The organism is Belliella kenyensis (assembly GCF_022549675.1).
In the GTDB taxonomy this organism is placed as follows: Bacteria; Bacteroidota; Bacteroidia; order Cytophagales; family Cyclobacteriaceae; genus Belliella; species Belliella kenyensis.
Map to the genome: position 1 here is coordinate 115,343 of NZ_JAKZGR010000001.1, position 57,671 is coordinate 173,013.

The following is a 57,671-nucleotide window of genomic DNA, read 5'->3' on the forward strand; positions in this document are numbered from 1 at the left end:
TAGATTAAAGTTATGCTAACCCGAAGGAATGGGCTGTATACTTGAAATTTTAAATTTCTTATAAAAGAATATAATAAAAAGATAATACCGCTCTAATCGTAAAGTAATATTCTTGAAATAATATTGGAGCATGAAAGATTACAGTAACTTTTCCGATAAAGAATTGATTTTTTTAATCAAAAATAAAGATGATTGTGCTCTAGAGCATTTGATGGATAGATATACATCATTGCTCATGAAAATTGCGATTTATTATTTGAAACATGAAGAAGATGCAGAGGAAATTGTGGCAGATTTTTTTATTAAAATCTGGGAAAAAAATGCTGCGTTGACAATTGAAAGTACATTTAAACCCTATGCTTGCATCAGTGTCAAAAATTCTTGTATCAACCTTTTAAAAGCAAAATCACTTCAGCATAACTTGAGGAATTTCAATGATGCATCAAATTTTGAAGTTGTATCAGAGGCACAATCTGACGACTTGATTATATTTGAAGAGCTTAGAAATGACCTTATGGAATTCATTAACCACCTTCCAGAAAAGCGGAAGGTGATTTTAAAGCTTGCCAAATTTGAGAATTTAAGTTTGGATGAAATAGGTGAAATGTTAGACTTAAGCCCAAAAACTGTGGCTAACCAAATTGCATTAGCACTTAAAGACATCAAACAGTTCCTTATTTTATCTAAAGATTAAAAATCTACTCTTTTCATAACCATTTGTTAATCTATTTTTTCGGGAGGATCATTGATTTCGTTGTCTTAGAAACAAAGGCAACACAAAATGGAAGAAAGATATCACCAACTTATTCTGAAAAAATTAATTAAGGGATTATCAACGCAAGAACAAATTGAGTTGGATAAGTTGGCAAGTGATCTTGACCATGAGCTTGAGCTTCAGAATCATTTTTCAGATGCATGGAATTCCATTAAGGAATCAGAAAATGAAAATCTAAAAAAAGCAAGATTGAAAAAAAGAGTCTTAGATCACATACAAAGTAATAAACAAATAATTCCTCTCCCAGAAAAAACCAACGCTATAAAAGCTAAAAAATTGATTTATGTTCCAATTATTAAAATTGCAGCCTCCTTACTTTTATTTATCGTAGTTTCAATTTTCATTTATAATATACCAGAGATCCAAATATCTGATGAAAGCTATATTATAAAATCCGCAAAAAGAGGAGGAAAAACTACTGTAACCCTATCAGACGGCACAAAAGTATACCTATATCCAGATGCCGAAATCAAGTATTTAGAATTTTTTGATGAAAATGAGAGGAAAATACACTTGAAAGGACGAGCATTTTTTGATGTTGCTAAGGATGTAAACAAGCCATTTATTGTAGAAGCAGATGAATTATATGTGAAAGTAATAGGGACTTCATTTTTGGTAGAACAAGATGATCATATCAGTAAAGTCTCTGTAAAAACTGGAATAGTAAATGTCAAACATGAAGATCATGAAATTGAATTGATTCAAGATCAAGCAGTATTGATAGATTCATCCAACGGGATACCGCATTTGGAAAGAGGTAAACAAGAAGATTTCAGCTGGATAGATGGAGAGTTGATATTCAATGATGAACCACTTTCTGAAGTTATACAAAAAATAAATAAATGGTATGGAGTGGAAATTATTTTGATGAATCACAGAGCAAAAAAATGTCTATTCACAGGATCATTCAAAAATGCAAACTTACAAGTCATTCTTTTAAACATCTCAGAATCAATGAATATGAAAATAACTAAATCTGAAAATAAACAATATCAACTTATCGGTATAGGATGCTAAAAAAAGGAGACAACGGCCATTGTCTCCTCCATAAGTAAATGTCGATAGAAATGATCCACCAACGTTCAACAAACAAATTTATGAAAAAAAACAAACTAATCTGGAAAATGACTAGAAATGGACTTTTAGGTTTATTAGTCTTTTGCTCTGTGGTATTTTTATCCATTGCTAAGGAAAGCCCTGCACAAAATGTGTACAAAATTCCTATGCACATAGCTACGCCAAATAAAACCAATTTGGAAAAATTGATTGGTAAAATTGAAGATAAAACAGCCCTCAGAATTTCATATAGTAAATCAAAAATTGATTTAAAAAAGGAAATTTTACTTCCTGATGATATTGAAAGTGTCGGAGGTCTTTTGGAGGTGGCCTCAGCTCAAACAGGCTACGGTTTCAAACAGATCAATAACAATATCATTATTCTAAACCCACCCTCAAAAATGAACAATGAAATATTGACGGGTGAAATAAATGGGAGAATTTTCGATGTATCTAATGGTGAACCCCTAGTAGGAGTGACCATAAGGGTAGAAACTGAAACAGGTGTAATAGGTACAGTAACTGATATCAATGGAAGTTATAGATTACAAAACATTCCAAATGGCGAACAAGTCATAGTGATATCATATATGGGCTATGAGACATCATCACTTAATGTTAATATAGATCCAGAGAGAAGCCAAAATTTGTCAGTTAGACTAAAGCCATCATTGGGTGAAATGAATGAAGTTACCATTATTGGATTTAGAAAAGGTCAGTCACGTGCTCTAAACTTACAGAAGGAAGCTTTTAATTTGAAGAACATAGTTTCATATGAACAAATTGAAAGATTTCCAGATCTCAATGTGACTGAAGCTTTGAAAAGGGTTCCTGGTGTGGTAACAGAACCGCAAAGAGGAGAAGCTCAAAGTGTTTTGATACGGGGGTTAAGCTCATCATTTCATACAGTTACGTTGAATGGTCAGCGCGTAGCTTCTACTGGAGAATCTGATAGAGAGACAAACACAGCTATCATTCCTATTGGAATGATCTCTTCCATGGAAGTTGTAAAGTCAGTCACAGCAGACATGGATGCAGATGCGACATCAGGATCTATTAATTTGTTGACTACAAGACCTGTAGGCGATAGTATATTGGTAAAAGCTACTTTGGCTTCTGGATATAATAATATGTCAGGACAACCACAATACTTAGGAGCTGCAACTATAAGTAAGAGAATTGGCAAATTTGATTATGTATTGAGTGCAACATATCAGCTGGATAATCGAGCCACTGAGGATATCAGGCATGATTGGGGTGTGCAGGATTTTGGAAATGGACCCGAAGATGTATTGGCAGGTTTGAGACCTTCATTTTATGAAACTAGAAGACAAAGAATAGGTATAGGTGGGCAAGCTGATTATAATTTTTCAGACAGGTCTTCTGTTTATCTGAGAGCCGTTTACAATAATTATGATGAATATGAAATCAGAAATGACGCAAGATATGGATTGGATGCAGGTACTTTTACTGCACCAGGTCAAGTAAGTAGAGGAAGATATGAAAAAGTGATAAGAGAATACAACCGTATCACCAACCTCATAAGTATAAATGCGGGAGGACAGCAAGATATCGGTTCAGCCACTTTAGATTATAATGTTGGGTATTCACATGGGACTTTCAGTGTACCATTGAGAGAATATTATGCCTTTAGGCACAGTGGAAGGCCAAATTTCAATTATGATATCAGTAGCAGGAAATTTGCCACAGTAGAAGTTAGTAATGATATCGATATCTCAAATATGGATCAGATGGCCTTCAGATATTATGAGAGAAGAAGAGATGAAGTCAATGACACCGACAAGTTTGCAAATTTCAATTTAAAAATACCATATAGCCTAGGAAGTGGAAGAGGTTATTTCAAAACTGGTGCAAAAATATGGCAAAAGGTGAAAGAACGTGAGATGCTAGAGCAGCGCTGGACTTTATTTGACGGCACTTTGAACATGAGTCAATTTTTTCAACCCAATGAGAGACAATTGATAGACGGAAGATATCCCATTAATGGTCAAATTGATTGGGTAGCAGGTAAGCAATTTTTTGAATCAAATATCAGCAGATTCACTGAAGATACGGATAGAACACGCGAACTTTCTGATCCAAATAATTACCGTGCTCAAGAAACCATCATCGGTAAATACATCATGACTGATTTCACAATCAATAAACTGAGTACAAATTTTGGTTTGAGAGGTGAGCATGTAACCAATAATTATCAAGGAAACGAAGTTTTGTTCGATGGTGCTGGAAACTATTCAGAGACACAAAGAACCGAATCAGGAAATATCTCATATTTCAAGCTCTTTCCTATGATGAACTTAAGATATGCTGTGAATAATAATACAAATATAAGGTTCGCATATACCAACACGATAGCTAGACCAATGTTCTCTGATTTGGTACCATTTAGAATTATCAATCAGGACAACCAGATCATAAGTACAGGGAATCCAGACCTAATGCCATCGACAGCTCACAACTTTGACTTGATGTATGAATCTTACTTCAAATCACTTGGTATTGTTTCTGCCGGAATCTATTATAAAAGTTTAGATAACTTCATATACAATGAAACCACTTTTATCCAAGATGGGGGGCAATTTAATGGATACCAACTAGTCACACCATTGAATGGAGAAAGTGCTTTTGTATATGGACTTGAGTTGGCAATACAAAGAAAGTTTGATTTCCTTCCAGGATTTTTTAGTGATTTTGGGATATATGCTAATTATACTTATTCTCAGTCCGAAGCAAGAATTATTGTACCAGTATCCAGAAGGATTGCTTTGCCTCTCCAAACTCCACATGTTTACAACATTGCCCTTCAATATGATAAAAATGGATTTTCGGCACAGATCTCATATAACTGGAGAGCTACCTGGTTAGATTCTGTTGGGGGAAGTGTGAGCGCACCATCAATTCAAGAAAGAGGAGAAATTTTTCTGGATAGGTTCTTTGAAGGATTTGGTCAATTAGACTTTACAGCTTCCCAGAGAGTAAGCAGAAATTTTACAGCTTTTATGAACCTAAATAACCTTACCAATTCCTCACACAGACATTATTTTGGTACTACTATTTATCCTTACAGGGATTCTTATCATTCATTTTGGGGTCATTTAGGTTTGAGATTTAACTTATAATCAAATATTAATCAATCAATTTTTAATGCAAAAAAAGTATGAAATTTAACTTTCTATTTCCACTCTTTATTTGCTCTGCGTTTGGTTGTCAGCAGGCAAATACCTCTGATCATCATCAAGAAATTGATGCAGAAGTGATACAACCTGTCTTGGTTTCTGATAGTACAGATATGGATACTGACGATCCTGCTATCTGGATCAATCAATATGATCCTGGCCGTAGCCTCATTTTAGGAACGGATAAGGATAAAAACGGTGGTTTATACGTATTCGATCTAGAAGGAAAAATAATAGATAGTCTTACCATTAAAAATTTGAAAAGACCTAATAATGTAGATGTTGGGTATCAGTTTCAATTGAACGAGCAAATAGTAGATTTTGCTGTTGTAACGGAAAGAATGACACGCGCATTGAGGTTTTATTCCTTACCTGATATGAAATCTATAGATGGGGGAGACGGAATAGAAGTATTTCAAGGGGAAGATGAAAGTGCCGAACATAGGGACTTGATGGGAATAGCGACCTACAAGTCGCCAAGCTCGCAGAAACAATATGTGATAGTAGGAAGAAAATCTGGTCCGACAGATGGTACGTACCTTTGGCAGTATGAAATGAAAGCTGATGAAGGCAAGATTTCTTTAGATTTGGTAAGGAAATTTGGTAACTACAGCGGTAAAAAAGAAATAGAAGCTATAGCTGTAGACCAATCTTTGGGATATGTATATTACTCTGATGAGATGCATGGAATACGGAAATACTATGCTGATCCAGAAAAAGGAAATGATGAACTAGCTGTATTTGGTAGAGATTACTTCACTAGAGATCATGAAGGTATCTCTATCTATCAAAAAAGTGATACGACTGGCTATATTTTAGTTTCTGATCAACAAGCTAATAAATTTCATGTATTTCCTAGAGAGGGAAAAAAAGATTCACCGCATGATCATCATTTGATAAAAGCGATTAGCTTAGCTACTGAATCGTCAGATGGTTCAGAAGTAACTCATGTTGCATTGAGCCCTAAGTTTCCAAAAGGCTTATTTGTTGCCATGTCTGAGGGTAGAGTATTTCACTACTATTCTTGGGAAGATTTGGAAAAAATGATTCACAAGTAACAAAAATTGTTTCCTCTAAAATGACACTAGCAAGCTATATTTTTAGCTTACTGGTGTCATTTGTATATAGTGCTATCTCAAACTTTGAATTTTTTGATCACCTCGCAAATGCGCAATACTTCTTCTTCGCTTAACCAAGGATTGAGGGGTAGGGATAATATTTCTTTGGAAATCTTGAGGCTCTTTGGAAATTCACATGTAACCTTGTAAGGTTTCAAATATGGAATTGGTAATGGATAGTGGATGGCTGTATCGATATGGTTTTCATGCAAAAACGCTTTCAATTGATCTCTGAATACCGTCTTGATGACAAACAAATGTATACTATGGGAAGTAGATTTGAGATCATTAGGAAGTTTTAGCCAATTCAAATCCCCCAATTGACTTTTATAAATTTGGGCAAGTAGTTTTCGCTTACTTTGCCAATCATCAAAATATGGTAACATGATATTCAAAAATCCGGCTTGAAGCGTATCAATTCTTGAGTTTCTACCTATCATGATATGCTGATCTCTGTGAATTTGCCCATGGTTTATTAACATTTTCAGTTTTTCAGCTACAGATGCATCTTTACAAACCATTGCGCCAGCTTCTCCTAGAGCCCCAAGATTCTTACTAGGGTAGAAACTGAAGCAACCAATATCTCCATACATTCCCGCACTGATACGCTCTTGAAATGCTCCAAAAGCTTGTGCTGCATCTTCTATTACTTTACAGTTATGTGATCTAGCCCAAAGCATCAGAGGATCCATATCGACCATTTTTCCATAAAGGTGTACGGGAATAATTGCTTTTGTCATTGGAGTATATGCTCGATCCAATAGTTTCAAATCCAATAAACCATCTCCATCAGTATCGACATACACAGGCTTGGCACCCACCAAATGCACTACTTCGGCTGTAGAAACCCATGACATGGCGGGTACGATCACTTCATCTCCAATTCCAATCTCCATGGCCCTTAAAGCAATTTCTAAGGCATCAGTTCCATTGGCGCAACTTACCACATAAGGTGCACCGAGATATTCGCCGAGCTGTTTCTCCAACAAAAACACTTCATCTGATCCTGAAAAAATCCCTTTGTTCAAAATTTGCTTAAATTTTTGCACAAGATCTTTCTTTACATCATCAGAAAATCTACCTAGGTCAAGAAACGGGATCCTTGATGTCATCCAATATGTTTGCTAAATGTTGAGTAAGTTTTTTTCTTGAGTATTGGGATGTGGAAGCAGAGTTTTTTGATCTTGAATTTTGGTCAAAATCTTTCAAATAAGAGGTAATCCCCTCAAGATCATGATGTGCAAAAACCTCACCTGCTTGGGCTGATCTGAGAATCTTTGCAGAATCACCTCCTTTATCTCCTAAGGCAATCACTCTTCTTCCTGTGGCAATATATTCAAATAGTTTTCCTGGAATATTACCTTTTGCGTTTTTGGTGTCTGTCAGGATCAAGAGTAAAATATCCGCGTCTCGATAATAGTCAAATACTTTTTCATGACTTACATAACCTTCAAAAGAGACATTAGCTTTTAGCCATTCATTTTGATTTACGTAATCTATCACCGTAGAGGACACCTTACCAACAAATCTGAGCATCACATTTATAGGCTTGTCTTGAAAGCTTGCTTGATACGCTTGAAGAAAGGGTATAGGGTTTCTTATAGCATCTATTACACCTGTGTAGACAATCTCTAAGCTATTGTCTTTCTTTTGATTGTCCATTTGCCAATCAGGAGGCAAGTCGGCAGGGTCAAATCCATTGGTCAGCAGGTGCACTAGTCTACTCCCAGAATGCTCCAAATCAGCCTTAAAAGTAGGGCTGATAGTAGTTATAGCATCAGCTTCCTGAAGGACAGATTCTTCAAGTTTTACATGATAATTTCTCACTAGCTTGCTCATGGGAAGAGTGTCTAAAAATTCCCATTGAGACCATGGATCTCTAAAATCAGCCAGCCAAGGGATGTCTAGTTTACGTTTGAGATTTCTACCAATCAGGTGTAGGCTGTGTGGTGGTCCAGTAGTGATGATTGCATCAATTTGATTATTTTGGATAATATCAGCTAAGAAATTGACAGATGGTCTTACCCAGAAAATCCTCGGATCCGGAACAAGAAGATTTGCTCTCAGCCATATAGCTGCTTGATCTATCAATGACTTATGCTTCTTTTCGAGAACTTTGGATGTGTCAGCTAACTTTTCCTTTTTTAAACTTCTGAAAATACCATAAGGCTCCCATATAGGGAACTTAATGACTTCCATTTCTTTAGAAATCTCTTTGCCTAAGCCTTCGTCTTTCAAATCAAAATCAGGGTTTTCTGGGGTGAAGATCACTGGTTCCCATCCGAATTCTGGAAGATATTTGGCAAACTTTAGCCACCTTTGTACACCAGATCCTGCCGAAGGTGGCCAATAGTATGTAATGATCAATACCTTTTTACTACTTTTGATATTCATGATTTGGGCTTTGCTGTTTACCACTGATGTTCCACCTCTTTTTGTATATACTGTTGATATACAGCATTTACAGCTTCCATCATTTGAGTAGATATTGAAGGTAATCGACTTGCTTGAATATTAGAAATGAGTTGTTCTGTTTTGGAAGCTCCGGGGATTACTGTGCTCACCTCGGGAAACATCAAGACCCAACGCAGTGCCCATTGTGCCAAAGGTTCATTCCCTTTAAAGATCTCTTTCAAAGCGTCTACCGCTTCTAATCCGATATCAAAAGGTACACCAGAGAAGGTTTCTCCTTTGTCAAACGCAGCTCCTTCTCTATTAAAAGACCTGTGATCTTCTGGATCGAAACTGCTCGTGGCTGTCAATTTTCCTGTCAAAAGTCCACTTGCTAGAGGTACTCGAGCAATTATACCTATATTTTTTTCTTTTGCTAAAGGGAAAAATTCCTTTGCCGGCTTGTGTCGGAACATGTTGAAAATGATTTGAACCGAAGTGACATTTTCATATTTTATTGCAGCTTTAGCTTCATCTACAAGTTCTACGCTGACACCTAGATTTTGAATTTTTCCTTCTTTTTTCAAAATATCAAAAAGTTCAAAAATCTCATCTCTTTGATATACCGCTGCTGGAGGGCAGTGAAGTTGGATCAAGTCTATTGTTTCTAGTCCTAGATTTTTCAAAGATGCTTCGACATATTTTCTGAGTGCTGTAGGTGTATAGCCTTCGTTGACATGAGGATTGATAAAGCGACCACACTTTGTAGCAACATATACACGCTCACTGCGCTCTCTGATTACTTTTCCTACAGCGGCCTCACTCAAGCCACCATCATAAACATCTGCGGTATCCAAAAAATTGACACCCTCATCCAGTGCCTTGTGTAGTATTTGATGAGCCATTTGATGATCAAATTGACCACCCCAGCCTCCACCAACTTGCCAAGTTCCCAAACTTACTTCCGATATATTTAGATTTGATTTACCTAATTTTCTGTATTGCATATTAATAATCTTTTAAGTGATAGGAGATGAGGAAGCAATTTAAATTTTTATATTTATAACTTTCAAATCAAAACCTATGAAATCTAGAAGAAACTTTATCAAGAAAGTGGCTTTAGCAGGTGCTACAGCTTCATTGTCAGGCAGTTTGTATGCCGACAACCATCCGAAACAACGTTTGTATCACCAAGTATTTTTCTGGCTGACCTCAGAAGATGAGATACCAAATTTCCTTGAAGGTGTAAAAATGCTGGGAAAGTGTAAAACTGTAGCTGATGCAGTAATCGGAACACCAGCACCGACCAAACGCCGGGATGTTGTGGATCACAGTTTTCATGTATCCTGTTTGGTGATATTTGATTCTGTAGAAGATCATGACGTTTATCAAGAAGATCCACTTCATTTACAATTCATTGAAGAGTATGGACATCTTTTTGCAGAAGTGAAAGTTTATGATTATTTGGTATGAACCGATTGGTAGGAAAAAATCGTTAATGTGAATATTAACTTATAGATTAAAATTATGAATATCAGGTTCTTTCCTCAAATTATTCTTCTGGTTTTTACCTTCGGCTTTATTTGCAGCTGTAATCCAAAGGAAGAAAATCCAGATCCTGCAAAGGTGGATTTTGCAGTTCAAAATGCAATTGTAGAATCTATGAAGCGGTGGTATTTTTGGAATGAAAGAATACCTGAGAATATAGATGTCACAAGATACACCTCAAATGAAGCTCTTTTGGATGCTATAATCTTCAAGGATCTAGACAGATGGTCTTATATCACTACAAGAGAAGCTTTCAATGCATCTTTTCAAGGAACGATTACGGGAGCTCACGGCTTTGGTTTTTCGTTATTGAATGATCGCATGTATATATCATTTGTATATAATGAGGCTCCTGCCGGGAAAGATGGTTGGAAAAGAGGATGGGAAGTCGTTGAGATCAATGGTAAACCAATTTCTGAATATCGAACAAGCAATGGTTTTAATTTTCAATTAGGACCAAATGAAGTAGGGTATACCAACAGCTTCAAGCTCAAATTACCTGACGGTTCTGAAAAGGCGACCACTATATCAAAAGCCCAATTTCAATCCAATTCTGTGCTTTACAGCAATGTGCTTCTGCAAAATGACAAAAAGGTGGGCTATTGGGTGTATCAGAGTTTCAGACAAACTCCAGGGCTGACAAATCCTGTCAGAAGCCAAGAAGTAGAAGATACTTTCAGCTACTTCTCTCAAGAAGATATAGATGAATTGATCATTGACCTGAGGTACAATGGTGGTGGTTCTGTAGCGGTGACGGAGCAGATACTAAACTATTTGGTGCCACAGGCGAATTCTGGACAAGTCATGTACACAAACAGGCATAATGCGCCAAGATCAAATAATAATCGATCAGTGAATTTCAGTAAAAGGGGAAATTTGAATTTGAGTAGAATCATATTCATTACTTCACGTGGATCAGCTTCTGCATCAGAGTTATTGATCAATTGTCTAGACCCTTATGTTGAGGTGATTTTGATAGGAGACAATACTTATGGCAAGCCAGTGGGTTCTTTTCCACTTTCTTTTGACAATAGATTATTGAGAGAAAAAAATGTAGAGGTAGTTCCGATCACTTTTGCAATTGATAATGCTAATGGACGTGCTGACTACTTTGAAGGATTTCCAGTAAACTTTCCTGTACCAGATGACCCAAGTAAAGATTGGGGTGATCTTGCTGAGGCTAGATTGGGAGCAGCTTTGCAGTTCATCACTACTGGGAGTGTTTCTAGTGGAAGGTTGACTCCTCAGTCATCTTATTTCCAGTGGCATATGATAGATGATTTTGAAGGCCTTTGGAAAGAGTTTCCAGTATATTAATAAAATAAATTAGCCTGCTACTAAAATTGAATCAGCTATTAATCGACTATTTCAATAGCGACTAATAGCTGATTTTGTTATATAGGTTTGAGTTGAATTGAGAATTATTTTTCTACTGCTTCGATTTTTGCAGTTGCCTTATGCTTTGTTCCAAACAAATCTGTAGCTTCAACTTCTATCGTATGGATACCTGCAGGTAAGTTATTAGGAACACTAGCTCGCCACAAGTGAGTACTTTTGGCTGGCAATGAAGGTCGTCTACCTTCAAGCAATTTCTCTGATCTGTCCCACTCAAAAAGATCAAGCATGTATTTTGGATCATAATCTTCGAGGTAAGACATTTTTACCCATTTACCTTCATTTAGCCTGAAACGAACTTCATTTTCTTCTGTTCCCATAAAGAAATTTACATAAATATCAGAGGTATTTCTTTTGCCAGCTTCAATGACCTTTGGAGCAAAAATGTCCATTTGATAATCTGCGGGTTTTCCAGGTACTTTATAATTGATCTTGTACTCATTGCCATTCACTTCCAAAAATGCATACCCTCTAGGTGAGCCATCTCTCATGGTGGCAATAGGTAGTCCATTTTCATCTAATTGGCCTTTGTACCAATCCCCTGAGGGTGTTCCGGCATTGTAATGATGATGCGGCCTATTCCCTTTCCAACCATAAGATTCTCCCATAAGATCTTGTCTTTGGTAATGCGTGTGAGCCGACATACTCAAAGTATGTGGATAGTCTTTAAGCAATTCAAACAAACGCTCCCTATCTTCATCTCTAAAAGAATCTCCTTCTTCAAAGAGAGGAATATGCATCGCCACAATCACCAATTTGTCTTTCGAAACATGCTTCAAATTGTTTTCAAGAAACTTCAATTGATCTTCTCTAAAACCACCCCAGTAGCCCTTGCCATCTCGTGGATCTGGATATAGGATGTTCTCTAATACGATGATGTGTGCATCAGCATAATTGAAAGCATAAGTAGAAGGGCCAAAATGCTTAGAAAAAGTCTCATCTGTCAGTTGATCTTCCTCTACATCATAGTTTTGATCATGATTTCCCATGACATGATACCAAGGTATACCAATTTTTGAAATTACTTTAGAATAGGCTGGATATAAACTGAGATCGTCACCAACAATATCTCCTAAGGCAATTCCAAAAGGAATGCCCTGAATCCCCTCAACTTCTTTCACTACTGACTGGTAAAAATAGTCCACCTCTGTCAGGTTATATGGCTGAGGATCCCCAAAAACCAAAGCAGTAAAAGAACTCGATTCGTCTTGTCTTTTGATGGGGAAGTCTATCGATTTTGGGAGTTTTCCTGTCGGCTCAGATCCAGCATACTTCAATCCTTTTGGTGAGCCTGATGGCTTGTAGATATAGTAATGCTGAGGGAAGTTGAATTCGTTCAAGGCTACTGCATAACCTGATGGCTTTATCAAAAATATCAAATCACCCTCCTTGACTTCTAGACTATATGATCCCTTTTCGTCTGTTTTTACGACATCTCTTCCATTGGAAATTGCCACGTCAGAGATACCTTTTTCATTTCTATCCTTTTTTCCGTTGCCATTGAGATCTTCATATACGATGCCTTTGGCTGTTTCTTGAGCCCAAAGGAAAGTACTACTTAGTAATCCAATGAGGAATAGGTTGATTTTTTTCATCTTCATTATTTTAACGAGCGTATTTTTTATTGATTGTAGAATTTTCTATTTGTGTATACTTCAGCAAGAGCTGATTTTAGGTTTTGGTATTTGGCATTACGAAATTGGCTTTTCTTGTGATAGAAGAAAAGCCAATTTGTTTATTGAATTATGAATAATTTCTACTTCTTGACAAAGCAATTAGTAGTTTTCATAAACTGCAAAGTCATCTATGCCTAATCTACCATTTCTTACAGTGGTACCATTGCTAGGACCTAGGCCGAGCTTATTGATTCGAAATCTTACTGGTTCCCTGATGTCTACAATAAATGAAGCTTGCTTTGCTATGGAACTTGTGGCAAAAGTATGAGCATCAGTGATAGGTTCCCCTACGATTTCCCAAGTTTGCCCCTGATCGGTGGATGACTCTAGTTGAAAAGTACATCCTTGGTCATTGAAGTATGAACCGTACCAGAAGGTAACTTTGGAAGCTCCCTTTGGAAGATCGTATTTCATTTCCAAAAATGCTGATACAGTCAAATTTTGCTGAAATCTGACCGCTTGCGTACCGCTCACGTGACGATCTCTATTTTGAATATCTCCAAGTATACTTTGAAACATCTGCCATGGGCCTGTTTTTAATTCAACAATATTGTCTATAGCAACCATATTGTAGCTAGGCTTAGCAGAAGCCAAAGGATCTTCATAATCTTCTGGATATCCTAAATAAAGAGGTCCACTAGGCTCAACCAAATCATTGGAATTTCTCAAGCGTATTTCGATCCCTTGCTCACCTTGAAATGCAATGCCCCGAAAAGATGCGCTAGGAGCTAGTCGGATGTCACTGAAATCAGCTGATGGATCTACAAAGATTGCTACAGATTCTCCACTTCCGTCTATAATCATGGTGCGGCCTGCTAGTGTTTTGCCTTCCTCAGGAAACTCCACCAAATCGGCCGTTACCATCACGAGGGTATTTTCAAATTGGGAAAAGTTAGCTTTAAGTCTCGCAATATCTAGCGCAGCCACATCTAGAGAATTGTCACTGTCTATTCTTCTGACTTGGGTACTTTGTAGACCGGTGACTCCTAAGGTTCCATTAACCCGCTCTAGCTTTGAATTCTCAAGGTTGATTTCTATGAAATCTCCTTGCTCATAACCTGATGCAATTTCAGGAGTTAGAAACAAAGTCAAGCCTCTGTTGACACTTCTCCAATTGTAGCTTATGATTAATTGACCAGCTGGGACATTTCCAGCTCGTTGATCAGATATGACATAACCTTGGGTAATGTATGCACCTGATAGTTTTTCTCGGGTGATTTCTATTGATTCACCTTTGTATAAGTTGTGAACTACAGGGAGGGCAGCTATCGGATTGGGTGTGCCACTTGCCGGATTCTCGTCTTCTTTGAGACAAGATGAGAATAGGAGCGATATGCTCAATAAGTATAGACTTATAATTGAATACCTTTTCATGCTTTCTAAGATTAATCTTCTGTGTTCCACCAAACTTTTGTGTTGATATTATCAGGGCCCATTCTTTGAAGTGCTTCATTATAATTTTTAGCATTAAGGGCCTGTACATTGATAGGATAGCCAAATCTAGCAGGCATTCTCCCACCATTCAGCATTCCATCTCCAGGGATCAGCACTGGATGACCAGTTCTTCTATGCTCATACCATTGCTGGAAATCCGTGAAGAAAAGTGCAAAGTATTTTTGCTTTAAAATAGCATCCATCTTTTCATCAAATGTCCAGTCCTCCTCCCATGCCAAAAATGGTCGATTTAAAAAGCCATCTGGAGCTTCCAAATCCCAGTGAGCAAGTGCAGAAATGATCCCTGATTCGTAATAATCCTTTGGATTGCCATTGATATAACCTTTCAATGCTGATTCAGCTAAGATGAATTGAACCTCCGCATGGTTGATGATATTGCCCATTCTAGGATCAGTTTTCAATCCAACTTGTAACGTACTCTGGCGCTCTGGAATCTGTCCAGAAGACCAGCCACTGGGAATTCCTGCATAGATTCCAGAAGCCATGGTAGACCAAATTGGAAGTCTAGGATCTTGCCAAGAATTCAAGTTGTTGATGAAAAATTCGGTGTATCCTTTATCTCCATTGAAATCAAAATCTCTAAAATTCCAAAAAGCACTGGTCAAAGGCTGCTGACTTCCTAAAGGTAAAATAGCTGATTCTGTTGGATTCGTGAAAATGGGATACTGACTCGGGTTCTCAATGATTTCACGGATTTTTTGTGCTGCATTTACTTCAGCTTTGCCAGAAGCTCTTAACAAAAGCCTCAAGTATATAGAATTCCCAAATTTTCTCCACAGAAGAGCATTTCCTTGATATAAAGGATCATATTCAGTAAGGTTTCCGGGTAGGTTTCCACTAGTGGACAATAAAGTGTTAGCTTCTTCCAGCAGTTCGAAAAGCCCAAAGTAGACATCTCTTTGAGGATCAAAAACAGGCGTGACATTACCGATTCTTCCTTGATTTGCTTCGGTATAGGGTATATCGCCAAACATATCCGTCAGTAGAGAGAATGTCCAAGCCTCTAGCACTCTTGATAAACCTTTGAATGTCTCAAACCCATTAGTTCGTGTTTCTTCGGCTTTATTATAGATATCTTTGATATCTGTGAGCTGCAAGTACCAATTTCGCCACATATAATCTGACTCAGTGGGTCTAATGAAATACCTGTGAAATTCTCTTGAGTCTACAGTAGTCACATGTACTTGCATGATTTCATTGGTAAGCCTCATGGCACGATTTTGATTTCTCCATACAAGATCGTGAAGGGTAGGAGCAAGCAAGGATTCTGGATTTGCTACCACAGAAGTATTGGGGTTGATATTCATGTCTACAAAATCTGCGGTACATGAAGCGGATACAGCCAAAATGATTGCTGTTGAAATTGATTTGTATATTGATTTGATTTTCATGATTTCAAATATTAAATGCCTAATGATATATTGAAACCGATTGTACGGGTAGAAGGAAACTGCGCAATTTCTGCACTTTTGGATATATCCCCATTGCCTAAGGTTCCAAATTCTGGATCAAATGAAGGCCAATGGGTAAACACAAAGAGGTCTCTTCCATATACACCAACGGTTGCATTTTGAAGCATCAACCTTTGCAGGTACTTTTGTGGGATTTTATAGTCCACTCTCATTTCTCTAAGCTTGATATAATCAGTGCTAAAAATGTTGGACTCTAAATTGTCTCTATTGAAATGTCTGAAATAGTAATCTCTGATAGAAGTAGCTACCACATCATTTGGTCTATAGGTACCATCTCCATTAGCTATGACACCTTCTCCTATAATTCCATTATATCTTCCAGGTAGGGTTTTGTTCAATTTTCCTTCTTCCATCAGTACAGAGTGAGTCAAAGAGTAAGCTTGACCACCAAACTGTCCGTCAAAAAGTACAGAAACTCTGAATTGCTTGTATTTGAATTCATTACCAAATCCAAATCTATACAGTGGTGTTGCATTTCCTAAGAATAGGATAGAATCACCAAGGACCGGATAGCCATTTTCATAAAGGATTTGACCATCTGGTGCTCTTTCATAACCTAAGCCATAGATATCTCCAAATCTTCCTCCAGGTCTAGCTTCGACAGTTCCCCTGCTACCAAAAACAGTACCCAGCACCATATTTTCCATACCATCAGCAAGAGAGATTACTTTGCTCATATTATGTGTAAAGTTCCCATATACGCGCCAGTTCAAACCATTTTTTATTTTGACAGGGACAACATAGGATTCTATTTCAATACCTTGATTTTGAACATTTCCAGCATTTACAATTTTTGAATTGTATCCACTTGCTGGATCTACTGGTGTACTTAGGATCTGATCAAAGGAGTTGCTGTGATAAAGTGTCACATCGATACCAAAACGATTGGAAAACATTTTGATGTCTGTCCCGATCTCATAACTTCTTGTTCTTTCAAAACTTAAGTTGGGATCCGGTATAGCAGTTGGGTTGGTCAATCCACCTGGGAATGTGGGCAATGCCCCATAAGAATAATCTGTCAAATAGGCTGTAGTACCACCACCACCAACTGAGGCATATGAAGTTCTTAATTTAAGATAATCAATCTGTCTGGGCAATTGAATAGCATCAGACAATATTGCACTTAGATTAGCAGAAGGGTAGAAGAAAGGCGATACATTTCCTGTGACTGGTGATGCGAGTGTACTAGCCCAATCTTGTCTTCCTGTAATGTCAAGAAACAAAACATTCTTGTAACTGACAGTTCCTAATGCATACAAGCTATTCACCGCATAGTTTCTTCTAAATGGAAGTGAAATCAATACATCCTTGCTATTGGCAAAGCTGTAGATTCCAGGGAATAAAAGTCTTTCAGCTCTGTACTCATCTTTTTTGTAAGTATTCTTCATCAAGCTACCACCTACAGACATGCTGAAGTCGAAGGATTTTTTTCGCTTGTAATCATAAGAAAGCAAAAAATCTGAGTTGATCTCATGTGCATAAATGTTTTGTTCCCTGTACATTCCTTCAGCGAACTTTTGAGTTCCCATAGGTCTTTGTTGACTTCTTGACTCATACATCATATCAATGGTGGTTCTGACCATCAATTTCAATTCATCCGTGAAATTGTAGTTTGCTTGGGCAGTTCCTACATATCCATTTCTCTCAGATGCATTAAGCATCTCATAGGCTTGCAAATATGGATTATCAAGTAAGTTTGAAAAGGGTCTGTTTTGCAAAACCCCTTCTTGACCAGGAACCCATGGATTTCTGAACCAGTCCATATTGGCATTGGGTACCAAACCTCTGATAAAATACATTATCGTCTGATTATTGTACCCAGTAGTAGGCAAGTTGTCAGATTGTCTGTAATTATAGTTTACTTTGGTATTGATAGATAGCTTATCTGTGATGTCATGGTTCAAGCTGAATGCAACAGTAGTTCTATTGTATCCAGTATTTGGGACGATCCATTCATTTCTCATATTGGTAAATGAGAGTCTTGTCCTTGTTCTTGCATTACCTCCTTGTATGGCTAGGTTGTTTGTGAAAGTCTTTCCAGTTTCAAAAAATTCCTTTCTATTGTTAGGATAAGCTCTCCAAAGTGTCCTTTCTGGAGGTGTAAGCCTATGGAATTCAGGGTTGTATTGATAGTAGTACTGTCCATCAAATCTTGGTCCCCAAGCTGAACTGGTAGAGTAGGTACTTGGGCCATCTTCTGTAGCACCATAGCTATAGTATAAATCTCCCCCAACATTACCTTGACCATATTCATTTTGATAATCTGGCCATCTATTGATCATATCAAAGGCTGTGTTTGAAGAAAAAGTGATGCCCAGTCCTTTGGTTTGTGTGCTACTTCCACTTTTGGTTGTGATCATGATTGCACCATTTGCACCTCTTGCTCCATATAATGCAGCAGCTGCTGGGCCTTTGAGGACTGTGACACTGGCGATATCGTCAGGGTTGATATCTGATAGACTTGATCCAAAATCGACTGGAGAATCATCGCTCAGGTAGGAGCCACTCCCTTGACCGGTCAGCTGACCACTACTTCCAGAAATCACAACACCATCGACTACAATAAGTGCTGAATTATCACCTGTAAGTGAAGTTTCGCCTCTAAGTATGATTTGAGTGGATCCAGCAGGCCCGCCACCAGACTTGATCAAGTTAAGCCCTGCAACTTTTCCCGTAAGTGCATCACTCCAATTATTTGGGAGTGCATCTGTGAGTTCCTCACCATTTACTGTAGTGGATGAATAGCCAAGGGCTTTCTCTTCTCTTTTGATGCCCAATGCTGTCACTACTATTTCTGAAAGTGAATCATCCTCTTTAAGAATGACATTAATGGTATTTTCATTTCCTATGACATACTCTTGTCTCTTGAATCCTACGTATGAAAATATCAGGACGTCACCCACTTCGACAGAAATACTATATTGACCTTCCATATCGGTAATGGTGCCTTTATTTTTCCCCTGAATCACTACATTCACTCCTGGAAGCCCTTCACCTGTGAGCTCTTCTGTCACCTTACCTTTGACTACTACGAGCTGGTCAGCATTTTGAACAGCGACTTGATTGACTGCAATTACTTGATTAATTTGCTTGAATCTAAGGTTACTTTTAGAAGATAGTTCTTGAAGCAATTCGTCTAACTGTACTTCTTTTTTTGAAATGTTTATGACTGACTTTAAATCAATGCCAGACTGGTAAGAAAATTTGAAATTTGACTGAGACTCTATATCACTGAAGTGCTTTTCGATGTTTTGATTATTTTGACTCAATGTAATGACAACTTTGGAGAGTTGTTGAGCATTGCCATTGGCTGCTAAGGCCAGGTTATGTACCAAGCCAAGAAAGCAGCACACCAGCATTGCTCTCAATTTGATTCGCTTAAATAAGCTGGGTAACTTTTTTTTCATAATTTTGAACTTTCGTGTTTAAGTTTTGCATAAGACTAATTCATGGATGTTTTGGTGGAGTCGTTGCACCGACTCCGCCTATTTGCATTCACCAAAGTTGATTTTCACCTCTTTGGATTTTAATTCATATTCAATGGGTATAATAAATGCTATAGCTTGGAGCATTTCTTCCAAACTCAATTTTTGGTAAGTACCTGTCACCCGGCAGTTGTGTATTTTTGGCTTTTGATAGGATATTGATACGCCGTACCAAGACTCGATTTGTTTTACCAATTCATCGATATTGCTATCTATCAGTACCAGAGTCTGTTCAGTCCAGCCAAAGAATAAGTCAGGCTTTTGGATTTTAGACAGCTCTATTTTTGTGTTTTCGTATTGGAGTAGATCATCTTGTGTGAGCTCATGATATTGGCTATCATTTGAGTTTACCAATACTTTTCCACTTTTTACTCCCACAGTTTCAGCCATTCCTTTATAAGCACTGATGCTAAAAGATGTGCCCAGAACCCTAGTCTCAAGGTTTTCTGTTTTGATCACAAATGGTAAGTTTGGGTTTGATACCACATCAAAGAATGCTTTTCCACTTAGAGAAATATTTCTTGACTTAGAAAAATCTGATTCAACCTCAATTTCAGTATTGTGATGCAAATATACCTTTGACCCGTCTGGTAACTTGATCATTTTGATCATCCCTTCTTCATTAGAAAAAGTTAGGACATTTTGAATTATTGTATTTTCTTGACTCTGTGACTGATCGAGTAGGTAAAAGATACCATACAATCCAATGGCAAAACAAGCAGCTAAAGTTGTGATCAAACGTACTACTCTTGTCCGATTTGCTTTTTTATGATCAGTTCGCTGAAGGATGTTTTGATAAAGCTCAGCTTTGATTTGGCTTTTGGTCCTTTTTTGATGATCTGCTATTTCAATATCTTGATCAATTTCAAAAGTATCATACCATTTATTGATTTCTTGAATTTCATCTGAACTCGCATTTCCTGAAAACAGCTTTTGTATTAAACTCTGAAAGTATTGATGCATAATTTTGGCTTCTTACCAATATGTTCCCAAAGAGGTCTGTGATTACCATATTTTGAGGTTATCAAAAAGTTAATTGTAAGTCTTTGTATTTAATGTATAGGAAATATGATGTTAAAAGAGAAGGCATACATTACAACCAACGTTTTTTTGATAGATAAAAAATGGACTAACTAAATTTAGCGAAACCAAAATATTAGTAATACCCTCAAAAAATTAAGTATTTAATAAGGCTAGGAGAATAGGAGCTGCATGCTTCATTTCATTTCTAACTATGGCCAGAGATTTACTCAATTGATTATGTATAGTTTGTTTTGATAAGTTTAACTTTACAGCTATATCTTCTGTACTTAGTCCTTCTATTTTATGAAGTCGAAAAATTAAACGGCATTTGGGACTTAATTTATCAATCGCAACTTCTAACTGATTGTAAAGCATTTCAAATTTCTCTAAATCTTCATTTTCCTCAGCTACAAGTTCTAGACTATCGATTGTTTGAAATGATGCCTTATTTAGGGAGTTGAAATGTTTGAGTACCTTATATTTGACAGCAGTCAACAAATAAGCTTTGAGTGAGCTTTGGATGGAGATGCTTTCTTTTCTCTGCCATACATCTATAAAAACCTCTTGAACAATATCTTCGGTGATGGCTTGATCTCTGACACGGACATACGCAGCCTGATACATAGCTTCCCAATATTCATTGAAAATGGATTCAAACTGTTTTTGGTTTTTGATCGGTAACATTCCTAGGGCACTTACTCATTTGGAGCAATAAAGTTAAATAAGCGGTACCCAACTGTTTCCAAAATGATGTTATGTTTTCTTTACCAAATCTTCCTTTAGATAAAGTTGTACTAATATAATTGAATTATTATGCATTAGTACACGTTCTAAAATTGCTGATAATAGGACATATATTTACAAATCTTCCTTTTCTAAGTAAATTATAACTTCTCTTCAAAAATGGAATCCTTAAAACTTCTAAATGACTACACCAAACTGCCTGCAAAGTTTTTTTCTCAACAAATGCCAAATCCTGTACTAAATCCAAAATTTATAATTTTTAATAATTCATTGGCAGAAGCAATGGGATTACCCATGATGACACAAGATGAGTGGCTAGAGTTGCTTTCTGGAAATCAGGTTTTGAAAGGATCCATGCCCATTTCGCAAGCATATGCAGGTCACCAATTTGGGAATTTCACTATGCTAGGTGATGGCAGAGCGGTTCTTTTAGGGGAGTTTTTGACCAGCAGTCAAGAACTTTTCGATATCCAACTCAAAGGCTCTGGTAGAACGCCATATTCACGTGGGGGAGATGGTAGAGCGACAGTCTCAGCCATGCTCAGAGAATATTTGATTTCTGAGGCTATGCATAATCTAGGAATCCCTACTACTCGATCGCTAGCAGTGGTCAATTCTGGTGAGAAGGTACAAAGAGAGATGGAATACAATGGAGGGATTTTGACTAGGATAGCTAAAAGTCATCTTAGGGTAGGCACTTTTGAATATGCCTACCAATATGGGACTATGGAAGATCAAAAAGCTTTGACTTCCTATGCAATAAGTAGACACTATCCAGAATTGGAAAACGCAAAAAATCAAGCTTTAGAATTGCTTAAAAAGATATCAGAAGTCCAGGCGGATTTGATTGTAGACTGGATGAGGGTAGGATTCATTCATGGTGTGATGAATACGGATAATATGAGTATAGCTGGGGAAACAATCGACTATGGCCCTTGCGCTTTTATGAATAGCTATGATCCGAACACAGTCTTCAGTTCTATAGATACACAGGGAAGGTATGCTTATAGAAATCAGCCAAGGATAGCCCAATGGAACCTTTCTAGATTGGCTATAGCTCTTTTAGATCAACTTCACACTGATCAAAATTTAGCTATCGAGATGGCTCAGGATATAATCAACTCATTTCCATCACAGTATGAATCCAAATGGCTTAATATGATGAGGAATAAACTAGGCTGGGAGGGCAATCAAAGTGGAGATCAAAATTTGATCGAGGATCTGCTGCACATGATGCACAAATATAAAGCAGATTATACCAACACTTTTCTAGGTATCGCTGATAGAGAAAATTACGACTCTCCTCTTCTTGACAGTATGGAATTTCAAGAATGGAGCATGCTATGGATGAGTAGAGCTACTATGGATGGAAGAGATTTGGATCAAACCATTTTGAAAATGAAAGGCTATAATCCTGTTTTTATTCCAAGAAATCACATGGTAGAAACCGCACTTATGAGGGCTAGTCAGTCAAGTGAATTCGGACAATTCGATGAATTGCTAAAAGTGATACGTGATCCCTACCAAAACAAAGAGCAATATACTGCGTATAGAATACCTCCTGAAAATGGAGATTTAGGATATCAAACTTTCTGTGGAACATAAGTTTGTACAATTAATTTGCAAGTCCAACCCTCAATAACCCAAATGAATCATGTTAATAAAAGAAATTTCCTTGGAAGAAGCCCTACCTGTAAGACATTTGGCTATGTGGCCTGATAGAGACATTGATTTTGTAAGGGTGCCTGGTGATGAAGAAGCTATTCACCTTGGTTTGTTTGTAGATAGAAAACTTATTTCAGTAGTTTCTATATTCAAAAAAGGAGATGAAGCTCAATTTAGGAAATTTGCAACCTTACCAACTTTTCAAGGTCGAGGTTATGGAAGCAAGCTTTTGGTTTATATGATAGGTTTCGCTCAGCAGCAAAATTTATCTAAAATTTGGTGTAATGCGAGAGCATCAAAGATTGACTTTTATTCAAATTTCGGATTAACAACTACAGATAAAACATTTCAAAAGGCTGGTTTAGAATATGTTATTATGGAAAAGGAGCTTTGAGTTTTTTTTTAAAAAAAATATCACAAATTTTGGTTCTGTAATTACAGAATTAAAGAAACTTATTTATATTTGCATCGTTATAGAGCTAAGATTAACAACGCAATCATTTTTCTGATCTTTATCAGAATCTATAATTTTAAATTTGAAGACTTGTTATGGCATTAAGTGAGAAGAAGAGAGCATTGATAGAAAAGATAGGGGTTCATTTTGAATTCAAAGGAATGCAACCTTTGTTTGGTAGAATCATAGGCTTGATGCTAGTGCATGAGCGTGCTGAGGTTACGTTTGAAGAAATTGTAGATGAACTAAACGTCAGCAAAAGTGCGGTGAGCAATGCGCTGACATTTCTGCAAGCCACTGGCAAAGTAGCTTATCACACCAAGCCTGGAGATAGAAAACGGTATTTTCACCTTCCTATGAAAGACTTCACCAGCGATATGGAAAAGGAGCTTATGGAGATCGTTAAGTTTGAAGAAGTTTTAGAAGAGGTTTTGGTAGAAAGAGGTGAAACAAATGCAGATTTTAACTGCTCACTGAAAGAATTTTTGAATTTTATCAAATTCATAAAAATGGAGATACCGGTGCTCATTGAAAAATACAAAAGACAAAAAGGTCTTTAAAAAAATTTACTTATCTAGTTCTTTATTTTCAGAACCAACTATACTTTAATATTAAAATACAAATTAAATCTATGTTACGGAAGTATCTATTCTATGCTATGTTCTTGATAAGTCCGCTTCGCCTTGAGGCACAGCAAGACATACCACAGTCACCCCAAGGCAAATTGACCTTTTCTGAAAGTCTAAAAATCGGTTTAGAAAATAGTCGAACATTAAAAAAAGCCTATTTGGATGAAGAGAGTGCTAGATTTCAAAGGAATGAAATCAGGGGAGCAGGATTACCTCAGCTCAATGGTTATGGGCAATATCGAAATTTCATCAATGTCTTTCCTCAAGCTTTACCTGGTGAGTTCTTTGGAGGTACGCCAGGCAGTATCGATGTAGTAGCATTTGGAGTACCTCAATCCATACAAGCAGGTGCTCAATTGAACCAATTGATATTTAGCAATTCCTATTTGGTGGGATTGAAAGCTGCTAGGACAGGTGAAGAGTTTTACAAGCTTCTTTCACAGCAAACAGAAGAGGATGTGATTTATGACATCTCATTGAACTACTTCAACACCGTACAGATGGAGCTACAGAGAGAGAATCTATTGGCTAACATTGATCAACTGGAAGGTTTGGCTAAGATCCTTGAAGCTCAATACAAAAATGAATTGGGAAGAAAGGTAGATTTGAATCGTGTCAGGGTCAATTTGACCAGCTTAGAAAGTGAGTTAGAGAACCTAGATATCAATATTGAAAGGAGCAAAGGCTACCTCAATCTTCTTATGGGGATCCCTGTAGATACCCCAATAGCTTTAAATATGGAGATAGGGGAGAAAGACAATGACCTTCCTGGTTTCAGGATTTTGGACCTTGACTTAGGTGAAAGAAAAGACCTTCAGATATTGTCAATTCAGCAGCAGTTGTACAATTATGAACTGAAAAATATCAGAGCTACAAATCAGCCTCAACTGGTTGGATTTGCAGATTATAATACAAATTCATTTGGAAACAGCTTCGATTGGTTCAGTCAAAGTAAGGGCTGGTATCAGGGGTTTCTAGTAGGGTTAAAACTGGACATACCCATCTTTGATGGTTTTGTAAATCGATCTAAAGCGGCCCAGTCCAAGGTAAAAGCAAGACAACTCGAGTATGATATTGCTTTGGCAGAAGAATCGGCAAATTTAGAATATCATAGTGCAACAAGTAAATATTTTAACTCAATACATACACTCAATTCACTATATGAAAATTTGAAGCTAGCCAAAGAAGTGATGGAAGAAACCGAACTTCTTTACAAAGAAGGGATCAGCCCACTGACGGATGTGCTTGAAGCAGAGACTACTTTACGTGCTGCTCAGAGTAACTATAATAACCAAATCATTCAGGTAAGAATCTCCCAATTAGAAATCCTCAAATCAACTGGAAATATCAAAAACCTTATCAATCTATAAAAAATGAAAAAATTAATCATCGTTGTACTACTCCTCAGTGGAGTAGCAGCTACAGCTTATACTTTGTACAATAATAAAGTCGAGCTAAATGAGACTGCTGAAATCGCCATGAAAACTAGTGATTTCATTTCAGTCACTACTGAAGAAGTACAGCCAAGATCAATCGTGAGAAATTTCACCTCCAATGGAGTATTTGAACCTTTTCAAGAGCTTCAGATCATGTCAGAAGCTAGTGGAAAAGTGACTCAAATTTTCAAGAAAAAAGGTGACTATGTAAAAAAAGGCGAGGTCATCATTCAGATTGATGATAGATTGATCAGATCCGAATACAATATTACAAAATTGAACAAAGATCAATCGGAAAAAGATTTGAAAAGATATATCAATTTGGCTCAAAGCGAAGCCATTACCAAAAAGCAGTTTGAAGATATAGAGATGTCTTTCCAAATCACCGAAAATCAACTTTTGGCTCTCGAAAAAAGACTTGATGATACCAAAATCAAGGCACCTATTTCAGGATTTATCAATGAAGATTTCTATGAAATAGGGACATTTTTGAGCCCGGGCATGCCTGTAGTAAACTTAATCAATAAGAACCCTTTAAAGCTTAGAGTGAATGTGTCTGAAAGTGAAATTGCTAGAATCAAACTTGGAGAGGAAGTCAATATATCAGCGAATGCTATTCCAAATGAGAAATTTAAAGGAAAAATCGAATTCATCTCAGAAAAAGCTGATGCGTCCTTCAAATACGAAGTGAGAATTTTGTTAAATCAAGGAGACACCGGAAAGATAAGACCAGGTATGTATGGCACAGCTTCATTTGAGTTTGCTCAGAAAGAAAATGTACTACAGCTAAGTAGAAAATCCATCGTAGGAAGTCTCAAAGAGCCAGGAGTATTTGTCATCAATAATGATGTGGCAACTTATAGAAAAGTTCAAATCAATCCATTGAAAGATGGCTATGTAGAAATTGTAGAGGGGCTAGCTTCTGGAGATGAAGTCATCTCCTCAGGGCTGATCAATATCAAAGAAGGAACAAAAGTCAAAGTGCAGTAATCATGCAAATTACCAAACTATCTATACAAAGGCCGACGCTGGTAGTCGTGCTTTTCACCGTACTTACATTGCTTGGATTGTTTTCATACAACCAACTTTCATATGAACTTTTGCCAAAGTTTGAACAAAATGTACTGACAGTCACGACTATATATCCTGGAGCAGCACCTTCGGAAGTAGAGACTTCAGTGACCAAGCATATTGAAGATGCACTAGCCTCACTAGAGGGGATTCAAAATATCAACTCACTATCTCAAGAAAGTGTATCAGTAGTGACGATCTTGATGGAAGGTGATATTGATATAGATTTTGCTGTCCAAGACGCAAGTCAAAAAATCAATAAAATCCTAAATGACCTTCCAGAGTCAGCCGAAAGACCGAGTATTGGTAAATTTGACATAGCTGATCTTCCTATCATGCAAATGGCAGTGTATTCTGACCTAGACCCAGCTCAATTCTATGATTTGGTCAAAAACAGGGTACTCCCATCACTTTCAAAGATCCAAGGTATCGCTCAAGTCAATATGCTAGGCGGAACAGAAAGAGAGATCAATGTAAGTTTAGATAGGAATAAACTGGAAGCATATGGAATATCACCTCTACAAGTAGTACAAGTACTCAAAGCCTCAAATCTGGACTTTCCAACTGGAAAAATAAAAAATGAAGATACTCAAATTTTGATTCGACTTGCTGGGAAATTTTCTTCGATTGAGGAGATGAAAAGTTTGGCTGTTGCCTACAGATCAGATGAATCACCTATATATTTGAGAGAAATTGCGGAAGTTAGGGATGATTTCAAAGACACCGAAATCCTCGTCAGACTCAATGGAAACGCAGCCATAGGTCTGACTATCCAAAAGCAATCTGATGCCAATGCCGTAGAAGTATCAAAAATAGTCAATCAAGAACTTCAAAAGCTTGAGTCTACTTTTAAGTCTGAGGGATTGGTATTCGAAACCTATCAGGATAGCTCCATATTTACTTTGGAGGCAGCTAATCATGTGATTATGGATTTGGTGATCGCTATTGTACTGGTTGCTTTCATCATGCTGTTGTTCCTACACAGTATCAGGAATGCCATCATTGTCATGATAGCAGTACCCGCATCTATCATAGCTACTTTCACTGTTATGTATTTGGCAGGGTTTACATTGAATTTGATGAGTTTACTGGCTCTATCTTTAGTAGTAGGGATACTTGTGGATGATGCGATTGTGGTGATAGAGAATATTTACAGGCATTTGGAAAAAGGGAAGAGTATAGCCCAAGCGTCTTATGATGGGATCAGGGAAATAGGCTTCACGGTAGTATCGATTACTTTGGTTATAGTAGTTGTGTTTGTTCCCTTGTCCATGACAGGCGGATTGATTGCAGGAATTTTGACTCAATTTGCGATTACAGTTGCTACAGCTACCTTGATTTCTTTGATAGTAGCCTTCACTTTGATTCCATTGTTGACATCTAGGTTCTCCAAATTGGAGCATTTGAATCCAGATTCTTTCTTTGGAAAAATCATTTATGGTTTTGAAAAAGGGCTCGACGCTTTTGTTGCCCGGCTTATTGATATATTGAATTGGGGATTTAGAAACAAGGCAGCACTTATAGTCATGACCGTGGTGCTATTTTTCTCTTCTTTTTTGTTGGTGACCAATGGATTCATCGGCAGTGAATTTGTCAGTCAAGGTGATAGGGGAGAATTTATCATCAGGGTAGAGCTTCCCAAAGATGCGACTTTAGAGCAGACCAATTTCAAGACTCAAGAAGTAGAGCGATACTTAAGTTCAATTCCTGAAGTGACTCAGGTATATTCCACAGTAGGTGTTACGAGTGGTTCACTTACTGGATCTCAAGCAGTACCCTACACCGCAGAGGTAGCCGTCAAATTGGTAGATGCTAAGCATAGAAACTTCACGGCACCTGAGCTTTCAAGAAAAGTAGAAAACTACCTCGAAGAAAACATCGACGGTGCAGAATATACCGCAGTTCCTATTTCCGTACTTGGTACAGCCGATGAGTCGCCTATTCAAGTAGTCGTATCTGGCCCAGAACGGGATGACGTTTATCAGACCTCTTATCAGATACAAGCTATTTTGGAAGAAATCAGAGGAACAAGAAAAGTCACCTCTTCACTTGAAGAGGGTAATCCTGAGCTTCAAGTTCAGGTAGACAGATTGAAAATGAACGAACTTGGCCTAACCATGGATGCTGTAGGCGGTGCATTACAAATAGCATTCAATGGCAATGATGATTCTAAGTACACCGATGGAGAATATGAATATGATATTTTAGTAAGGTTAAATGACTTCGACCGAAAGTCAATCTCTGATTTAGAAGATATTACATTACTGAATAATAAAGGTTCATTAATCCAATTGGGTCAATTCGCCAACATCATACAGACTGAGGGTGCCACTCGATTAGAAAGAAGAGATAGGGTACCTTCGGTAAATGTTTCTTCCCAAGTAGCTGGATTTACCACAGGAGATGTAGGTTCTGAAGTGAGCAAAAGAATTGCTGCATTGGATCTCCCTGACCAGATTGAGGTTAATTATGAAGGTCAGATGAAAAACCAATCTGAAGGTTTTGGAAGTTTGGGTTTGGCATTGATAGCTTCTATTTTGATGATATACTTGATCATGGTGGCTTTATATGACTCCTATGTATATCCTTTAGTTGTGATGTTTTCGTTGCCATTGGCATTGATTGGGTCTTTCTTGGCTTTGGCTTTGACCAAAGGTACCCTGAGTATATTCAGTATCATGGGGTTGATCATGCTTATGGGACTGGTAGCAAAGAATGCAATTCTTCTGGTAGATTTCACTAATCAACTTAAAGAAGCAGGAGTAGAGGTCAAGAAAGCTTTGGTTAAGGCAGTTGAGATAAGATTCAGACCTATTTTGATGACCACCCTCGCAATGGTATTTGGTATGCTGCCTATTGCTCTCGCTAGTGGTGCTGGTTCAGAATGGAAAAATGGCCTCGCATGGGTGATCATTGGCGGACTGATATCATCCATGTTCCTAACATTGGTGGTAGTTCCGGTGATCTATTATTTGTTTGATCGACTGATGGTTAGACTAGGGAGAGGTGAAAAGACCCCGATCATCTTAGAAGATACACCAGTGGAGGAATTTGAATCTGAGGCAGCAGAGTATGTCTAATGGGTTCAGTTATTAATATTAGTTAAGCAATCAAATATTATATTAAAAATTCTCAAAATCAGTAAGACAAGAAGCTTATATTGACCGTCTTATCATTGGAAGTATGCATCTTGTCAGACAACTTACATTTGGTTTATTAAAAGTTTAATTCATGAAAGGATATAAAGAGTTAAAAACAATATCTAGAGTTTTCCATGATTATGGTATAGTCCTCACTGGAAGGAAAAAATTCGCAAGATTTGACCAAGATCTAAAAATGGACAAGGTGTTTGTAATGGGTTTGATATTTGAACTGGAGTATCAGCTCCAAAAAGAAATAGCTGATGAACAAGTTAAAGAAATTCATGCTCCAGTACAGTTGATTGAATTGTTGATGAATTAGGTTTGATTAATGTCTGCTAAGACTAATTCAAGCTATTTTAAAAAATTATTTATCAGCACTTTATTGGTAGCCGTAGCTATAGATGCATTCGATAGCAATAGCGGTAGTGGTTAGTCTCCAAGTACGTTAGATAATTTACAAATGACTTTAATAATGTAAAAGTAGACAATCAGATTAGTAAAAAAAGACTGCCACAGATATTGTGGCAGTCTTTTTTTACTAATACTTTATAGGTTTTTTTTGACAATTTCAAATTTTTGAGCATTTCGCACATCATGAAATTTACATTAATCTGCCATTACATCATTGCTTAGTCTTCTTTTTAATTTAGAAGACAACTCGACAATTTCATCATGCATTACTTGCTGATAGTTTTTATGTTCCACTGGAGTGAATTCTTTCATTGGGTTGTGCACATGGTATTTACGTTGGTGAGCATCATCGTGAGAGTGTTCGAATCCTGGTACTTCAATGATATCTTTATCCCAAATTTTCAACTCTTCTTTCAATTCTGTATAATCAATCTCAGCATCTTTAAGATCTTTTTCTACTTGAAGTAACTCTTCTCTGATATCAAGTGACTGCTGATGGATTTTATTGGCTTCGATAAGGTTTTCATCTTCTACCTCTTCATGATGGTGATCATGTCCAGATTTGCTATTGCAGGATACTAAAAGTGCAATAGCAAAGACTAATGCATAGCTGAGTTTGTTGAATGTATTCATCTTTAGGAATGGTTTTGTTGATTTTTAGAAATAAAAAAAGGAAAACCAGAAACTGATTTTCCTCTAAATATAAGTATTATCTCTTAATGAGCATGAACCTCATAAGTCTTTTGAGTGACGTTTCCGTTGATATCTTCCACCCAAATAATCAAATCCAAATGATCTTCTCCAGTCGGCAAAGTAATGGCATTATCACCAGAAAGTATATCTTCAAATCTTAATTCATTCACATTTGGAAGGTCTGGGCCAGATAGATTAGTTCTCCATGTAGATTTTCCCCACATTTTCTCATAGAATGTCCCATCCATAATTCTATGTCCTGCTCCATGATGGTGATCATCATGCTCTTCAGCTAATCTTATCCAGACAAACTTAATGTCAGAACTCAATTGATGAGATCCCTTTGCTATTCTTCCAGTAAGCTCTAAAGCTTCACCTGGTTCGCCTTCAAGTTCACCATCTTCAAGATTGGTCACCTCAACTACCGGTGCATAAGGTCTTTCTATGAAGAAAGTCGCCAGATAATTTGAGCCATCAGAATACTGTGTCTGATTTCCATAAATGTCAACTGCCGAGATAATGATGTCGTACGGACCAGCCAATACATTACCATTTACTCTTGAGCTTGGTCCATCCCAGTAAATGTCTGTCGTAGATCCATCTACATTAAGAAAAGTAGATCCTTCTGGAAATCTAAATACTGCATTGCTTGCATCAGGACTATAGATGTCTTTGACATTCAATGCCTCAAAATCACTTTGGATTCTTCCATGAGTGTGTCCATCAAATGTATTGTGAATATCTACAAGAACTGAACCTATTCCTGATTCGTCTGTTACACTGAACCTCAGGTGAAGGTGATCTGTAGTAGATGCTCTTACTTCATTGTGAGCAGGTCTGAATCCATCTCTATTTTCAGCAAATCCAATCACTGGTGCATCGAGATCTAAAGCACTTGGGTCTTCATTTTCTGAACAAGCGAACGCCATTAATCCTGCGATTGCCAATAATCCTAAATTCTTCTTCATAATCATTAAATAATGCAATTTTGTTGTATGTGCAATAACATTGTATGTGCAATAATGTTGCAAACATAATGCATTTCAATTTAAGTCTCAAGAAAAATCGAAATTATCTAACTCTAATGGGGATATTCAAGTTGAATGATATATTTCTACCTTGCTCTGGAAGATTGAGTAGTCGGTATCTACTCAAATGATTAAAATAAATGCTATTGGTGAGATTTTGTCCAGAAATCTGGAATTTTAAAGTTTGCTTTTTCACATTTATATCCCAACCTAAGCCCATTTCAAGCAACTGATAGCTTGGAGTAGTGCGTTCATTTCTATCCACTCTATCTTGAGTTGAGACATATCGGTATTCTGCAAAAAGAAAAATTTCTCCAAATATCTTGGAAAATTCAGGCAGCTTGTAGTCAATTCCCAGCAAACTGGAGAATGGTGGAGTCAATGGAAGGGGAAGTCCTGAATTCAAATTATGACTGTACACATACTCTAAGCCCAATGAAAAGCTTAAATTCTTCACGGGATTAAACTGAGTTATCGTTTCAAATCCAGTAAAAATAGCATTATCCTGTCTGTAGTTCCACAATTGGCTTGCTCCAGGCAGTGTTGAAAAGCGTGCAGCAGGAGCAAGGTATATATATTGGTCAAAATATCCCCAAAAAGGACTAAGCGTAATAAGAAATTTGGGTTTTGAATAGGCCAGATTTAAATCTAGTTGGTAGCTCCTTTCACCATTTAGATTTGCATTGCCTACTTCATGCCTAAAGTTTCCATGATGCACACCATTGGTTGCCAATTCAACGGGAGTAGGGATTCTATAAGCACTTCCAAGGTTGAATTTTAAATTAAAATCCTCCCAAAAAACCCAGGAGAGTCCAGCACTACCACTCAAATTACCAAAACTTCTATCGATATCTGGATTTCTTTGGTCGATCTGGCCAGTTGGTCTTCCGTTTTGATACAAGGGTTGTAAATGTTCTTGAATATTGTGCATAGCCCTATCCAACCTTATTCCTGCATTGAATACGAGGTTACTTAATGCTTTATATTCACCAAAATAAAACAATCCTCCTTGTACTGATGTGAAATCTGGTAGTAAAAATTCAAATCCAGATTTTTCATTTTTTGATTTTTGAAAATTGAATCCTACGATAGATTGTGTTTGCTCATTGTGTTGCTTATTGAATCGGAGATTTGCTGTGTAGACATCAAGGTCTAAAGCCAAAGCAAGATTCCCAAAATCAGTTTGTCCAACACCTAAATTATGCGGGAAGGAGTTCTCTTGCCTTTGATTTCTTTGATACCCTAGATCTACTTCCATCCAAGATTTACCTATCTGAATGCTGTTATTCCAGATTACTTTTAGGTGACTATTTTTTTGATTGGGAATATCGATATTTCTAAAATCACCATCACTTCTGAGATTGTAGCTATTAGGAATTCCAACGGCTCCTACAAATAGCCCGGCGTTTTGAGAAAAATTACTTACAGACAGGGTGGAATAGCCCCAACTTTTTTGGACACCTCCCATTAGCGAAAAATGTCTCTCTTTGCCTGCTGTATTTTTCAGCCTATTTTCATGTATAGGCAATATAAATCCTGCATATGAGAATCTATCTGCTGGTATTTTATAGTCTGCAAAATCCTGAGTAGTAAATCTTCCCCTAAAAACAAAATCCCCCTCATTTCCATCCAAGGCTAATGAATTGGAGTACATATCGTTGTTTGAGCGATAAAATCCTGAGTAATTAAGTTCAATCTCGTTGTTTTGCTTGAAGCCTGAAGGACTGATGTTGATGACACCGGCCATACCATCAGAACCATACATCAATGATGCTGGTCCTTTGATGATTTCAACTCTGTCTACATCGAATGGATCGATTTCCAGTCCATGGTCTGCTCCCCACTGTTGCCCTTCTTGCTTGATGCCCCTATCATTGACTAGGATTCTATTGAAACTCATACCCCTGATCACTGGTTTGCTGATACCTACTCCTGTATTGATGGTAGATATGCCAGGCAATTTTTCTATAGAGTTGGCAAAGGTTCCTCCATTATTCTTATTTAAAAACTCTCTGTCTACAATTAAGATCGTTTGGGATTGTTCTAGAGGACCATTTTTGAAAGGATTAGCCTCTATGGTCATTGCATCCATTAAAATTTCTGAAGACTTGAGTACAACAGAAAGGGTGGGGCTTTCTTGAGTCATAGTTACATTCTTGCTATAAGACCTGAACCCCATATGCGTAATGTGCAAGTGATATATACCCTCATTCAATCCTACAAAAGAAAAATTTCCTTCAGGATCTGCTACAGTGTACTTACCCAACTCGTGAATTGACACAATGGCTTGAAGAGGATCACCTGTATCTGCGTATACTTTCCCCTTGAGCTCTAGGGTAGTTTGGGCTAGAGAAAGATGAATGGTAAAGAGCATAATAAGCCCTAAAATATATCTGAAAATCAATTGTAATTCGTTTTTGCAATATTGTTTCAAAAACAAAGGTAAATATTTATCCAATAAGTTCCCCATTGACAAAAAAAAACGACCTGAATGATCAAGTCGTTTTGATGAACTTCTAAATCCTAAATATCCTATGAAGAAAGATTTCTATTACAAATATGATAGGTTATCAGGTTATGCCTGTTATGCATATATCAATCTATTGTTAAGTTTATAAAATCTTCTTTGACTTAGTTTAATAAGGGAAATTTATTTGGAAGAGATATTTTACTCGTTGATATCCATCATGACTTCTTTATTGGCCAATATATGCATGGCAAAGGAAGTCATGGCCTTTACACCAGTTTTGATCGTTGGTTCTGGGATAGGGGCAAAGTAAGGACTGTGTAGCCCTGGTATTTCTTTTCCTTCGGCTTTTTGTTGTTGGAGATAATCTGGATCATTAGCTCCAAGAAAAAACATACTGATTGGAATTTTTCTTTCCTCATTGCCATAAGCACTGAAGTCTTCACCTATCATTTGAGCTTCTACAGGAAGTAGGTTTTCATCTCCGAAAATTTTTCTAAACACCTCTACCATTTGTTTTGTGAGTACTTCGTCATTGATGAGTGGTTTTGTAAATGGATCTCTTATCCAATATTCAGGCATTTTGTTCTCATCTAATCCAGCAGCACGAGCAAAGTGTTCACTTATTTCCTTGATTCTATTGATCACCTTTTCTCTCACTTCTAAGTCGTATGTTCTCACTGTGAGTTGCATCAATACCTCATCTGGAATGATATTATGTACAGATCCACCATGAATAGAGCCTACTGTGATCACTGCTGGATCAGTCGGAGTGAGGTTACGACTGATAATAGTCTGATAAGCTTGAATAAGCTGTGCACTTAGTACTATGGGGTCTATCGTCTTGTGAGGGGCTGCTCCATGGCCTCCTTCTCCGAAGATCTTTACATTCATCATATCCACACCTGCCATCAATGGCCCTACTTTGTATCCGATCTGACCAGCAGCAAGAAATGGATCGTCATGGAGTGCTATAGCATAATCAGGGTGAGGAAATCGTTGATAAAGTCCATCTTTTAGCATATTGTAAGCACCTAGACCATTTTCCTCAGCTGGCTGCGCGACCATCAACAATGTTCCTCTCCAATGATCTTTATATTCCTTCATCATTTTTGCAGTACCGATGAACACAGACATGTGAATATCGTGTCCACAAGAATGAGCAATGAAGGTCTCTTTGCCATCATTAGAAATCCCTTTTTTGGTAGAAGCATATGGAAGACCTGTCTTTTCTTCCATAGGAAGTGCATCCATATCTGTGCGGATGAGTAGAACAGGACCTGGTCCATTTTGAAACATGCCAACAACTCCATAGCCACCAATACGCTCTGTCACTTCATATCCCAAATCAGCAAGCTCCTTCGCCATCCTCGCTGATGTTTCCTTTTCTTGCAAGGATAGCTCTGGATTTTGATGCAATTCCTTGTACATTTTATCAAGGTAGGGATAGAAATCAACAATAGAGCCATCCAAATCCTGTGCTTGAACACTAAAAATGAATATCAAAACGCTGAGTATGGTGAGGTATAGTTTCATGATAATTTTTTACTTTGATTATTGAATTAACAAAAAAATTACTGATTAGCCGATATGTTTTTTACTTTAGTGCTCAAAAATTAACCTTCGATCATGCCTTTAATTTCGAATTCCACATACCTTGGACCTCCAAAGTACCTTTTCAACGGTCATTTGGAGACCATCATTCCGAGTATTTTCAGAAAAATCGAAGGGGTAAGCTATAGGCGTGAGAGAATTTATACTCCAGATGAAGATTTTCTTGATTTGGATTGGTCAAGAGTAGGCAGTACAAAGCTTCTGATTATTTCTCATGGCTTAGAAGGAAGTTCAAATAGGCATTATGCCAAAGCTTTGGTGAAGTTATTCAATGGGCAAGGAGTCGATGCCTTGGCATGGAATAATAGGACTTGTAGTGGTGAAATGAATAAGCAAGCTATTATGTATCATCATGGCGCCACCTACGATTTAGACACTGTCATTGAACATGTAGCAGCAGCAAGTACTTATGAAGAAATATGGCTTGTGGGCATCAGTATGGGAGGAGCCCAGACTTTGAAATACCTTGGAGAAAAAGGACTTGACTTGAATTCAAAAATTAAAAAAGCGGCTGTATATTCCACACCCTGCAATCTTGCTGATTCTGCGGCAACACTTTCATTCAAAGGAAATGCATTTTATAGGAAACGATTTTTGAAAAAGCTAAAACTGAAAATGCAACTTAAAGGTCAGCAATTTCCAGGATTAGTTGATCTAGATTTGCTTGAAAGGGTAGAAGATTTTACGGATTTTGATACCCATTTTACCGCAAAAATTCATGGATTCAAGGATGCATCTGATTTCTACAATTCTGTAAGTGCAGATAATTGGATGCAGGACATCCAAATCCCTACGTTGATTATCAATGCACAGAATGATCCATTGCTTTACGATAGATGCTATCCAATTAATTTAGCTAGAGAATCGCCCAATATCTATTTAGAGATCCCAAAAAGAGGAGGACATACGGGATTTTTGGTAAGCGGACAAGAGTATACATGGGCTGAGACACGTTTTTTATCTTTTCTTTTAGATGAAAAATATTACAAGTTTGATAGTTATCTAAAGTAGTAGTTTTGAGATTTATATGATTAATTAATCATTTTTGAACATTATATTTATCCCATTATTTTGAACTAAAAGAAAACATTTGTGGAGAAATCCGTAATATAAATTACGGTTTAAATTATATCCAAAATGAAAAATTCTCTCTCTACCATCATTTATCTATTTTTTATTTCATTTCTATTTTTCAATTGCTCAACTCACTTTATAGGTACTTGGGATAATTATGGTAATGAAGGTATCGTGGACGATTCAGGGAATTTTCAGGTAAAAAATGATACATTAGGAATATCTCATGCTTTCAATAGTACCACTGGAAAGATTCAAGTAAGAATGGAAAACTACACGGATCAGCCACTATTGATCAATATGACAAAGTCCACCATGACAGTAAATGGCAGGGCTATGGGCTTTGTGGACGGAAATTCCACCATGTATGGCAATCTTGATCAAAACTTTGCTGGTGGGGTGAATGCATTCACTTTTCGAGGAGTAGTGGAATCTAATCCAAATTCAATTATAATTCCTCCCAATAGCTATGCAGAAAGTACCTCAGTAAACATTTTAAGGGAGAAGCGTAATTTATTAGGGCAAAAATTTGATGAAAAAGAGACATACTATCCGCTATTTGACTATCCTACACCGATGCAAATTAGGTTTTATAATGAATCAAATTCACCCATTAAGCTGACCAGTTACGTGAATTATTCGATTTTAGACAAAGAATATGTACCAATAACGACCAACACTATAACACAAAACTATTTTATATCCAGTTATGCCAAAATAACAAATATGAGTATTAAACAGGTCAATAAGCGGCTATTGAGCCGTGATGATGTATCTGGATATTTTGAATTGAAAGGAACAGGGGCTGTACTTCTTTTGCTATTAGGTGCTATTGTCGCAACTGCTATAATAGCTGAAGGTGAATCAGAGGAGTAGATTTTCATTTCTATTATAAAATACATCTATCCTTGACAAATAGTTTAGAAGTAAAAAGTAATTCCAAAAATTAGGAAAATCTAGTAATTCAAAAACGGGCAGAGGAAACTCATCAAGTGGAGACAGTGGGAGAAGTTTTGGGGAGGATCTTCAGGAGGCAGTGGAGCAGGGGGGCGTAGGAGGAGTTTGAATCATTACAAATCAATAACCCCCATGTTTACATGGGGGCTATTGATGGTGTGGTGCAAGACTTAAGATTAAACGTGTCTTTTAATTCACCAATTCTACTTTAAAAACCCCTCCATCTTTTTCATCAGTAAGTAGATAGAGATTACCGTCTGGTCCTTGTCTGACATCTCTAATCCTTCCTATTTTTTTTGAGAAAAGTGTCTCAACTGACTTTACCTCATCATTTTGGATTTCTATTCTATAGACCTCTTCCTTTAAAAGTGATCCTGCAAAAAGACTCTTATTCCAATTACTGATCCTTCCTTGATGGTAGAAAGCTAGTCCAGAAGGTGCCATATTGTCCCTCCATACGTGTTTTGGTTTTGTTACACCGGGTGCTTCCTCTCCAAGTCCGATTTTTTCACTGGTGTCGTATTCTGTTCCAAATGCCACTTGCGGCCATCCATAGTTGTTCCCTTTTTCTACTTTGTGAAGTAAGTCTCCGCCATTTGGGCCATGTTCAGTAGTCCAAATTTGTCCAGTTTCTGGATCTATAGCTAATCCCTGATTGTTCCTGTGACCAAATGAGAAAATCTCAGGCCTCAAATTACCTGGAGCCATTCCTATTAAAGGATTTCCTTCAGGAATTCCACCATCTTCCTTTATCCTTATGATAGACCCAGCAGGATCTGTGAGATCTTGGGAGTTCCAGCGAAGTCCCCTGTCTCCAATTGAAAACAAAACTGAACCATCTCCAGGGAAAATAATTCTCGAACCGTAATGTCTTCCAGGGTTAGTTCTTGGCACTTGTGCATACAGCGTTTCAACATCAGTAAGTTTACCAGCTTTCAGGTCTATTTTCGCCCTGGCAAGTGCTGTACCCGTACCATAATCTGAACCATCAGTGACTGAGTCATCATCACCTGGACTTGAATAGGTAAAGTAAATCCATCCATTTTCCTCATACTTTGGATGCATGACTAAATCTAATAATCCACCTTGGTTGCCACCTTGAGGAGCAGTAAGTTGATCTTCGTCAGTATCGATTTTTGGAAGTCCAGATAGCTTTATGACTTTGTCTCCTGATACATGATACATGTTTCCTGGTCTTTCGGTGACGAGCATACTGCCATCAGGTAGCCAGGCCATAGCCCAAGGATGTTCGAGGCCTTTTACTATTTGTGTTATTTTTACATTTGCCTTATCTGTTTTTACCTCATTTTCTATAATTTGGTTTACAGTTTTTACTTGAGCAGTCACAGCATGAATGGTAAATAGGAAGCTCAACGAAAGCAACACACACATCTTTTGGATGCCTATGTTATGATGGAAGTTGTGGGTTTTTAGCATTTATTTATTGGTTTAGTGAGTGTTTCGAACTTGCTTAAAAATTATATCATAAGATTTCTTATCCATTTAACGTAGACATATCGATGACAAACCTATATTTCACATCACCTTTGAGAAGTCTATCATAAGCATCATTGATAGCCTGCATTTCTATAAGCTCTATATCAGATACAATTTCATGTTTTCCACAGAAATCTAGCATTTCTTGTGTCTCTTGAATCCCACCGATCATGGATCCTGCAAATGATTTTCTACCTGGGATGAGACTAAAAGGAGATACGGGGAGGGGTTTTTCTGGTGCTCCCACCAATGTCAAAGAACCATCTCTTTTCAATAATCTCAAATATGAATTGATGTCATGCTGTGCAGATACACAGTCTAAAATAAAATCTAGAGAGTTTGCATTCTTTTTCATTTGATCTTTTTCAGTAGATAGGATGATTTCATCTGCGCCTAATCGCTTGGCATCTTCTACTTTTGATGGGGAAGTGGTAATCACCACCACATGCGCACCCATTGCTTTGGCGATTTTGACTCCCATATGACCCAAGCCACCGATTCCTACGATTCCTACTTTTGTGCCCTTGCCTACATTCCAATGTCTCAGTGGAGAGTAGGTGGTGATGCCTGCGCATAATAGTGGTGCTGTCGCTGCCAGGTCCAAATTTTCAGGAATACTCAATACAAAATTTTCGTCAACCACAATTCGCTCAGAATACCCTCCAAAAGTTTGTTGATCTAGCTGTTTTTCATGGGCATTGTAAGTCTGAGTTGCACCTTTTTCACAATATTGTTCCAATCCATCTTGGCAACTCTCGCATGTTCTACAACTGTCCACTAAGCAGCCTACACCGACCTGATCATTTACTTTAAATTTTTTTACATCTTTGCCTATCTGTGTGACAAAACCTACAATCTCATGTCCGGGAACACTTGGGTAAATCGTTCCTCCCCATTCATCTCTCACTGTGTGTAAGTCTGAATGGCAAACACCACAGAATTGTATCGAAATCTCTACATCGGCTGGTCCTATCTCACGACGAATTATAGAAAGTGGTTTTAATTTTTCTTCTGGTGAATTAGCACCAAATGCTTTAATACTGTTCATATATTTAATTAGCTTTAGGTTAGTTCCAACGCATTAGCCGCAATAGGTGAGCCAAGCGCAATAATTTTGTCCTTAAAATTTAGCTTGTCAGACTTAAGGAAAATAATAAAGCTGACCTCAACTTTGTACTGAAAACAAATCGAATCAATGATGTAAATTCGAAATATTGGGAGAATAAGCTGTCAAGTAAACAATTCATACCTTAATTTGTTCGATTTATTTACATAATACAAAAAGGTAAGATAAAGAAGGAAAGTAGATATCTAACTTCTAGTTTTCTATTACCTAAAATCCGCAGACCTTTTAGGTTTTTATTGACTACCAATCAGTTGTTAGAAATGATAGCGTGAAACCAGGAAGATTCTGTCGCTATAAATCAATCGGATATAACATTCTATCGCAGATTTTAGGTATTAATTTAAAAAGCTTTAGCTGGATGATTTGGCTTAAATGTTGTAGATGGATATTACAGGTAAAATATGTCAACATTTAGGTTAGAAAACTATTTATAGTCTCCTTTCTGATTTATTATAATATTTTTTAGATTATTTAAGATTTTATCACCCATCAAATGAACCATTAACAGTCATATACTTAATACCATGAAAGAAGAAAAATACTCAGGCATGGGAGCAATCCTTGGCCCAGACGGAGTTACATTTAGAGTTTGGGCTCCAAACGCAGAAAAAATTTTTGTCATCGGTTCATTCAACGATTGGAATGAATCTATCAATGAAATGGAGCATGAAGAAAACGGATTTTGGTCATTTCACAGTACGGATGCCTCAGAAGGTGATGAATATAAATTTATCATTCACTACCGTGGTAATGTTCTTCACAGAAATGATCCATATGCGCTCAAAATGACCAATAGTGTTGGGAATAGCGTTGTGTATGATCTTTGGAGAGATTTCAAAAATCATGAATTTATGCCGCCGCCACTTAATGAATTGGTAATTTATGAATTACATATTGGGACATTCAATAGAGAAGGAAAAGATGGAGATCAAGTAGGTGATTTTTATACTGCTGCTAAGAAACTAGATTACATAAAAGATTTGGGGATAAATGCAGTAGAAATCATGCCAGTGGCGGAGTTTCCTGGTGACAATTCTTGGGGTTACAATCCTGCCAACCCCTTTGCAGTGGAAGAAGCTTATGGAGGTCCTGATGCCTTAAAACATTTCATTTTTGAAGCTCATATGAGAGGTATTGCTGTAATTTTAGATGTGGTGTACAATCATCTTGGCCCATCTGATTTGGCACTTTGGCAATTTGACGGATGGGAAGAGAATGGCATGGGAGGGATATATTTCTACAATGACGAGAGAGCCAGTACGCCTTGGGGAGACACCCGTCCAGATTATGGTAGACCCGAAGTCCGTAATTATCTTCGGGACAATGCCATGCTTTGGTTAGAAGCATTCCAATGTGATGGTTTGAGATTTGATGCTACGGCAATCATTAGATTAGTCAATATGGAAGATCACAATGGCCCTATACTAGAAGAAGGAGTTGATTTTCTGAAAAGTTTAAATCATGAAATAAAAGAAAAGTTTCCGCATAAAATTTTAATCGCTGAGGATTTGAAATCTGACTCATCTGTTACTGCGGCATTAGATCAAGGAGGCTTAGGCTTTGATTGTCAATGGGGGGTAGGGTTTTCTCATATTTTGAGAAATGTATTGACAATAAGTAGTGATCAAGATAGGAGTTTACAGACAATTGAAAATTTACTTTATAGTAAATTCAATGATGATATTTATCAAAAAGTAATCTATACAGAATCTCATGATGAAGTAGCGAATATGGATACGAAAAGACTTCCAGAAGAAATTCAGCCAGGAGATGCTGAAGGAGAATATGCGAAGAAAAAGTCAACACTCGGTGCATTAATCGTGTTCACAGCACCAGGGATTCCTATGATTTTTCAAGGACAAGAATTTCTGACTTTCGAACATTTCCAAGATTCTAAGCCAATAGATTGGGGAAGATTAGAACATTTTGGAGGTATAGTAAATCTGTACAGAGATCTGATCAATTTCCGCAAGAGTTCTGAGGGTTTTGCTCGAGGATTGAATGGCCAAGGCATAGAAGTTCTGCATAGAGATGAAGAAGGCTTAGTTTTGGTTTATACACGGTTTCATCAAGATGATGCAACCAATCCTGCTATAGTAGTCCTTAATTTTTCAGTGGAGACAAAATATAATTACCAATTTGGAATTCATCAAGATGGAAGTTGGAATGTGATTTTCAATAGTGGTTGGTCTGGTTATGATCAAGTATTTGCAGAAGTAGAGGTATCCACCATACATTCCAGTGAAGGAATCAATGGTAAGCAGCACGCTTTGACTGTGGATATCCCATCTTATGGAGGACTAATTTTAACTCGATGAGCCCCAAATATCGATATACAGAAGAGGATTCTCTATGCTTGAAGAGGGTCAAGCGTGGGAGAGGATTTTCATACCTTGATGAAAATGGAAATAAAATCGAAGATGAAAAGAAATTAAAGAGAATCAAAAACCTCGTGATACCTCCAATGTGGACGGAGGTGCACATATGCAGATTCGATGATGGACACATACAAGCTACTGGAAGAGACCTGAAAGGGAGAAAGCAATATATCTATCATTCAGAATGGGAAAAAATCAGGCAAGAGGAAAAGTTTCAAAGGATGTACGAATTCGGAAACAAACTGCCCAAAATGAGGAAAAAAGCACATCAGGATCTGAAAAAGCGAAAATGGAATAAAAGTAAAATTCTTGCCTTGATGGTATCGATACTAGATGAGACAGGTATAAGAATCGGTAATACCCATTATGCTAAGCAGAATCAGACTTACGGGCTTACCACACTCCGCAGGAAGCACATGGAAGTAGATGGAGAGAGACTATTGCTATCTTTCAAAGGCAAAAGTAACAAAGAGCGGGAAGTTTCCATAGAAGATGTGTCTATCATTAATCATGTCAAGAGAGTTTCAGAATTGCCAGGATATGAGCTTTTCAAATACAAAGATGAGGATGGAAAGATACAGTCCATAGATAGCCATGATGTACTATTATATATCAGAGAAAATATGGGAGAGGAATTTACTTGTAAGGACTTTAGGACATGGGTGGGAAGCAGGTTAGCGATAGAACTTTTTCAGGATGCCATTGATCATCAAAAAGAATTTCCAAGAAAAAAACTTGAAACAATCTTAGTCCGAATGGTGGCAGATGAGTTGGGCAACACACCGACCATTTGTAAAGGTTATTATATACATCCAGTGATTCTCAACAAGGTAGATATAGGAGAGTTTCCATTGAAAAATCCATTTCGCAAGACAAATTCACCAACTTCACTCGATCATTCAGAGAAACTCTTGATGAAACTTTTAGAGAAATGATTGTTAGAAGTAGAAATATTATCAGATAAAATTTAATTCATGGCATAGTCGTTGTACTTTACTGTCAGAACCAAAACAACAAATCCATGAAAGATGAAAATAGAAAAATCGAAGGCGATTGGAATGAAATCAAAGGTAGACTTAAGGAAAAATATAGCACCTTAACAGATGATGATTTGAAATATGAGATAGGTAAGGAAGAAGAGCTCTTCGGAAGAATTGAAAAGAGGATTGGTAGATCAAGAGATGAGTTTCATGGCCTAATTTTCAGGACAGGGCATATGTAAGTTTGATCAAACTAAGTCTTTGATACGGAAGAAAGGAAGATGCCATATTATCAATTTCTTGAGATATAGCATCTTTTTTCATTGCTTCATGCGAAAATGAAGAAATCATGGCTAAGAAATCAGCAGATAGCATAAAGAATAGAGATCATTATACTTTCAATGCTTATGTGGATATTTTTCTAACCTTACTTCTGAATTATGGAAGCACTGACGCAAAAGTTCCGAAACACTTAATTCATCCACATTCAATTCTGGTAATTTCTCCTTTAACCCAGCTCTTAATTCTCTTTTTCGATCTTGAAACCATTGGATTTCAGGGTCGGTTTCCAAATAATCCAAAAACAAACTTGGAAACCTAAAACCCATAGACTCTCCTAATCTCTTGATCTCTTCTTCATTCATCCATATGTAAAACCCAACAGTTTCCCAAGTATAGATAATTTGATAGGTAGCTATCCGAGCTGCATCCCAATCTTGAAAATGGTCAAAAAACAAGACATGAATAGAATCAGTATAATTCATGTTTCTTCGTTTTCCAAGATTCATTGCTTTTACTTTTTTTTGAAATTCCTTTGAAGATATTGGTTTGATATTAAAGTCAGCGTCAAAGTATTCATAATCTAATACCGTAAAATTAATTTTAGAAAGTGAATCAATTTTATGACGAGTTTCTTGATTATCTTTAACGAATACAGCTTCTGGTATTTTTTCGCTATTACATCCAAAATTAAATAATCCAAAAATGAATATTATGCATAAAATTTTCATAGTATAAATTTAAAAAAGATGTCCTTCCATATGAGTAAACAACCACACGTCAGTCATGGAATAAGCAACACATGGCAAAATAAATCCCTCCTTTAATTGATAATTATCTAAAAAACTTTGATCATATTGTGTTACCAAGCCCATTTGAATTTTCATTGCACATGCCCCACTTGCTCCTACTCCTTCACATACGGGACATCATCCATAGCCTTTGAAGAAACGCCCATATCTTCTTTTTGCTCGAGACCATTTAATCTATTCTTATAAACCTCCTTTAATTTGGGATTCAAAATTAATTCTTCTTTTACCTTTTTTAATTCTTCAAGATATGCTTGGGAAGATCCATGAAACGCCAAATCTATGACAGTTTGTCTTTCCTCTTTAGAAAAAGAATATTCTCCATCAAGGATATCATTTTCCAACTCTATGATCAATTCTTCGATGGATTTATCAATCTGATCGTTCTGCAAACCTGAATTACAGCCAAATAAAACGGCAATGATTACAATTAAATAGTACTTATTCATAACAAAATTTTTAGATAAAATAAATGTTTAACAATTAATAATATTTCAAAGAAAGCAAAAAAATTGAGAATAAAAATAGTATTAATAGTTTTTAAAGCTTATTCTTCAATTTTGATAGCTAAACCAATAACTTGAATTCCTGGAACATTTGATTTTCCATCGACACTACTTTTGGTTATATTTCTTATTTCTAGCTTGATAATCCCATTAGCATCAGTCCCCTTTGCTTGGTAAATAATCTCTTCAAATAAATCGTTGATTTCACATGTTTTATAATTGAAATCGCTTATTTTTTCAAAAGTAGTATAGTTACCTCCATAAAGATTATCATAATCTGCATTTTGAGATCTACCTTTTCTAGATTTGACTTCTGACTTTGGAATATATCCTTGGTGACAGTCAACTATAATTATTGAAACTGAATTCTAACTTTTTGAAATATCGCCTGTCGTAACAAAGATACCTTCTTTTTCAAACATGCTTAAATCTATAACTGATGCATCAAATGAATATTTATTTAATACAGCACAACTATTGAAAAGTAGGAACAAAGAAAATAAAACGAGATTTTTGAGATGTAATTTTGCCCGCATAGCTAGAATGTTAAATGAACTTTAAACCTAGTAATAATATAGTTTTAAAAAAATACCCTAAAGTGGGTATTTTTTCAAAAGCATATAATGATGATATTGACTAATTAAATCTTACAAAAAAAGCCTAATTTAGTTGAAACCTAATCCATTTTCTTCTTTTTCAAAACAAGTTTATTTTATATCATATATAGTGATTTTAGTTTAAGATCCTTATTTTAGCAGAAGCTAAAAACCACATTTAATAGTAATACATGCCCCAATCCAATTTTTCTTTTCTAGAATCTGAATTTCCAATCCTTTTTAATATCGGGCAGTCTGCCGAGTTTAATTTGTATCAGGACCCAGTAACTAGCCTATGGAAACTGCGACAGTTTGGGGAAAGGGTCAGTGAATTACTTTTTGAATTGCATCATCTGGACTTCCCTTATGATAATTCTTTCCATAATAGATTGAAAAACTTAGAGTACGAAAATATACTACCTCCTCAAGTTAAGGACTTGTTACATACTATTAAAAACAAAGGGAATCTGGCTGTTCATGGTAATAAAGGCTCTTTGGAGGATGCTAAAGGTATACTGTTTTCGACATATAAAATTGCCAAGTGGTTTTATCAGACCTACTCGGAAGAAAATGATGACTTGAGTATAGTTAAATTCCATCTTCCTGAAATCAAAGATACACGCCACGCGCTTCATATTTTAGAACAGGAGTATTCGGAGCTGCAAGTTAAATTTGAGGAACTGCTCAAAGAAAGAAGCACCATTCAACTTCCAGAAGAAAAACAACAAGAAATCCAAACTCGCTCTCAGAAAGCTGCTCGAAAGATAGAAATGTCAGAAGCAGAAACCCGTCTTTTGATAGACGAGCAGTTACGAGCTGCAGGATGGGAAGTTGATACACAAGTAATCAATTTCAAGAAGAATAAGACACAACCTCAAAGAGGTAAAAATCTAGCAATTGCCGAGTGGCCATGTGGTAGTAAATGGGCAGATTATGCACTTTTCATAGGGACACAACTATATGGAATCGTGGAAGCAAAAAAATATGCTTCGGATATTTCGACAGATTTAAACCAATCCAGAATTTATGCAGAGCTGGTAGAAACCAAGTTTGAAGCTAGCTTATTGGGAGATTGGCAGGGTCATAAGGTACCATTTCTTTTTTCTACAAATGGAAGGGCTTACTTGGAGCAAATTAAAACCAAGAGTGGAGTTTGGTTTCTCGATATAAGACAAAAACACAAAAGATCCAAAGCGCTAAAAGGCTGGTACAGTCCAGAAGGTTTGGTGAAGCTATTGGAAAAAGACCTACAGGCTTCAGAAGATAAACTAAAAACGGAGACTGTAGATTTTCTAGAAAGTCAGACTGGGCTTGGTTTGAGAAAGTATCAAATTCAAGCAATTAAAGAATTAGAGAAGGTCTTGCTTGAAGATCCTTTTAGATCAAGGGCTTTGATAACGATGGCTACTGGAACGGGGAAGACTCGAACTATTATCGGTCTTTGCTACCGATTGATTCAGTCTAACCGCTTCAAAAGAATTCTATTTTTGGTAGATAGAACTTTATTGGCCATCCAAGCTATTAATTCCTTTAAAGACAATAAAATCATCGGACTTAATACTTTTTCCGAAATATATGGAATAAAAGAACTTCAGGATAAAGTGCCTGAGTTGGATACAAGGCTTCATTTTGCTACGGTACAAGGAATGGTCAAGCGCCTTTTTTATAGTGAAGATCAAGATAGTCCTCCGGTGGATCAATATGATTGTATCATCATCGATGAAGCACACAGAGGATACTTGATGGATCGTGAGATGGATGAAGATGAGCTCAATTTCAAAGATCAGCGGGATTATGTGAGCAAGTACCGAATGGTACTTGATTATTTTGATGCATTTGCTATTGGTCTTACAGCGACCCCTGCCTTGCATACAACTGAAATTTTCGGCCCGGCCATATATACTTATTCTTACAGGGAAGCTGTGATTGACGGATTCTTGATAGACCATGATCCTCCTTACATCATTAAAACCCAACTAGGGGAAGAGGGTATTACTTGGGAGAAAGGCGCTCAACCAAAGGCTTTGGACAGGGAAAGTAATACGATAATCGAATTGGAAAAACTCGATGATGAGCTAAAAATTGAAATTGCTGGATTCAATAGAAAAGTTATCACAGAAGGTTTTAACCGAACCGTTATACAGTATTTGGTACAGGAATTAGACCCAGACGGAGATGAGAAAACCTTGGTATTTGCTGTAACCGATGAACATGCAGATATGGTTGTGCAATACTTGAAAGAAGAATTTGCGGCTATCGGTGTTGAGGTGGCTGACAATGCCATTCAAAAAATCACGGGCAAATCCTACAACCCCAAGGAGCAATTGAAGCGCTTCAAAAATGAAAAGTACCCAAATATAGCAGTTACGGTAGATTTGCTAACTACTGGGATCGATGTGCCTGCTATCTGCAACTTGGTATTTATGCGTCGGATAAAATCTAGAATTCTTTATGAGCAAATGTTAGGAAGAGCAACCCGTCGATGTGATGAAATCGGCAAGGAGGTTTTTAAAATTTATGATGCAGTAAAGATCTATGAAGCACTAGAAGATTTCACCCAAATGAAACCTGTAGTCGCCAACCCGAAAGTGAGTTTCCAACAGTTGGTGGAAGAACTGAAGAATATTGACCAAAGCAAAACAGCTAAAAAACATGTGGAGCAATTGATCGCAAAAATTCAACGTAAAAAGAAATACATAGAAGGAGATAAGGCTGAACAATTTGCTTACAATTCCAAAAGTGCAGGACCAGATGAGTTTTTGGAACATTTGAAAAACCTGGATACAAATGAAGCTGTGAAAAAAATCACAGCACTATCAGGTCTTTGGGTTTTTCTGGACAAATTAAAACCTGAATCAAATTCAACTTTAGTTTCAGAGCACGATGACAAGTTTCTAGGAATAGAACGAGGATATGGCAAAGCCAAAAAGCCTGAAGACTATCTGGATAACTTTGCTAGATTTATCCAAGATAATCAAAATAAAATCGAAGGACTCAAAATCGTCTGTAGTCGCCCTACCGAGCTGGATCGCAAATCATTACGTGAGTTGATGCTTATCTTGGATCAGGAAGGGTATAATGCCAATACCCTAAATGCAGCATGGAAAGCCGCCAAAAATGAGGATATTGCAGCTGATATCATTTCCTATATCCGTACACTATCGCTTGGAAGTTCTCTAATCAGTCATGAAGACCGGGTTAAAAAAGCTGTAGATAGCATTCGACAAATGAAAGAATGGAACAAGATCCAACTTAAATGGATTGACCGCATTGAAAAACAGTTGCTCAAAGAAACGGTGCTTAGAAAAGAAGATCTAGATCAAGATCCATTTGATGATGCAGGGGGCTTTGAAAGGCTTAACCAGATTTTTGGCGAACAACTAGAAGGAATGATAGCCCAAATTAACAAGGATTTATATGCCTAATCAAAATTTATGAGTGCAGAACAGATAGCAAAGAAACTGTGGGATTTATGTAACGTACTCCGAGATGACGGAGTGACGTATCACCAATATTTGAATGAGCTGACGTATATCCTCTTTCTAAGATTGTCCGAGGTGAAGAAGTTTGACCAGGATATTCCCGAAAAATACCGCTGGACGAAGCTCAAAGAAATCAAAGACAACAAAGAACTATTTGACACCTACCGTGACCTGCTGGCCAACTTGGGTACCCTATCCAGCAATGCAGCCATCACGGAAATCTATACCAATGCTTCCACCACCCTTCGCAAACCTGTCAACCTGCGAACCCTGATCACCAATATCGATCAGATCGATTGGTATGAGGATGAGGAGCAGGATAAGATAGCCAGTATCTATGAGGAACTGCTGGAAAAGAACGCAGGGGAGAAAAAGAGTGGGGCAGGACAGTACTTTACCCCAAGACCCCTGATCAATTTGATGGTGGAATTGCTTGCTCCCAAAATTGGCGAGCGCTGGAATGACCCAGCGGCAGGAACTTTTGGCTTTATGATCGCTGCGGATGAATACCTGAAGCGCAAATATGACGATTACTATGCCTTGAGTCAGGCAGAGCGGAATTTCCAGATTCACGAGGCCTTCTCTGGTTGCGAACTTGTACAGGATGCCCATAGACTGGCCCTGATGAATGCCAAGCTGCATGGACTGGAAAGCCCTATTTTCATGGGAGACACTTTGACAGAACAAGGAAAGAAATTCAAAAACTACGATGGCGTACTCGCCAATCCCCCTTTTGGTACCAAGCAGGGAGGAGAGCGGCCAACCCGGGATGACTTTACCATCCAAACCTCCAACAAACAGCTGAATTTCCTGATGCACATCTACCGTTCCCTGAGAAGGGATACGGGAACGGCAAGGGCTGCTGTGGTGCTTCCCGATAACGTGCTCTTCGAAGACAATGACGGGCAAAAGATCCGTCGTGACCTGATGGAAAAGTGTGACCTGCATACCGTGTTGCGCTTGCCAACTGGCATTTTCTATGCGGCGGGAGTGAAGACCAATGTGCTCTTTTTTACCCGAGGTAAAAAAGAAAGCGGCAATACCCAGCGTGTATGGTTTTACGATATGCGGACCAATGCCCCAAGCTATGGGAAGCGAACCCCCTTTACCCGGGAAGCCTTTGCAGATTTTGTAAAAGCCTATACCGGAGGTTTGAGCTTGGAGGAAGTGAAGGTCAGCTATGATGGTACGGTGGATGATGCCAAGCGTCAAGCCATTCAGGACCCACGATGGCAGGTTTTTACCCGAGAGCAGATCGCAGCCAAAAACGATTCCCTAGATATCGGACTGATTGAAGATGAAAACATCAGCAAAAATGCCGACCTCGGTCAGCCCTTGGATATCGCCAAGCAGGCAGCGAATGAATTGGATGCCATTAAAAAAGAGTTGGACCAGATAATTGCTTTGTTAGGATGATGGAGGAGAAATTACCGAAAGGCTGGAAAATTAGTAACCTATTTGATATAGCTGTTGTCACAACAGGGAGAAAAGATGCAAATTTTGCAACAGAAGATGGTCAATACTTCTTTTTTACCTGTGCTATAGAACCTCTAAAATCTCCAAGTTATTCATTTGAAGGTGAAGTGCTTCTTCTACCTGGTAATGGAGCAAATGTCGGTCAAGTTTTATACTTTAATGGAAAATTTGAGGCTTACCAAAGAACTTATATAGTTGGAAATATTAAAATCAATCCAAGATTCCTATACTACTACTTCTTAGCTTTTTGGAAAAAGGTTGGTGTTTCTACCCAGTATGGAAGTGCTACCAATTATATAAAAATCGGGAACTTTAAAGATTTTGAAATCATTAACCCTCCCCTTCCCGAGCAGCAGCGGATTGTGGCTAAATTGGATGCTTTGTTTGGGCATTTGGATAGCTTACGGGAGAAGTTGGACAGGATACCGGCCTTGCTGAAAAACTTCCGTCAGCAGGTCCTGACCCAAGCCGTGACGGGGGAGTTGACGAAGGAGTGGAGAAAGGGGAAGGGATTGGGGGAGTGGGAGGAGAAATCAACTAATGATCTTTTTGAATTTGTAACAAGTGGCTCAAGGGGCTGGGCAGAATACTATAATCCCTCGGGAAATCAACTTTTTGTTCGAATTACTAATATGAATTTCGGTCGTATAGATTTGGATCTGAGGCCTGAAAAATGCCAATACTTAGAACTTCCAGAAAGGCAAGAAGGAAAAAGAACTTTAATAAAGCCAAGGGACATATTGATTTCTATTACTGCGGATGTAGGCATGATTGCATTGATCGAAGAGGATTTTGGAATAGAGGCATATGTTAACCAACATATTTGCTTGGCTAGGCCTGGAATTGATATCAATGAAAAGTTCCTTGCATATTATTTAATGTCAGATGAAGGGTTTGGCCAGTTCCAAAGTAAAAAAAGAGGGGCAACTAAGGCTGGTCTAACCCTTGGAGATATTAGAGCATTAAATATCAAACTTCCCACAGCAGAAGAACAAGCAAAGATTGTTGAAGTAATAAATACTTATTTAAATCTCGCCGACAGAATCGAATCGCAGTATGCTTCCTTAAAAGCCAAGATTGACCAATTACCTCAGGCGGTATTAGCGAAGGCATTTCGTGGGGAGTTGGTAAGTCAAGAGGTGAAGGAGTATGTGGTGGAGGAGATTGAGGGGTTGATGGCGGCAGAGGAACAGTTAAACTATCGAGTGAAAACAAAAACATAAACCTACAGGTTGATAATATGAAAATTGTTAGTATCTTTGAGCTTTCTAAAGGAAGCCTCTTCGCCGTCAAGTACGAAGGAGAGGACTTGGATGCGCTTGAAGTACTACAAGAACAGTGGTCAGATGTGGAGTTCCTTAGGGAATTCTTCAAGAAGTATAAAAAAGATTATGAAAGCTACTATCCCAAGACCAAACTCAGCAAAATTGTACTGCAAACAATTGAAGATGCAGATGCCTTATTTGAGATGCTTTATGATTTGGCAGAGGATAAGACAGGAAAATCCCTAGCGGATTATTTTAAACCTCTGGACAACAGAGAAAAAGAAAAAGCATATCCACTACAAGCATTAAAAGCCTATGGCCCCCAAAGCAATTCATTTTTACGCATTTATGCCATCCGGTACGGTTCCTCTTTCGTTATTACTGGAGGGGCCATCAAACTAACCCACCAAATGGCTGATAGGCCACACACCAAATTGGAGTTACATAAATTGGAATGGGTTAAAAAATACCTCCATGAAGACGGTGAAACTCCTAAATTTGTTTACCTAGACCTTGACAACGATGAATAAGACTGAAGAAAAAATCAAAGCAATAGCTTCCGAAAACCCAACTTCCAAGTGGAAGGAAAAGGTAGCGTTTAGGAAAGCCAATAAAGCAACGCTTAGACAAGCTGCTAAAGTTGCCCTAAGGCTTTTGGATGCATTGGAAGAAAAGGGCTGGAGTCAAGCACAACTTGCGAGAGAATTAGAAGTCACCCCTCAGCAGGTCAGCAAATGGGTCAAAGGGGAAGGAGATTTTAAGTTTTCGACCATAGACAAGCTTGAAAAAGTTCTGGGAATTACCATGCATGCTGTTCTAGCAGAGGATGAGTTTGTGAGTACGGAAGAAGCTTTTGAAGCAAGGTTAAATGAAGAAGTGATGGCTTATCATCAGCGCTGGACAAAGACTCAAGAATACTTAAAATTGAAAAAACAAGTCACCAATCCTCAAATGGTAATGGCAGTAAGCCACGCTGATAAGGATGTAATAGCTATGGCAGGATGAAAGCTAAATTTTCCCCTTTACAGTTATTGGATTTCAAGTTATTGGAATCTCACTTCGAGTTTATAATTCCGAAGGAGGAAAAACTTGATTTAAAGGAATTGTTTCAATCCTATGCTGTAGAAATAGATTTTAGGCTTCGAGAGAATGAAGAGACCAAAGAAATCCAACTTTTCACTATCATTGAAGTAAATGAAGATGATGAAAATTCACTTCCAGGCTATAAAATCATGGTAGAAGGAGGTGGTACTTTCCGTATTCAAGATCCAGAATCGCTCGAAGAAAATCTCAAAAACAACCTGACCCAATTTTCCACCTTAAATATGATGATCAACAACCTGCGAAACATCATCTATCAGATCACCAACTTGGGCCCTATGGGTGGGTATCTGTTACCACCGATTGATATTACGCAGTTGTTGAGGGATAAGGTTGGTCGATTCAGTTGAATTTCTTAGATTTAGTTTAATGGAAGAGCAAAAAGAGCATGAATTTAATAAGTTTATTTATTATTTTAATTATGATAAAGGCGAGCTACCTAGAATTGAGCATAGTAAACAAACACCACAGTATTTATTTAAGTATTATGGCTTTGGAAAGAACAACATTGAAGCTTTTGCTAATTCCTACCTTTATGCTTCTCACCCTTTCGAGTTAAACGATATTCTTGATAGTAGTCGATTTTTATTTTTTACGTCAAAGACAATTCAATTTGAAGATTATGAAAAGTTCTATTTTCAGGAGAAAAAGGTATTTAAAACTGAAAAAGAATTCATTCAATTTTATAAAGATGATATTAAAAACGATTGCAGTGAATACCTGAGTCATTTATATAATGTTACTTCTAATTATTATGGTGTAATTTCATTGTCAGGGAAAGAAGACAATGTTCTTATGTGGCCTCACTATACACAAGAAAAAGGCTTTCAAGTCAAATTTAAAACAGATGATATTTTGAAGTCAATTTCAAATTTGCTCGGTTCATATGACAGGATCATAGGGTTATTTCCTATGAACTATACCGCTAAAATCCAACCCATTGATGTCTTTAAATTTCGTCGATTTGATATACCACTTATTTATTCTACAAATGTGAAACTTGACAGTTGGGAATATGAAAAAGAGTGGAGAATACTTATAAGTAAACCTAAAATGGGTATTCCATTTGAGAAACTGGGATTTTCAGATATTAAGAATCATGATTTTGAACCTAAAAAAAGATATACTAAATACAGTATTGATGCAATCGATAGTATATGCTTAGGGTTTAATTTTTTTTCTGGCTCGGATTTTATCAATAAGTTGATTGGTGAAAAAGAAATTGAAGTTCAACCTAGAAAGGAAATAGACCAATGTGATTTATACATTCAATTTTTAGATTTTATTATTGATACATTTTCTGGAAAAGTATATATATCAGGGGTAAAGTATGAAACTGATTTGGAAGGTAGTCCTTACTTAATTCGAACAAAAGAAAGAGTCGTTATATCTAAATTGAAGGAATCAAAGTATTTAATTGTAAGGACTGGTGAAATAATCAAATTTAATTATTGAGTTAACTAGATTCTCCAACTGAAAAGACAATAACTGCCTTATAATATAAAAATGACATCAACTAAGGTATAATCACACCTAATTACACCCTCAATTCATTGAAAATCGGTGTCAACAAATCCTCCAAATCTGTTTCTATGCTGATGATCAGACTGTATCGGACGGATTGGTTGTAGCGTTTATGAATTGTTCTTGTTTTCCACCAGCCTCCGGTAGGAATGATGGCCAATCCGTTTTTGGTTGCTAAATCAGCTGCATTCCCTATCCAGGTATCTTTATGGATGGACCCTTTGTCTCGTATTTTTTGACCGATTACCCAGTTTTCACTACCTTCTTGCTGATAATCCTCCTATAAAGCTTCCCTTGCTTCTATATTTATCCTTATTCTACCGGCTTAAACATCAATCTTTCTACACTCAAACTCTCCCCACCTTTTCACAGGTAATCTACTCCCTGCTTTTAGGACTTTCTGGATAAATTCATTACAATCTGATTCGGTAATCAATTTTTCTTCAACAGCCTTGCAAAGAAAATCCATTGTGCTGAGATAAGTGATTTGATGCATTTTGCAATAGTTGGCAATGTCCTTCAGGTTGCTACTGGCAAGAATATTTTGGGAATAACGAACTACAGCCAAGCATGCAGCCTCTCCGTCACCTTTGAACATAAACTTCTTGATATGTAAATATTCCTTCTTGACTTGGAAATCATTTTCAGGAAAAGGGATTAATTCCAATAAATTGAAATTAATCAGGTTATCTACTTCAGTCTTCCTTCTTGGCATTCTGGAGATTTCTCCATACACCTTATCCAACACTTTGATAGGATAAGGGAATATTTTAGGTAGCAATAGAATCTGCCCACCTGTAATGAAATGGGAAATGACATCAGCATCGATTATTATGATTTTTTCATACTTCTTCATTCCCGTTTTTTATGATTTTAGAAAAATCTATCCCCAAATCTTCCAACAGGGAATAATAATGGGATTCTGATATTGCTCCCTCTTCAAAAAGCTTCCTTGCCAAATTCCCATAATCACCGATGACTTCTTCTTGAAAATCCTTTTCATAAAGTTTTAAAGAATAACCATGATCCATGGCACTTTTTCTAACATCCTGTTTATAATCTTCAAGATGTTGTTTTTTGAGCAGTCCAAGTTCATGAAGTCTATATAATAACGCAGTTCTCGAACAGGAAAAATATTGTTCGATTCGGAGAACAGTTGCCAGACTGATTTTTTTATTGGCAAGTTCACTATCAGGTATCAAAGAAATTACTCCTTCTTCAGGCATCAAAAATTTTGAGGCAAAGGAATCAGCATTGAATTCTTCCTTGTCTTTCTTATTAAAAATACTTGTAGAACAAACCTGGTACTGGAAATTCTCTTGAATAAAAAGATGATACAGTTCATGGCAAATCGTGAAATGTTGATGACCTACTGTTCTTGCTGTATTAATCAACATAAAGCGATTACTATTACCTACCTTAATCGCCATTCCAGATATATCCATTTCTAAAGGTCGAAAAACAGCAATCACCCCCAGCTTGTGAAGCAGACTTTTGAGATGTATGCTTTCAGTATTGCTGTAGCCATTTTTTGTCCGAAATTGTGAGGCGTACTTATCAAGAATTAGTGGGTTCATTCTCGAGAAGATTTTTCATATTGAGATAATTCCTGACTATTTTTTTGAATTTAGCAATCTGTGCCAAATCCTCAGCTTTGATGCTTTCTGCCCTAAAGGCCAAAGCAAGATTAACATTTGCCCTATCCAAATCCTCTTCAAAAAAATCATATTCATCCACTCCATATAAATTGGCCAATTGGCTAAGGATTTTGGTGGGGGCGGTTCTGTTCCCATTTTCAAAGTAGCTCACCTCCTCACGATTAATTTGAAGATAAGCGGCAACTTGCTCTTGGGTCAAACCCAATTTTTGCCTGATGGCTTGTATGTTTTTTCCTATGATTTGATCTTGTTTCATGTGTGTTTTGTTTAAAAAGTGTGTTACAAATATAGAACTAAATTTACTAATTTTAAAATTATGTAACATAAATAGCTAATGTTAATTAGGCATCTTTTCTATGCAGGCATTAGTTTATCGGGCTAAAAATCTCGGGCTGATCTCTGAAAATTACCTCAAGCAATTCTACATGGTTTTCAATCAGCTTGGATTTCGAGTAACGGAACCAGTGGACTATGAAGGAATGGAGCATTCCAATCGCTTTTCTCAGCTTTTGTTCAGAGCCTTAGTAGAGGATTTCTCAAAGATGGATCAATTTCATTTTCCAAAAGGTTTATCTTAAGAAGATAAGTCAAATGAAGAAAGAGATAGAAATACGATTAAAGAAATGGGGATGAAATCCGTGTAATTGCCCAAAAGAAGACCTACGAAGTCTCAAAGAATCTTACTTTTTTTAAGTTGGCAACAAATTTTGACCAACTAGGCAACAAAAAAACATAAAACCATATCAAAATACATCAAAAAAATAGGGCTAAAAAAGCCCTAAATCAATTAAAATCAAACATTATCAAGTCGGCTACTTTCCGATACAAAACTTACTAAATATGTTGTCTAGTAGGTCATCGGTCGTGATCTCACCAGTGATTTCTCCTAGATAATGGAGTGACCTTCTGATATCCATGGCTAGGAAGTCATTGGTGATTTCATTGTCCAGACCTTCAAGTACATCAAGTAAAGATTGACGCGTTTTGACCAAAGAATCATAATGCCTGATATTGGTG

Annotated in this window: 49 protein-coding genes (2 of these 49 running past the window's edge); 27 read left to right on the plus strand and 22 right to left on the minus strand. The window is 37.2% G+C overall.

Annotation, left to right across the window (positions count from 1 at the left end; all coding sequences use genetic code 11):
• The 5 genes from MM214_RS00425 to MM214_RS00445 all read left to right on the plus strand — a co-directional run.
• Window positions 1-19, plus strand: partial view of a DUF3320 domain-containing protein gene (locus MM214_RS00425; protein WP_241290771.1) — the 3' end only. It extends 5,804 nt beyond the left edge of the window; 19 of the gene's 5,823 nt are visible here — the last part of the coding sequence; its start codon lies off the left edge, out of view; the stop codon is at window positions 17-19.
• Between the two features lie 111 nt (window positions 20-130).
• On the plus strand, window positions 131-694 hold the full coding sequence (locus MM214_RS00430; RefSeq protein WP_241290773.1) for an RNA polymerase sigma factor: 564 nt from the start codon (window positions 131-133) through the stop codon (window positions 692-694).
• Between the two features lie 87 nt (window positions 695-781).
• Entirely contained in the window at window positions 782-1,792 is a 1,011-nt protein-coding gene (locus MM214_RS00435; protein WP_241290776.1) for a FecR family protein, read from the plus strand.
• An 80-nt stretch (window positions 1,793-1,872) separates the two neighbouring features.
• Window positions 1,873-4,971, plus strand: a complete 3,099-nt coding sequence (locus MM214_RS00440) for a TonB-dependent receptor (protein WP_241290778.1) — start codon at window positions 1,873-1,875, stop codon at window positions 4,969-4,971.
• 38 nt (window positions 4,972-5,009) lie between these two features.
• Window positions 5,010-6,086, plus strand: a complete 1,077-nt coding sequence (locus MM214_RS00445; RefSeq protein ID WP_241290780.1) for a phytase — start codon at window positions 5,010-5,012, stop codon at window positions 6,084-6,086.
• Between the two features lie 77 nt (window positions 6,087-6,163).
• Here the strand turns inward: MM214_RS00445 and MM214_RS00450 are convergent, their stop codons facing one another.
• From MM214_RS00450 to MM214_RS00460, 3 genes are read right to left on the minus strand one after another with little or no spacing between them, the layout of a single operon-like run.
• Window positions 6,164-7,258: a DegT/DnrJ/EryC1/StrS family aminotransferase gene (locus MM214_RS00450; protein ID WP_241290782.1), complete on the minus strand. Its 1,095-nt coding sequence runs from the start codon at window positions 7,256-7,258 to the stop codon at window positions 6,164-6,166.
• Entirely contained in the window at window positions 7,233-8,540 is a 1,308-nt protein-coding gene (locus tag MM214_RS00455; protein WP_241290784.1) for a glycosyltransferase family 4 protein, read from the minus strand. The genes MM214_RS00450 and MM214_RS00455 overlap by 26 nt, the downstream gene beginning before the upstream one ends.
• Before the next feature lie 17 nt (window positions 8,541-8,557).
• Window positions 8,558-9,544 (minus strand): aldo/keto reductase, encoded by a 987-nt coding sequence (locus MM214_RS00460; RefSeq protein ID WP_241290786.1) that lies wholly within the window; start codon window positions 9,542-9,544, stop codon window positions 8,558-8,560.
• Window positions 9,545-9,620: 76 nt separating this feature from the next.
• Between MM214_RS00460 and MM214_RS00465 the strand changes: the two genes are divergently transcribed.
• The gene (locus MM214_RS00465; RefSeq protein WP_241290788.1) at window positions 9,621-10,010 is read left to right on the plus strand and encodes a Dabb family protein; all 390 of its coding nucleotides are present in this window, start codon (window positions 9,621-9,623) and stop codon (window positions 10,008-10,010) included.
• A 54-nt stretch (window positions 10,011-10,064) separates the two neighbouring features.
• The gene (locus MM214_RS00470) at window positions 10,065-11,402 is read left to right on the plus strand and encodes a S41 family peptidase (protein WP_241290790.1); all 1,338 of its coding nucleotides are present in this window, start codon (window positions 10,065-10,067) and stop codon (window positions 11,400-11,402) included.
• Between the two features lie 104 nt (window positions 11,403-11,506).
• Here MM214_RS00470 and MM214_RS00475 read toward each other — a convergent pair whose 3' ends face one another.
• The 6 genes from MM214_RS00475 to MM214_RS00500 form a co-directional block, all read right to left on the minus strand.
• On the minus strand, window positions 11,507-13,075 hold the full coding sequence (locus tag MM214_RS00475; RefSeq protein WP_241290792.1) for a calcineurin-like phosphoesterase C-terminal domain-containing protein: 1,569 nt from the start codon (window positions 13,073-13,075) through the stop codon (window positions 11,507-11,509).
• A 180-nt stretch (window positions 13,076-13,255) separates the two neighbouring features.
• Complete coding sequence (locus tag MM214_RS00480; RefSeq protein ID WP_241290794.1) at window positions 13,256-14,530, minus strand: DUF5689 domain-containing protein; 1,275 nt, start codon at window positions 14,528-14,530, stop codon at window positions 13,256-13,258.
• Window positions 14,531-14,541: 11 nt separating this feature from the next.
• Entirely contained in the window at window positions 14,542-16,002 is a 1,461-nt protein-coding gene (locus MM214_RS00485) for a SusD/RagB family nutrient-binding outer membrane lipoprotein (protein WP_241290796.1), read from the minus strand.
• Between the two features lie 11 nt (window positions 16,003-16,013).
• Entirely contained in the window at window positions 16,014-19,490 is a 3,477-nt protein-coding gene (locus MM214_RS00490; RefSeq protein WP_241290797.1) for a SusC/RagA family TonB-linked outer membrane protein, read from the minus strand.
• Window positions 19,491-19,568: 78 nt separating this feature from the next.
• Entirely contained in the window at window positions 19,569-20,531 is a 963-nt protein-coding gene (locus MM214_RS00495; protein WP_241290799.1) for a FecR family protein, read from the minus strand.
• Between the two features lie 213 nt (window positions 20,532-20,744).
• The gene (locus tag MM214_RS00500) at window positions 20,745-21,275 is read right to left on the minus strand and encodes a sigma-70 family RNA polymerase sigma factor (RefSeq protein ID WP_241290801.1); all 531 of its coding nucleotides are present in this window, start codon (window positions 21,273-21,275) and stop codon (window positions 20,745-20,747) included.
• A gap of 219 nt (window positions 21,276-21,494) precedes the next feature.
• Between MM214_RS00500 and MM214_RS00505 the strand changes: the two genes are divergently transcribed.
• From MM214_RS00505 to MM214_RS00535, 7 genes are all read left to right on the plus strand, one after another.
• Window positions 21,495-22,940, plus strand: a complete 1,446-nt coding sequence (locus MM214_RS00505) for a protein adenylyltransferase SelO (RefSeq protein WP_241290803.1) — start codon at window positions 21,495-21,497, stop codon at window positions 22,938-22,940.
• 49 nt (window positions 22,941-22,989) lie between these two features.
• A complete protein-coding gene (locus MM214_RS00510; RefSeq protein WP_241290805.1) occupies window positions 22,990-23,394 on the plus strand; it encodes a GNAT family N-acetyltransferase in 405 nt (134 codons plus the stop codon).
• Window positions 23,395-23,549: 155 nt separating this feature from the next.
• Entirely contained in the window at window positions 23,550-24,014 is a 465-nt protein-coding gene (locus tag MM214_RS00515; protein ID WP_241290806.1) for a GbsR/MarR family transcriptional regulator, read from the plus strand.
• Between the two features lie 71 nt (window positions 24,015-24,085).
• A complete protein-coding gene (locus MM214_RS00520; protein WP_241290808.1) occupies window positions 24,086-25,453 on the plus strand; it encodes a TolC family protein in 1,368 nt (455 codons plus the stop codon).
• A gap of 3 nt (window positions 25,454-25,456) precedes the next feature.
• Window positions 25,457-26,509 (plus strand): efflux RND transporter periplasmic adaptor subunit, encoded by a 1,053-nt coding sequence (locus tag MM214_RS00525; protein ID WP_241290810.1) that lies wholly within the window; start codon window positions 25,457-25,459, stop codon window positions 26,507-26,509.
• Window positions 26,510-26,511: 2 nt separating this feature from the next.
• Window positions 26,512-29,670, plus strand: a complete 3,159-nt coding sequence (locus MM214_RS00530; protein WP_241290812.1) for an efflux RND transporter permease subunit — start codon at window positions 26,512-26,514, stop codon at window positions 29,668-29,670.
• A 151-nt stretch (window positions 29,671-29,821) separates the two neighbouring features.
• The gene (locus MM214_RS00535; RefSeq protein ID WP_241290814.1) at window positions 29,822-30,052 is read left to right on the plus strand and encodes an acyl carrier protein; all 231 of its coding nucleotides are present in this window, start codon (window positions 29,822-29,824) and stop codon (window positions 30,050-30,052) included.
• Between the two features lie 287 nt (window positions 30,053-30,339).
• Here MM214_RS00535 and MM214_RS00540 read toward each other — a convergent pair whose 3' ends face one another.
• From MM214_RS00540 to MM214_RS00555, 4 genes are all read right to left on the minus strand, one after another.
• Window positions 30,340-30,777, minus strand: a complete 438-nt coding sequence (locus MM214_RS00540; RefSeq protein WP_241290816.1) for a hypothetical protein — start codon at window positions 30,775-30,777, stop codon at window positions 30,340-30,342.
• A gap of 83 nt (window positions 30,778-30,860) precedes the next feature.
• A complete protein-coding gene (locus tag MM214_RS00545; RefSeq protein WP_241290818.1) occupies window positions 30,861-31,805 on the minus strand; it encodes a DUF4625 domain-containing protein in 945 nt (314 codons plus the stop codon).
• Window positions 31,806-31,908: 103 nt separating this feature from the next.
• Entirely contained in the window at window positions 31,909-34,239 is a 2,331-nt protein-coding gene (locus tag MM214_RS00550) for a TonB-dependent receptor (RefSeq protein WP_241290820.1), read from the minus strand.
• Window positions 34,240-34,533: 294 nt separating this feature from the next.
• Window positions 34,534-35,868 (minus strand): amidohydrolase, encoded by a 1,335-nt coding sequence (locus MM214_RS00555; protein WP_241290822.1) that lies wholly within the window; start codon window positions 35,866-35,868, stop codon window positions 34,534-34,536.
• Between the two features lie 93 nt (window positions 35,869-35,961).
• Here MM214_RS00555 and MM214_RS00560 point away from each other — a divergent pair, with 93 nt between their 5' ends.
• Window positions 35,962-36,957 carry a YheT family hydrolase gene (locus MM214_RS00560; protein WP_241290824.1) on the plus strand — a complete coding sequence of 332 codons (996 nt, stop codon included), beginning with the start codon at window positions 35,962-35,964 and terminating at the stop codon, window positions 36,955-36,957.
• Window positions 36,958-37,083: 126 nt separating this feature from the next.
• Window positions 37,084-37,896: a hypothetical protein gene (locus MM214_RS00565; protein ID WP_241290826.1), complete on the plus strand. Its 813-nt coding sequence runs from the start codon at window positions 37,084-37,086 to the stop codon at window positions 37,894-37,896.
• A gap of 270 nt (window positions 37,897-38,166) precedes the next feature.
• On the opposite strand, the gene MM214_RS00570 is transcribed toward MM214_RS00565, so the two are convergent.
• Both MM214_RS00570 and MM214_RS00575 read right to left on the minus strand, forming a co-directional pair.
• Window positions 38,167-39,414 carry a PQQ-dependent sugar dehydrogenase gene (locus MM214_RS00570; protein ID WP_241290828.1) on the minus strand — a complete coding sequence of 416 codons (1,248 nt, stop codon included), beginning with the start codon at window positions 39,412-39,414 and terminating at the stop codon, window positions 38,167-38,169.
• Window positions 39,415-39,472: 58 nt separating this feature from the next.
• Window positions 39,473-40,522, minus strand: a complete 1,050-nt coding sequence (locus MM214_RS00575; protein WP_241290830.1) for an NAD(P)-dependent alcohol dehydrogenase — start codon at window positions 40,520-40,522, stop codon at window positions 39,473-39,475.
• A gap of 602 nt (window positions 40,523-41,124) precedes the next feature.
• Here MM214_RS00575 and MM214_RS00580 point away from each other — a divergent pair.
• The 3 genes from MM214_RS00580 (at window position 41,125) to MM214_RS00590 (ending at window position 44,200) form a co-directional block, all read left to right on the plus strand.
• Window positions 41,125-42,918, plus strand: a complete 1,794-nt coding sequence (locus tag MM214_RS00580) for an alpha-amylase family glycosyl hydrolase (RefSeq protein ID WP_241290832.1) — start codon at window positions 41,125-41,127, stop codon at window positions 42,916-42,918.
• Entirely contained in the window at window positions 42,915-43,913 is a 999-nt protein-coding gene (locus tag MM214_RS00585) for a DNA topoisomerase IB (RefSeq protein ID WP_241290834.1), read from the plus strand. Before MM214_RS00580 ends, MM214_RS00585 begins: the two co-directional genes overlap by 4 nt.
• Window positions 43,914-43,999: 86 nt before the next feature.
• Window positions 44,000-44,200: a CsbD family protein gene (locus tag MM214_RS00590; RefSeq protein ID WP_241290836.1), complete on the plus strand. Its 201-nt coding sequence runs from the start codon at window positions 44,000-44,002 to the stop codon at window positions 44,198-44,200.
• A gap of 156 nt (window positions 44,201-44,356) precedes the next feature.
• Here the strand turns inward: MM214_RS00590 and MM214_RS00595 are convergent, their stop codons facing one another.
• Together MM214_RS00595 and MM214_RS00600 are read right to left on the minus strand one after the other, a co-directional pair.
• Window positions 44,357-44,968 (minus strand): hypothetical protein, encoded by a 612-nt coding sequence (locus MM214_RS00595; RefSeq protein WP_241290838.1) that lies wholly within the window; start codon window positions 44,966-44,968, stop codon window positions 44,357-44,359.
• A gap of 176 nt (window positions 44,969-45,144) precedes the next feature.
• Window positions 45,145-45,495, minus strand: a complete 351-nt coding sequence (locus MM214_RS00600; RefSeq protein ID WP_241290840.1) for a hypothetical protein — start codon at window positions 45,493-45,495, stop codon at window positions 45,145-45,147.
• Between the two features lie 844 nt (window positions 45,496-46,339).
• On the opposite strand from MM214_RS00600, the gene hsdR reads away from it, so the two are divergent.
• The 7 genes from hsdR to MM214_RS00635 are packed head-to-tail and all read left to right on the plus strand — an operon-like array spanning window position 46,340 to window position 54,927.
• Window positions 46,340-49,573: a type I restriction-modification system endonuclease gene (gene hsdR / locus MM214_RS00605; RefSeq protein WP_241290842.1), complete on the plus strand. Its 3,234-nt coding sequence runs from the start codon at window positions 46,340-46,342 to the stop codon at window positions 49,571-49,573.
• A 9-nt stretch (window positions 49,574-49,582) separates the two neighbouring features.
• Window positions 49,583-51,046, plus strand: a complete 1,464-nt coding sequence (locus MM214_RS00610) for a class I SAM-dependent DNA methyltransferase (RefSeq protein WP_241290844.1) — start codon at window positions 49,583-49,585, stop codon at window positions 51,044-51,046.
• Window positions 51,043-52,329, plus strand: coding sequence for a restriction endonuclease subunit S (locus MM214_RS00615; protein ID WP_241290846.1), 1,287 nt, complete (start codon window positions 51,043-51,045; stop codon window positions 52,327-52,329). The genes MM214_RS00610 and MM214_RS00615 overlap by 4 nt, the downstream gene beginning before the upstream one ends.
• Before the next feature lie 17 nt (window positions 52,330-52,346).
• Entirely contained in the window at window positions 52,347-52,901 is a 555-nt protein-coding gene (locus MM214_RS00620) for a hypothetical protein (protein WP_241290848.1), read from the plus strand.
• A complete protein-coding gene (locus MM214_RS00625) occupies window positions 52,894-53,376 on the plus strand; it encodes a helix-turn-helix transcriptional regulator (RefSeq protein WP_241290849.1) in 483 nt (160 codons plus the stop codon). The genes MM214_RS00620 and MM214_RS00625 overlap by 8 nt, the downstream gene beginning before the upstream one ends.
• Window positions 53,373-53,822 (plus strand): preprotein translocase subunit SecB, encoded by a 450-nt coding sequence (locus MM214_RS00630; RefSeq protein WP_241290851.1) that lies wholly within the window; start codon window positions 53,373-53,375, stop codon window positions 53,820-53,822. The genes MM214_RS00625 and MM214_RS00630 overlap by 4 nt, the downstream gene beginning before the upstream one ends.
• Before the next feature lie 19 nt (window positions 53,823-53,841).
• A complete protein-coding gene (locus MM214_RS00635) occupies window positions 53,842-54,927 on the plus strand; it encodes a DUF2971 domain-containing protein (protein WP_241290853.1) in 1,086 nt (361 codons plus the stop codon).
• An 82-nt stretch (window positions 54,928-55,009) separates the two neighbouring features.
• Here MM214_RS00635 and MM214_RS00640 read toward each other — a convergent pair whose 3' ends face one another.
• The 4 genes from MM214_RS00640 to MM214_RS00655 all read right to left on the minus strand — a co-directional run bounded on the left by MM214_RS00640 (window position 55,010) and on the right by MM214_RS00655 (window position 56,910).
• A complete protein-coding gene (locus MM214_RS00640) occupies window positions 55,010-55,156 on the minus strand; it encodes a hypothetical protein (protein WP_241290855.1) in 147 nt (48 codons plus the stop codon).
• 165 nt (window positions 55,157-55,321) lie between these two features.
• Window positions 55,322-55,852 (minus strand): hypothetical protein, encoded by a 531-nt coding sequence (locus MM214_RS00645; protein WP_241290857.1) that lies wholly within the window; start codon window positions 55,850-55,852, stop codon window positions 55,322-55,324.
• Complete coding sequence (locus MM214_RS00650; protein ID WP_241290858.1) at window positions 55,839-56,573, minus strand: ImmA/IrrE family metallo-endopeptidase; 735 nt, start codon at window positions 56,571-56,573, stop codon at window positions 55,839-55,841. Before MM214_RS00650 ends, MM214_RS00645 begins: the two co-directional genes overlap by 14 nt.
• On the minus strand, window positions 56,554-56,910 hold the full coding sequence (locus tag MM214_RS00655; RefSeq protein ID WP_241290860.1) for a helix-turn-helix domain-containing protein: 357 nt from the start codon (window positions 56,908-56,910) through the stop codon (window positions 56,554-56,556). Before MM214_RS00655 ends, MM214_RS00650 begins: the two co-directional genes overlap by 20 nt.
• 100 nt (window positions 56,911-57,010) lie before the next feature.
• Between MM214_RS00655 and MM214_RS00660 the strand changes: the two genes are divergently transcribed.
• On the plus strand, window positions 57,011-57,232 hold the full coding sequence (locus MM214_RS00660) for a hypothetical protein (RefSeq protein WP_241290861.1): 222 nt from the start codon (window positions 57,011-57,013) through the stop codon (window positions 57,230-57,232).
• A gap of 234 nt (window positions 57,233-57,466) precedes the next feature.
• Here the strand turns inward: MM214_RS00660 and mnmE are convergent, their stop codons facing one another.
• On the minus strand, window positions 57,467-57,671 hold the 3' portion of the coding sequence (gene mnmE, locus MM214_RS00665) for a tRNA uridine-5-carboxymethylaminomethyl(34) synthesis GTPase MnmE (RefSeq protein ID WP_241290863.1). 1,178 nt of this gene lie beyond the right edge of the window; the window shows 205 of its 1,383 coding nt (coding positions 1,179-1,383); its start codon lies beyond the right edge, outside the window; the stop codon is at window positions 57,467-57,469.

Bases quoted from the DNA above. Each gene is read 5' to 3' on its own strand.
- MM214_RS00595 (WP_241290838.1), bottom strand. From the start codon at position 44,968: ATGAAAATTTTATGCATAATATTCATTTTTGGATTATTTAATTTTGGA.
- MM214_RS00515 (WP_241290806.1), top strand. From the start codon at position 23,550: ATGGCATTAAGTGAGAAGAAGAGAGCATTGATAGAAAAGATAGGGGTT.
- MM214_RS00505 (WP_241290803.1), top strand. From the start codon at position 21,495: ATGGAATCCTTAAAACTTCTAAATGACTACACCAAACTGCCTGCAAAG.
- MM214_RS00600 (WP_241290840.1), bottom strand. From the start codon at position 45,495: ATGAATAAGTACTATTTAATTGTAATCATTGCCGTTTTATTTGGCTGT.
- MM214_RS00550 (WP_241290820.1), bottom strand. From the start codon at position 34,239: ATGCTCTTTACCATTCATCTTTCTCTAGCCCAAACTACCCTAGAGCTC.
- MM214_RS00450 (WP_241290782.1), bottom strand. From the start codon at position 7,258: ATGACATCAAGGATCCCGTTTCTTGACCTAGGTAGATTTTCTGATGAT.
- MM214_RS00430 (WP_241290773.1), top strand. From the start codon at position 131: ATGAAAGATTACAGTAACTTTTCCGATAAAGAATTGATTTTTTTAATC.
- MM214_RS00635 (WP_241290853.1), top strand. From the start codon at position 53,842: ATGGAAGAGCAAAAAGAGCATGAATTTAATAAGTTTATTTATTATTTT.
- MM214_RS00490 (WP_241290797.1), bottom strand. From the start codon at position 19,490: ATGAAAAAAAAGTTACCCAGCTTATTTAAGCGAATCAAATTGAGAGCA.
- MM214_RS00630 (WP_241290851.1), top strand. From the start codon at position 53,373: ATGAAAGCTAAATTTTCCCCTTTACAGTTATTGGATTTCAAGTTATTG.
- MM214_RS00545 (WP_241290818.1), bottom strand. From the start codon at position 31,805: ATGAAGAAGAATTTAGGATTATTGGCAATCGCAGGATTAATGGCGTTC.
- MM214_RS00435 (WP_241290776.1), top strand. From the start codon at position 782: ATGGAAGAAAGATATCACCAACTTATTCTGAAAAAATTAATTAAGGGA.
- MM214_RS00655 (WP_241290860.1), bottom strand. From the start codon at position 56,910: ATGAAACAAGATCAAATCATAGGAAAAAACATACAAGCCATCAGGCAA.
- MM214_RS00590 (WP_241290836.1), top strand. From the start codon at position 44,000: ATGAAAGATGAAAATAGAAAAATCGAAGGCGATTGGAATGAAATCAAA.
- MM214_RS00625 (WP_241290849.1), top strand. From the start codon at position 52,894: ATGAATAAGACTGAAGAAAAAATCAAAGCAATAGCTTCCGAAAACCCA.
- MM214_RS00445 (WP_241290780.1), top strand. From the start codon at position 5,010: ATGAAATTTAACTTTCTATTTCCACTCTTTATTTGCTCTGCGTTTGGT.
- MM214_RS00465 (WP_241290788.1), top strand. From the start codon at position 9,621: ATGAAATCTAGAAGAAACTTTATCAAGAAAGTGGCTTTAGCAGGTGCT.
- MM214_RS00580 (WP_241290832.1), top strand. From the start codon at position 41,125: ATGAAAGAAGAAAAATACTCAGGCATGGGAGCAATCCTTGGCCCAGAC.
- MM214_RS00460 (WP_241290786.1), bottom strand. From the start codon at position 9,544: ATGCAATACAGAAAATTAGGTAAATCAAATCTAAATATATCGGAAGTA.
- MM214_RS00500 (WP_241290801.1), bottom strand. From the start codon at position 21,275: ATGTTACCGATCAAAAACCAAAAACAGTTTGAATCCATTTTCAATGAA.
- hsdR (WP_241290842.1), top strand. From the start codon at position 46,340: ATGCCCCAATCCAATTTTTCTTTTCTAGAATCTGAATTTCCAATCCTT.
- MM214_RS00535 (WP_241290814.1), top strand. From the start codon at position 29,822: ATGAAAGGATATAAAGAGTTAAAAACAATATCTAGAGTTTTCCATGAT.
- MM214_RS00475 (WP_241290792.1), bottom strand. From the start codon at position 13,075: ATGAAAAAAATCAACCTATTCCTCATTGGATTACTAAGTAGTACTTTC.
- MM214_RS00570 (WP_241290828.1), bottom strand. From the start codon at position 39,414: ATGCTAAAAACCCACAACTTCCATCATAACATAGGCATCCAAAAGATG.
- MM214_RS00650 (WP_241290858.1), bottom strand. From the start codon at position 56,573: ATGAACCCACTAATTCTTGATAAGTACGCCTCACAATTTCGGACAAAA.
- MM214_RS00610 (WP_241290844.1), top strand. From the start codon at position 49,583: ATGAGTGCAGAACAGATAGCAAAGAAACTGTGGGATTTATGTAACGTA.
- MM214_RS00510 (WP_241290805.1), top strand. From the start codon at position 22,990: ATGTTAATAAAAGAAATTTCCTTGGAAGAAGCCCTACCTGTAAGACAT.
- MM214_RS00620 (WP_241290848.1), top strand. From the start codon at position 52,347: ATGAAAATTGTTAGTATCTTTGAGCTTTCTAAAGGAAGCCTCTTCGCC.
- MM214_RS00565 (WP_241290826.1), top strand. From the start codon at position 37,084: ATGAAAAATTCTCTCTCTACCATCATTTATCTATTTTTTATTTCATTT.
- MM214_RS00470 (WP_241290790.1), top strand. From the start codon at position 10,065: ATGAATATCAGGTTCTTTCCTCAAATTATTCTTCTGGTTTTTACCTTC.
- MM214_RS00585 (WP_241290834.1), top strand. From the start codon at position 42,915: ATGAGCCCCAAATATCGATATACAGAAGAGGATTCTCTATGCTTGAAG.
- MM214_RS00575 (WP_241290830.1), bottom strand. From the start codon at position 40,522: ATGAACAGTATTAAAGCATTTGGTGCTAATTCACCAGAAGAAAAATTA.
- MM214_RS00530 (WP_241290812.1), top strand. From the start codon at position 26,512: ATGCAAATTACCAAACTATCTATACAAAGGCCGACGCTGGTAGTCGTG.
- MM214_RS00520 (WP_241290808.1), top strand. From the start codon at position 24,086: ATGTTACGGAAGTATCTATTCTATGCTATGTTCTTGATAAGTCCGCTT.
- MM214_RS00555 (WP_241290822.1), bottom strand. From the start codon at position 35,868: ATGAAACTATACCTCACCATACTCAGCGTTTTGATATTCATTTTTAGT.
- MM214_RS00485 (WP_241290796.1), bottom strand. From the start codon at position 16,002: ATGAAAATCAAATCAATATACAAATCAATTTCAACAGCAATCATTTTG.
- MM214_RS00440 (WP_241290778.1), top strand. From the start codon at position 1,873: ATGAAAAAAAACAAACTAATCTGGAAAATGACTAGAAATGGACTTTTA.
- MM214_RS00615 (WP_241290846.1), top strand. From the start codon at position 51,043: ATGATGGAGGAGAAATTACCGAAAGGCTGGAAAATTAGTAACCTATTT.
- MM214_RS00540 (WP_241290816.1), bottom strand. From the start codon at position 30,777: ATGAATACATTCAACAAACTCAGCTATGCATTAGTCTTTGCTATTGCA.
- MM214_RS00455 (WP_241290784.1), bottom strand. From the start codon at position 8,540: ATGAATATCAAAAGTAGTAAAAAGGTATTGATCATTACATACTATTGG.
- MM214_RS00480 (WP_241290794.1), bottom strand. From the start codon at position 14,530: ATGAAAAGGTATTCAATTATAAGTCTATACTTATTGAGCATATCGCTC.
- MM214_RS00495 (WP_241290799.1), bottom strand. From the start codon at position 20,531: ATGCATCAATACTTTCAGAGTTTAATACAAAAGCTGTTTTCAGGAAAT.
- MM214_RS00645 (WP_241290857.1), bottom strand. From the start codon at position 55,852: ATGAAGAAGTATGAAAAAATCATAATAATCGATGCTGATGTCATTTCC.
- MM214_RS00660 (WP_241290861.1), top strand. From the start codon at position 57,011: ATGCAGGCATTAGTTTATCGGGCTAAAAATCTCGGGCTGATCTCTGAA.
- MM214_RS00560 (WP_241290824.1), top strand. From the start codon at position 35,962: ATGCCTTTAATTTCGAATTCCACATACCTTGGACCTCCAAAGTACCTT.
- MM214_RS00525 (WP_241290810.1), top strand. From the start codon at position 25,457: ATGAAAAAATTAATCATCGTTGTACTACTCCTCAGTGGAGTAGCAGCT.